Annotated in this window: 61 protein-coding genes and 2 tRNA genes (2 of these 63 only partly in view); 39 read left to right on the forward strand and 24 right to left on the reverse strand. The window is 71.0% G+C overall.

Features of this window, described 5'->3' with window-relative positions:
* A protein-coding gene (hisC, locus tag FCN18_RS02810; RefSeq protein ID WP_112266215.1) for a histidinol-phosphate transaminase crosses the window boundary here: on the reverse strand, nt 1–1,014 show its 5' portion. It extends 45 nt beyond the left edge of the window; only the first 1,014 of its 1,059 coding nucleotides appear in the window; it begins with the start codon at nt 1,012–1,014; its stop codon lies beyond the left edge, outside the window.
* A gap of 108 nt (nt 1,015–1,122) precedes the next feature.
* Between hisC and FCN18_RS02815 the strand changes: the two genes are divergently transcribed.
* From FCN18_RS02815 to FCN18_RS02845, 7 genes are all read left to right on the forward strand, one after another.
* Nucleotides 1,123–1,773: a dienelactone hydrolase family protein gene (locus tag FCN18_RS02815; protein ID WP_137093074.1), complete on the forward strand. Its 651-nt coding sequence runs from the start codon at nt 1,123–1,125 to the stop codon at nt 1,771–1,773.
* An 85-nt stretch (nt 1,774–1,858) separates the two neighbouring features.
* Nucleotides 1,859–2,311, forward strand: a complete 453-nt coding sequence (locus tag FCN18_RS02820; protein WP_113642698.1) for a hypothetical protein — start codon at nt 1,859–1,861, stop codon at nt 2,309–2,311.
* Complete coding sequence (locus FCN18_RS02825) at nt 2,311–3,387, forward strand: WXG100 family type VII secretion target (protein ID WP_137093077.1); 1,077 nt, start codon at nt 2,311–2,313, stop codon at nt 3,385–3,387. Before FCN18_RS02820 ends, FCN18_RS02825 begins: the two co-directional genes overlap by 1 nt.
* A complete protein-coding gene (locus tag FCN18_RS02830; RefSeq protein ID WP_137093079.1) occupies nt 3,388–4,146 on the forward strand; it encodes an ESX secretion-associated protein EspG in 759 nt (252 codons plus the stop codon).
* Nucleotides 4,147–4,156: 10 nt separating this feature from the next.
* Nucleotides 4,157–6,136: an acetoacetate--CoA ligase gene (locus tag FCN18_RS02835; RefSeq protein ID WP_137093082.1), complete on the forward strand. Its 1,980-nt coding sequence runs from the start codon at nt 4,157–4,159 to the stop codon at nt 6,134–6,136.
* An 81-nt stretch (nt 6,137–6,217) separates the two neighbouring features.
* A tRNA-Ser gene (locus FCN18_RS02840) sits at nt 6,218–6,307 on the forward strand.
* A 57-nt stretch (nt 6,308–6,364) separates the two neighbouring features.
* Nucleotides 6,365–6,440: transfer RNA gene (locus FCN18_RS02845), tRNA-Arg, on the forward strand.
* A 132-nt stretch (nt 6,441–6,572) separates the two neighbouring features.
* On the opposite strand, the gene FCN18_RS02850 is transcribed toward FCN18_RS02845, so the two are convergent.
* Nucleotides 6,573–7,223 carry a hypothetical protein gene (locus FCN18_RS02850; protein ID WP_137093084.1) on the reverse strand — a complete coding sequence of 217 codons (651 nt, stop codon included), beginning with the start codon at nt 7,221–7,223 and terminating at the stop codon, nt 6,573–6,575.
* Between the two features lie 64 nt (nt 7,224–7,287).
* Between FCN18_RS02850 and FCN18_RS02855 the strand changes: the two genes are divergently transcribed.
* Nucleotides 7,288–7,923, forward strand: coding sequence for a TetR/AcrR family transcriptional regulator (locus FCN18_RS02855; protein ID WP_206077789.1), 636 nt, complete (start codon nt 7,288–7,290; stop codon nt 7,921–7,923).
* A 486-nt stretch (nt 7,924–8,409) separates the two neighbouring features.
* On the opposite strand, the gene FCN18_RS02860 is transcribed toward FCN18_RS02855, so the two are convergent.
* The 3 genes from FCN18_RS02860 to FCN18_RS02870 are packed head-to-tail and all read right to left on the reverse strand — an operon-like array spanning nt 8,410 to nt 10,240.
* A complete protein-coding gene (locus FCN18_RS02860; RefSeq protein WP_112266235.1) occupies nt 8,410–8,811 on the reverse strand; it encodes an arsenate reductase ArsC in 402 nt (133 codons plus the stop codon).
* Nucleotides 8,808–9,881 carry an ACR3 family arsenite efflux transporter gene (arsB, locus tag FCN18_RS02865; protein WP_137093086.1) on the reverse strand — a complete coding sequence of 358 codons (1,074 nt, stop codon included), beginning with the start codon at nt 9,879–9,881 and terminating at the stop codon, nt 8,808–8,810. The genes FCN18_RS02860 and arsB overlap by 4 nt, the downstream gene beginning before the upstream one ends.
* A complete protein-coding gene (locus FCN18_RS02870; protein WP_112266239.1) occupies nt 9,878–10,240 on the reverse strand; it encodes an ArsR/SmtB family transcription factor in 363 nt (120 codons plus the stop codon). Before FCN18_RS02870 ends, arsB begins: the two co-directional genes overlap by 4 nt.
* Before the next feature lie 44 nt (nt 10,241–10,284).
* Between FCN18_RS02870 and FCN18_RS02875 the strand changes: the two genes are divergently transcribed.
* Entirely contained in the window at nt 10,285–10,686 is a 402-nt protein-coding gene (locus tag FCN18_RS02875) for an ArsI/CadI family heavy metal resistance metalloenzyme (protein ID WP_112266241.1), read from the forward strand.
* 6 nt (nt 10,687–10,692) lie between these two features.
* Here FCN18_RS02875 and FCN18_RS02880 read toward each other — a convergent pair whose 3' ends face one another.
* Nucleotides 10,693–10,983: a hypothetical protein gene (locus FCN18_RS02880; RefSeq protein ID WP_228713594.1), complete on the reverse strand. Its 291-nt coding sequence runs from the start codon at nt 10,981–10,983 to the stop codon at nt 10,693–10,695.
* Between FCN18_RS02880 and FCN18_RS39655 the strand changes: the two genes are divergently transcribed.
* From FCN18_RS39655 to FCN18_RS02920, 8 genes are all read left to right on the forward strand, one after another.
* Nucleotides 10,978–11,202, forward strand: a complete 225-nt coding sequence (locus FCN18_RS39655; RefSeq protein ID WP_199542882.1) for a hypothetical protein — start codon at nt 10,978–10,980, stop codon at nt 11,200–11,202. The two genes, FCN18_RS02880 and FCN18_RS39655, sit on opposite strands and share 6 nt — an antisense overlap.
* A 25-nt stretch (nt 11,203–11,227) precedes the next feature.
* A complete protein-coding gene (locus tag FCN18_RS02890) occupies nt 11,228–11,875 on the forward strand; it encodes a TetR/AcrR family transcriptional regulator (RefSeq protein WP_137093088.1) in 648 nt (215 codons plus the stop codon).
* 190 nt (nt 11,876–12,065) lie between these two features.
* Nucleotides 12,066–13,535: a flavin-containing monooxygenase gene (locus FCN18_RS02895; RefSeq protein WP_112266245.1), complete on the forward strand. Its 1,470-nt coding sequence runs from the start codon at nt 12,066–12,068 to the stop codon at nt 13,533–13,535.
* A complete protein-coding gene (locus FCN18_RS02900) occupies nt 13,535–14,449 on the forward strand; it encodes a metal-dependent hydrolase (protein ID WP_113642676.1) in 915 nt (304 codons plus the stop codon). The genes FCN18_RS02895 and FCN18_RS02900 overlap by 1 nt, the downstream gene beginning before the upstream one ends.
* Nucleotides 14,446–15,501 (forward strand): PDR/VanB family oxidoreductase, encoded by a 1,056-nt coding sequence (locus FCN18_RS02905; RefSeq protein ID WP_228713596.1) that lies wholly within the window; start codon nt 14,446–14,448, stop codon nt 15,499–15,501. The genes FCN18_RS02900 and FCN18_RS02905 overlap by 4 nt, the downstream gene beginning before the upstream one ends.
* Nucleotides 15,502–15,518: 17 nt before the next feature.
* A complete protein-coding gene (locus tag FCN18_RS02910) occupies nt 15,519–16,013 on the forward strand; it encodes an SRPBCC family protein (RefSeq protein ID WP_112266248.1) in 495 nt (164 codons plus the stop codon).
* Nucleotides 16,010–16,906 (forward strand): SDR family oxidoreductase, encoded by an 897-nt coding sequence (locus FCN18_RS02915; RefSeq protein WP_137093090.1) that lies wholly within the window; start codon nt 16,010–16,012, stop codon nt 16,904–16,906. Before FCN18_RS02910 ends, FCN18_RS02915 begins: the two co-directional genes overlap by 4 nt.
* A gap of 55 nt (nt 16,907–16,961) precedes the next feature.
* Entirely contained in the window at nt 16,962–17,237 is a 276-nt protein-coding gene (locus FCN18_RS02920; protein WP_137093092.1) for a helix-hairpin-helix domain-containing protein, read from the forward strand.
* On the opposite strand, the gene FCN18_RS02925 is transcribed toward FCN18_RS02920, so the two are convergent.
* Complete coding sequence (locus FCN18_RS02925; RefSeq protein WP_113642674.1) at nt 17,230–17,649, reverse strand: ester cyclase; 420 nt, start codon at nt 17,647–17,649, stop codon at nt 17,230–17,232. The two genes, FCN18_RS02920 and FCN18_RS02925, sit on opposite strands and share 8 nt — an antisense overlap.
* A gap of 77 nt (nt 17,650–17,726) precedes the next feature.
* On the opposite strand from FCN18_RS02925, the gene FCN18_RS02930 reads away from it, so the two are divergent.
* From FCN18_RS02930 to lexA, 3 genes are read left to right on the forward strand one after another with little or no spacing between them, the layout of a single operon-like run.
* Nucleotides 17,727–18,392 (forward strand): TetR/AcrR family transcriptional regulator, encoded by a 666-nt coding sequence (locus FCN18_RS02930; protein WP_137093094.1) that lies wholly within the window; start codon nt 17,727–17,729, stop codon nt 18,390–18,392.
* A 25-nt stretch (nt 18,393–18,417) separates the two neighbouring features.
* Nucleotides 18,418–18,918, forward strand: a complete 501-nt coding sequence (locus tag FCN18_RS02935) for a hypothetical protein (RefSeq protein WP_158303026.1) — start codon at nt 18,418–18,420, stop codon at nt 18,916–18,918.
* 14 nt (nt 18,919–18,932) lie between these two features.
* Nucleotides 18,933–19,595 (forward strand): transcriptional repressor LexA, encoded by a 663-nt coding sequence (gene lexA / locus FCN18_RS02940; protein WP_137093096.1) that lies wholly within the window; start codon nt 18,933–18,935, stop codon nt 19,593–19,595.
* Nucleotides 19,596–19,600: 5 nt separating this feature from the next.
* Here the strand turns inward: lexA and FCN18_RS02945 are convergent, their stop codons facing one another.
* Genes FCN18_RS02945 through FCN18_RS02965 form a run of 5 tightly spaced genes read right to left on the reverse strand, consistent with a single transcriptional unit; the run spans nt 19,601 to nt 24,044 of the window.
* Entirely contained in the window at nt 19,601–19,969 is a 369-nt protein-coding gene (locus FCN18_RS02945; RefSeq protein WP_137093098.1) for a bleomycin resistance protein, read from the reverse strand.
* Between the two features lie 18 nt (nt 19,970–19,987).
* Nucleotides 19,988–21,700: an asparagine synthetase B family protein gene (locus FCN18_RS02950; protein ID WP_137093101.1), complete on the reverse strand. Its 1,713-nt coding sequence runs from the start codon at nt 21,698–21,700 to the stop codon at nt 19,988–19,990.
* Between the two features lie 9 nt (nt 21,701–21,709).
* On the reverse strand, nt 21,710–22,216 hold the full coding sequence (locus tag FCN18_RS02955; RefSeq protein ID WP_206077790.1) for a hypothetical protein: 507 nt from the start codon (nt 22,214–22,216) through the stop codon (nt 21,710–21,712).
* An 11-nt stretch (nt 22,217–22,227) separates the two neighbouring features.
* Nucleotides 22,228–23,028 (reverse strand): hypothetical protein, encoded by an 801-nt coding sequence (locus FCN18_RS02960; RefSeq protein ID WP_137093104.1) that lies wholly within the window; start codon nt 23,026–23,028, stop codon nt 22,228–22,230.
* Nucleotides 23,025–24,044: a hypothetical protein gene (locus FCN18_RS02965; RefSeq protein WP_137093107.1), complete on the reverse strand. Its 1,020-nt coding sequence runs from the start codon at nt 24,042–24,044 to the stop codon at nt 23,025–23,027. The genes FCN18_RS02960 and FCN18_RS02965 overlap by 4 nt, the downstream gene beginning before the upstream one ends.
* A 138-nt stretch (nt 24,045–24,182) precedes the next feature.
* On the opposite strand from FCN18_RS02965, the gene FCN18_RS02970 reads away from it, so the two are divergent.
* The 3 genes from FCN18_RS02970 (at nt 24,183) to FCN18_RS02980 (ending at nt 26,425) form a co-directional block, all read left to right on the forward strand.
* A complete protein-coding gene (locus FCN18_RS02970) occupies nt 24,183–24,917 on the forward strand; it encodes a hypothetical protein (protein WP_113642667.1) in 735 nt (244 codons plus the stop codon).
* 170 nt (nt 24,918–25,087) lie between these two features.
* On the forward strand, nt 25,088–25,831 hold the full coding sequence (locus FCN18_RS02975) for a hypothetical protein (protein WP_228713598.1): 744 nt from the start codon (nt 25,088–25,090) through the stop codon (nt 25,829–25,831).
* 6 nt (nt 25,832–25,837) lie between these two features.
* Nucleotides 25,838–26,425: a class F sortase gene (locus FCN18_RS02980; RefSeq protein WP_113642666.1), complete on the forward strand. Its 588-nt coding sequence runs from the start codon at nt 25,838–25,840 to the stop codon at nt 26,423–26,425.
* 23 nt (nt 26,426–26,448) lie between these two features.
* Here the strand turns inward: FCN18_RS02980 and FCN18_RS02985 are convergent, their stop codons facing one another.
* The 4 genes from FCN18_RS02985 to FCN18_RS03000 form a co-directional block, all read right to left on the reverse strand.
* Nucleotides 26,449–27,357: a mechanosensitive ion channel family protein gene (locus tag FCN18_RS02985; protein ID WP_112266266.1), complete on the reverse strand. Its 909-nt coding sequence runs from the start codon at nt 27,355–27,357 to the stop codon at nt 26,449–26,451.
* A gap of 79 nt (nt 27,358–27,436) precedes the next feature.
* Complete coding sequence (locus FCN18_RS02990) at nt 27,437–28,384, reverse strand: sugar kinase (RefSeq protein ID WP_137093109.1); 948 nt, start codon at nt 28,382–28,384, stop codon at nt 27,437–27,439.
* Between the two features lies 1 nt (nt 28,385).
* Nucleotides 28,386–29,282 carry a dihydrodipicolinate synthase family protein gene (locus tag FCN18_RS02995; RefSeq protein WP_137093111.1) on the reverse strand — a complete coding sequence of 299 codons (897 nt, stop codon included), beginning with the start codon at nt 29,280–29,282 and terminating at the stop codon, nt 28,386–28,388.
* Nucleotides 29,283–29,286: 4 nt separating this feature from the next.
* The gene (locus FCN18_RS03000; protein WP_137093113.1) at nt 29,287–30,447 is read right to left on the reverse strand and encodes a mandelate racemase/muconate lactonizing enzyme family protein; all 1,161 of its coding nucleotides are present in this window, start codon (nt 30,445–30,447) and stop codon (nt 29,287–29,289) included.
* Nucleotides 30,448–30,538: 91 nt separating this feature from the next.
* On the opposite strand from FCN18_RS03000, the gene FCN18_RS03005 reads away from it, so the two are divergent.
* Genes FCN18_RS03005 through FCN18_RS03030 form a run of 6 tightly spaced genes read left to right on the forward strand, consistent with a single transcriptional unit; the run spans nt 30,539 to nt 36,018 of the window.
* Nucleotides 30,539–31,339, forward strand: coding sequence for an IclR family transcriptional regulator (locus FCN18_RS03005; RefSeq protein ID WP_137093115.1), 801 nt, complete (start codon nt 30,539–30,541; stop codon nt 31,337–31,339).
* Entirely contained in the window at nt 31,336–31,968 is a 633-nt protein-coding gene (locus FCN18_RS03010) for a bifunctional 4-hydroxy-2-oxoglutarate aldolase/2-dehydro-3-deoxy-phosphogluconate aldolase (RefSeq protein ID WP_137093117.1), read from the forward strand. Before FCN18_RS03005 ends, FCN18_RS03010 begins: the two co-directional genes overlap by 4 nt.
* A gap of 32 nt (nt 31,969–32,000) precedes the next feature.
* On the forward strand, nt 32,001–33,269 hold the full coding sequence (locus FCN18_RS03015) for an ABC transporter substrate-binding protein (protein ID WP_137093119.1): 1,269 nt from the start codon (nt 32,001–32,003) through the stop codon (nt 33,267–33,269).
* On the forward strand, nt 33,262–34,206 hold the full coding sequence (locus FCN18_RS03020; RefSeq protein ID WP_137093121.1) for a carbohydrate ABC transporter permease: 945 nt from the start codon (nt 33,262–33,264) through the stop codon (nt 34,204–34,206). Before FCN18_RS03015 ends, FCN18_RS03020 begins: the two co-directional genes overlap by 8 nt.
* Entirely contained in the window at nt 34,206–35,057 is an 852-nt protein-coding gene (locus tag FCN18_RS03025) for a carbohydrate ABC transporter permease (RefSeq protein WP_137093123.1), read from the forward strand. The genes FCN18_RS03020 and FCN18_RS03025 overlap by 1 nt, the downstream gene beginning before the upstream one ends.
* Before the next feature lie 7 nt (nt 35,058–35,064).
* Nucleotides 35,065–36,018: a zinc-dependent alcohol dehydrogenase gene (locus FCN18_RS03030; protein ID WP_137093126.1), complete on the forward strand. Its 954-nt coding sequence runs from the start codon at nt 35,065–35,067 to the stop codon at nt 36,016–36,018.
* Here the strand turns inward: FCN18_RS03030 and FCN18_RS03035 are convergent.
* Nucleotides 36,000–36,863, reverse strand: a complete 864-nt coding sequence (locus FCN18_RS03035) for an LLM class F420-dependent oxidoreductase (RefSeq protein ID WP_113642658.1) — start codon at nt 36,861–36,863, stop codon at nt 36,000–36,002. The genes FCN18_RS03030 and FCN18_RS03035 overlap by 19 nt on opposite strands.
* 56 nt (nt 36,864–36,919) lie before the next feature.
* Nucleotides 36,920–37,732, reverse strand: a complete 813-nt coding sequence (locus FCN18_RS03040) for a TIGR02452 family protein (protein ID WP_199542836.1) — start codon at nt 37,730–37,732, stop codon at nt 36,920–36,922.
* A 92-nt stretch (nt 37,733–37,824) separates the two neighbouring features.
* Here FCN18_RS03040 and FCN18_RS03045 point away from each other — a divergent pair, with 92 nt between their 5' ends.
* On the forward strand, nt 37,825–38,448 hold the full coding sequence (locus FCN18_RS03045; RefSeq protein WP_113642657.1) for a DedA family protein: 624 nt from the start codon (nt 37,825–37,827) through the stop codon (nt 38,446–38,448).
* Here the strand turns inward: FCN18_RS03045 and FCN18_RS03050 are convergent.
* A complete protein-coding gene (locus tag FCN18_RS03050) occupies nt 38,429–39,031 on the reverse strand; it encodes a TetR/AcrR family transcriptional regulator (protein WP_137093128.1) in 603 nt (200 codons plus the stop codon). The two genes, FCN18_RS03045 and FCN18_RS03050, sit on opposite strands and share 20 nt — an antisense overlap.
* A 30-nt stretch (nt 39,032–39,061) precedes the next feature.
* Here FCN18_RS03050 and FCN18_RS03055 point away from each other — a divergent pair, with 30 nt between their 5' ends.
* The gene (locus FCN18_RS03055) at nt 39,062–39,481 is read left to right on the forward strand and encodes a hypothetical protein (protein WP_137093130.1); all 420 of its coding nucleotides are present in this window, start codon (nt 39,062–39,064) and stop codon (nt 39,479–39,481) included.
* Nucleotides 39,482–39,502: 21 nt separating this feature from the next.
* Nucleotides 39,503–40,738 carry a cytochrome P450 gene (locus tag FCN18_RS03060; RefSeq protein ID WP_112266293.1) on the forward strand — a complete coding sequence of 412 codons (1,236 nt, stop codon included), beginning with the start codon at nt 39,503–39,505 and terminating at the stop codon, nt 40,736–40,738.
* A gap of 69 nt (nt 40,739–40,807) precedes the next feature.
* Here the strand turns inward: FCN18_RS03060 and FCN18_RS03065 are convergent, their stop codons facing one another.
* A complete protein-coding gene (locus FCN18_RS03065; RefSeq protein ID WP_112266295.1) occupies nt 40,808–41,197 on the reverse strand; it encodes a hypothetical protein in 390 nt (129 codons plus the stop codon).
* Nucleotides 41,198–41,370: 173 nt separating this feature from the next.
* Here FCN18_RS03065 and FCN18_RS03070 point away from each other — a divergent pair, with 173 nt between their 5' ends.
* Entirely contained in the window at nt 41,371–41,754 is a 384-nt protein-coding gene (locus FCN18_RS03070; protein ID WP_137093353.1) for a MerR family transcriptional regulator, read from the forward strand.
* A gap of 18 nt (nt 41,755–41,772) precedes the next feature.
* On the forward strand, nt 41,773–43,350 hold the full coding sequence (locus FCN18_RS03075; RefSeq protein ID WP_137093132.1) for a peptide chain release factor 3: 1,578 nt from the start codon (nt 41,773–41,775) through the stop codon (nt 43,348–43,350).
* 12 nt (nt 43,351–43,362) lie between these two features.
* Here FCN18_RS03075 and FCN18_RS03080 read toward each other — a convergent pair whose 3' ends face one another.
* A complete protein-coding gene (locus FCN18_RS03080) occupies nt 43,363–44,256 on the reverse strand; it encodes a manganese catalase family protein (protein WP_112266299.1) in 894 nt (297 codons plus the stop codon).
* 178 nt (nt 44,257–44,434) lie between these two features.
* On the opposite strand from FCN18_RS03080, the gene FCN18_RS03085 reads away from it, so the two are divergent.
* From FCN18_RS03085 to FCN18_RS03100, 4 genes are all read left to right on the forward strand, one after another.
* Nucleotides 44,435–45,976 (forward strand): acyl--CoA ligase family protein, encoded by a 1,542-nt coding sequence (locus tag FCN18_RS03085; RefSeq protein WP_228713599.1) that lies wholly within the window; start codon nt 44,435–44,437, stop codon nt 45,974–45,976.
* 19 nt (nt 45,977–45,995) lie between these two features.
* Nucleotides 45,996–46,472 (forward strand): nuclear transport factor 2 family protein, encoded by a 477-nt coding sequence (locus FCN18_RS03090; protein WP_112266301.1) that lies wholly within the window; start codon nt 45,996–45,998, stop codon nt 46,470–46,472.
* A 152-nt stretch (nt 46,473–46,624) separates the two neighbouring features.
* Nucleotides 46,625–47,722: a ScyD/ScyE family protein gene (locus FCN18_RS03095; RefSeq protein ID WP_228713601.1), complete on the forward strand. Its 1,098-nt coding sequence runs from the start codon at nt 46,625–46,627 to the stop codon at nt 47,720–47,722.
* 128 nt (nt 47,723–47,850) lie between these two features.
* Nucleotides 47,851–48,246, forward strand: coding sequence for a VOC family protein (locus FCN18_RS03100; protein WP_137093135.1), 396 nt, complete (start codon nt 47,851–47,853; stop codon nt 48,244–48,246).
* A 7-nt stretch (nt 48,247–48,253) separates the two neighbouring features.
* Here FCN18_RS03100 and FCN18_RS03105 read toward each other — a convergent pair whose 3' ends face one another.
* From FCN18_RS03105 to FCN18_RS03115, 3 genes are all read right to left on the reverse strand, one after another.
* Nucleotides 48,254–50,167, reverse strand: a complete 1,914-nt coding sequence (locus tag FCN18_RS03105) for a M48 family metallopeptidase (protein WP_137093137.1) — start codon at nt 50,165–50,167, stop codon at nt 48,254–48,256.
* A 100-nt stretch (nt 50,168–50,267) separates the two neighbouring features.
* The gene (locus tag FCN18_RS03110; protein WP_137093139.1) at nt 50,268–50,744 is read right to left on the reverse strand and encodes a DoxX family protein; all 477 of its coding nucleotides are present in this window, start codon (nt 50,742–50,744) and stop codon (nt 50,268–50,270) included.
* Nucleotides 50,745–50,874: 130 nt separating this feature from the next.
* Nucleotides 50,875–51,093 carry a hypothetical protein gene (locus FCN18_RS03115; RefSeq protein WP_112266804.1) on the reverse strand — a complete coding sequence of 73 codons (219 nt, stop codon included), beginning with the start codon at nt 51,091–51,093 and terminating at the stop codon, nt 50,875–50,877.
* Between the two features lie 348 nt (nt 51,094–51,441).
* Between FCN18_RS03115 and FCN18_RS03120 the strand changes: the two genes are divergently transcribed.
* Nucleotides 51,442–52,937, forward strand: partial view of a nitrate- and nitrite sensing domain-containing protein gene (locus tag FCN18_RS03120; RefSeq protein ID WP_112266309.1) — the 5' portion only. 961 nt of this gene lie beyond the right edge of the window; the window shows 1,496 of its 2,457 coding nt (coding positions 1–1,496); the start codon lies at nt 51,442–51,444; its stop codon lies beyond the right edge, outside the window.

Below are 52,937 nucleotides of genomic sequence, written 5' to 3' on the forward strand. Positions count from 1 at the left end.
CTCGGCGGTGCCGATCGTCACGCGCACGCCGTCGCCCGCGAACGGCCGCACCACGACCTTGTGCTCCAGCGCGTGCTCGGCGAACTCGACGGTGCGCTCGCCGAGCGGCAGCCACACGAAGTTCGCGTGCGTCTCGGGAACGTCGTAGCCCGCCGCGCGCAGCTCGTCGCGCACCCGCGAGCGCTCACGCACCACGTCCGCGCACCGCGCGAGCAGCTCGTCCTTCGCGTCGAGTGAGGCGATCGCGGCGGTCTGGGCGAGGGTGTTGACGCTGAAGGCCACATAGACCTTGCGCAGCGCGGTGATCACCTCCTCGGGGCCCACCGCGTAGCCGACGCGCAGGCCCGCGAGCCCGTAGGCCTTGGAGAACGTCCGCAGCACGGTCACGTTCGGCCGCGTGCGCACGAACTCCAGCCCGTCCGGCACGTCGCGGTCGGTGACGAACTCGCGGTACGCCTCGTCGAGCACCACGAGGACGTCGGAGGGCACCTGGTCGAGGAAGCGCACGAGTGCGTCGCGGCGCACCGCCGTGCCCGTGGGGTTGTTGGGGTTGCACACGAACACCACGCGCGTCCTCGGCGTGATCGCGGCGACCATGGCGTCGAGGTCGTGGGTGTGCGCCGAGTCCAGCGGCACCGTCAGCGGCTTCGCGTTGCCCACCTGCGTGACGATCGGGTACGCCTCGAACGAGCGCCACGCGAAGAGCACCTCGTCACCCGGCTCGCACATCCCCTGCACGAGCTGCTGGCACAGCGACACCGAGCCGCAGCCGACGGCGATCCGCTCGAAGGGCATGTCCAGCTCGCTCGCGAGCCGCTCGGTCAGGGCCTGCGCGCCCATGTCGGGATAGCGGTTCACCTGGGCTGTCGCGTGGGCGATCGCCTCGGCCACGCTGGGCAGCGGGCCGCCGGGCACCTCGTTGCTGGCCAGCTTGATCGCGCCGGGCACCGTGCGGCCGGGCACGTACGCGGGCAACGCGGCCAGGTCGGCCCTCGTCGGAATTGCGGAGGACATCGGATGCGCTCCTCGGGGGTCGAAAGAGTTTCGCCGTTCAACCTATCTCGCCGCATATCTGCCAGCTCACGTTGACTGGGGCACCACTATCGGTGGTTGAGTGGGTACATGACGCAGACGTACACCGAGGACTACCGGCACGAGGACGGCCGCACCGCGAGGCTCACCTTCGCGGAACCGGATGGTGCCCTGCGAGGTGGTCTCGTCGTGCTGCACGAGGCGGAGGGCGTCACCGACACGGTGCGGCTTCTCCTCTCGGGGCTCGCCGGGGAAGGCTGGCTGGCCGTCGCTCCCCACATCGTGGCCGACGGCGCGCCGCTGACCGGCCAGGACGTGCTCGCGGCCACCGATGTCACGCTCGCGTGGCTCGTGGAGCGGGGCGTGCGGGCCGACCTGATCGGCGTCGTCGGGTTCGACACGGGCGGCACGGCCGCGCTTGTGGTGGCCGCCAGCCGCAAGCTGGGCGCCGCGGTGAGCGTGGGCGGGCACGCCGTCAGCGCTCCGGCATCCGACGAGCTGCCCCAGCTGGTGGAGATCGCGGGCAGGCTCACCAGCCCGTGGCTCGGCATGTACGGCGACGACGGCGATGTGGCGGGCGAGCTCGCGGTCGAGCGGCTGCAGGAGGCGGCGTCCGCTTCGAAGGTGGCCACCAACGTCGTCCGCTATCCGGGCGCCAGCCACCGCTTCGACGCCGACCCGGCCGCCGCGGCCGAGGCGTGGCACCGCACGCTCGACTGGTTCGACGCGTACCTGCGCTGAACAGGTACGAGCGGGAACGAAACGGTCGTCGGCGCCGTCTTTGCGAAGTAGAGTGCTGCGTGCACGAGTCTCTGGGGGTGCCGCCGTGACCGATCCTTCCGCCGAATCCGTTCCCGTGCTGGCGCCGGGCGCCGCGTTCGCGTCGGGCGCCGCCGCAGCGCTGGCCCCGGTCGCCGAGGACCTCGAGACCGTCCGCGACCAGGTGCGGACCGGTGACCTCAAGCTCGATCCCGACGCGGCGCACCGCTTGCTGGCCTCGATCAACGCCGTGCAGTCCAGGGTGCACACGCTGATCGCCGACTGCGGCGACCGCATCGACCAGCCGCTGCGGTTCGGGGACAACTTCGTCGGCCGCACGATGGGCGAGCGGCTGCGTGGCGCCGCGTCCGGCGGGGCCGACGCCGCGATCCCCGTGCTCGAGGAGTTCGCGCTCCAGCTGGAGAAGCTGGACGAGATCGTGCGGCGGGCGGCCGGCCTGATCGCCGAGGCCGACACCGACGCGAGCGAGCAACTCGCGCGCATCGGGGAGGTGGACTGATGGAGCGTGGACCGGTGCATTGCCTGCCCTACCCGTGGCCGCGGCCAGAGCCCGAGCCCGAACCCGGCGACCTCGGCCAGCACGTGAACTGGCGGACCTACTCACACCGCGAGCTGTACGACATGGCCACCACGGGGCTCGACCTGGAGGGGGCCACCGAGGTCGCGGCGCAGTGGTCGCGGCTCGGCGGGGAGCTGGACGAGGTCGGGCAGGAGCTGCGCAAGGCGCTGCGGGAGGCCGCCGACGGTTGGCAGGGGGCAGCGGCCGAGGAGGCGAGGGGCAAGGTCGAGCAGCTCGCCGGCTGGACGGAGGAGTCGGCGTCGGGCAGCGCGGTCGTTTCCGGCTGCGTGAGCGAGCAGGCCGCGCTGGCCGCGGCAGCCAAGCGCAACATGCCGGAGCCGCCACGGTTCGAGATCCTCCTGCCCACCCCGCAGGTGCCGCAGGAATACTGGCGCACCGCGCCCGACCTGGTCGCCGACCCGGCGCCGGATCGTGAGGAGTCGCGGCAGCTGCACCAGCAGGCCGCCGAGGTGATGGAGCAGTACCAGCGCGACTCCAACGAGCTGTACGGGCGCGTGCCCGCTTTCCAGAGCCCGGACCCGGGTTCGTCGATCCTGAGGGAACCCGACCCGCCGCCCCCTCACCAGGACCAGGAGCCGACGCCGGACCCGACGCCGGACGAGGGCACGACGGCGAGCTCCGCCACCCCGGGTGCGTCCGGCGCGGGCGGCACGGCCGCGCCGGGTTCACCGGGTGGCGGCCCCACGACGCCGCCGACGCCGATGACGCCGGGGCAGCAGAGCGGCGGCGGCGAGCAGCAAGGAGCCGGACCGCGCGCGGGAGCCGCGGCGCACAGCGGTCAGGCAGCGCCTCCAGCCGCGGCGTCGGCGGCCCCACGCGGCGGAGCGGCGCCCGGCGCGGTGCCGATGGGTGCCGCCGCCGGTGCGCGCCCCGGCGGGGACGACGATGTCGAGCGCAAGTCGCCCTCGTACCTGCAGGAGGAGGACGACCTGTGGGGGCCGCAGGTGCCAGTGGTTCCGCCGGTGCTCGGCGATGGTCCGCGCGGAGGCTGGTGAGTGCGCGACGAGAGCACCGGCTGGATCAGCCTGCACCCCGGTGAGCTGTACCTGGTCTGGACCGAGCTGGGGCTCGGTGAGCTGCCCGCCGTGCTCGCGATCCCGCACGTGGGGCGCACGGCGGCGGCCCGCGCCGAGCTGGTCGCGATCGCCGACCGGGCGCTGGCCGAGCGGGGGCTCGGCACCGTCGCCCGGCCCGCCCGTGACCTGGCCGACCTGCTGCGTGCGCTGGCCGTACCCGAGCTGTCGCTCGACCTGGAGTTGAGCGGTGACGGGCCGGTGTTCCGTGGGGTGGGCGCCGCCGGCGCGTACGGCGACGTGACCGCCGGAGTCGCCGACGCGGAGGTGAGGCTCGGCCCGGTGCGCAGGACGGCGCTGGTGGAGACGATGCTCACGGCGGTCTCCCCGCTGCAGGCCGGCACCGGCAGCCCGGGCAATATCCGGTTCGCCGACTACCGCAGGGCCTGCCGGGTGGCCGAGCACGAGGGCTCGGCCGGGTTCCTGGACGTGTTGCGTGACGCGGGCGTGCGCCCCGTGGAGGCCAACACACTCCTGCGGGCCGTCACGGGGCGGTCCGGTTCCGGGCGGTTCGGCGCGAGCACGCGGGCGCGGGGACGGGCTCCGAGCACGGTCAACTGGGTCGACACGGAGCAGGGCCGGTATGCGCTGCGCAGGCGCGGCGACTGGGTCACGGTCACTCCGGTCGACCCAGCGCGGTTGCTGACCATGGCGCAGGAAATGGCCTCGGATCTGGCCTAAAGTGCGGCGTATGAGTGCTGACGCCGAGGTCGGAGAGGTGTTGTGGCGGCCCTCTCCCGAGCACATCGCCGAAACCAGGATCGAGGACTTCCGCCGGTGGCTGAGCACCGAGCGCGGCGTGACCACCAGGAACTACCAGGAGCTCTGGGAGTTCTCGACGGGCTCGCTCGGTGACTTCTGGTCCGCCGTGGCCGACTACCTCGGGGTGCGCTGGCACGAGCAGCCCGGCGCGGTGCTGTCGGGACTGGAGATGCCGGGCAGCCGGTGGTTCGAGGGCGCGACGCTGAACTACGCGGAGCACGCGTTGTCCGGAGGCGTCGCCGGAGCGGAGAAGGCCGCCAGCGACCTCGCGGTGATCTTCCAGCGGGAGGACGGCAGGGAGGAGCGCCTCACCTACGGCGAGCTGCGTGCCAGGGTGGCCGCCGCGCGGGCGGCGTTCGTGGCGCTGGGTGTCGGCAAGGGCGACCGCGTGGTGGCGCTCGCGCCGAACTGCCCGCAGACGCTGGTGGCCTTTCTCGCCGCGGCGAGCCTCGGGGCAACCTGGTCGTCGTGCTCACCGGACTTCGGGGTGCGCGCGATCGCCGACCGGTTCACCCAGATCGAGCCGAGAGTGCTGGTCGCCGTCAACGGCTACGTCTACAACGGCAGGTCGTTCGACGTCCGGCCGACCGTGGAGGAGCTGCGCGGGAGGCTGCCGGGGCTCGCGGCGACGGTGCTCGTCGACTACGAGGGCGGTGGCACGATCCCGGACGCGCTCGGCTGGGACGCCCTGCTCGCCGAGCACGCGGGCGCCGAGCTCGCGTACGAGCCCGTGGAGTTCGACCATCCGCTGTGGGTCCTGTACTCGTCGGGCACGACGGGCCTGCCCAAGGGGATCGTGCAGGGCCACGGCGGGATCACGGTCGAGCACCTCAAGGCGTTGGCGCTGCAGTGCGATCTGGGGCCGGGGGAGCGGTTCTTCTGGTTCACCACCACCGGCTGGATGATGTGGAACTTCCTCATCTCCGGCCTGCTCGTCGGCTCGACGATTGTGCTGTTCGACGGCAGCCCCGGACATCCCGACCTGCGGACGCTGTGGCGGCTGGCCGAGCGCCACGGAGTGACGTACTTCGGCACGTCGGCGCCGTTCGTGCAGAGCTGTCTGAAGGCGCATCTGAAGCCGTCGGAGGAGTTCGATCTGTCGGCGATGCGGGCGCTGGGGTCGACGGGGGCGCCGCTGAGCGTGGAGGGGTTCCGCTGGATCGCCGACGCGATCGGTCCGCACGTGCAGATCTGCTCGGTGTCGGGCGGCACCGATCTGTGCACCGCGTTCGTGGGCTCGTCGCCGGACCTGCCGGTGTGGCTGGGCGAGCTCTCGTGCCGGTGCCTCGGCGCGGCGGTTGAGGCGTACGACGAGGCGGGCAAGCCCGTGGTCGACCAGGTCGGCGAGCTGATGATCACCAAGCCGATGCCCTCGATGCCGGTGTTCTTCTGGAACGACCCGGACGGCACGCGGCTGCGGGAGGCCTACTTCGAGGAGTTCCCCGGCAGGTGGCGGCACGGAGACTGGATCAAAATCACACCGCGCGGCTCAGCGGTCATCTACGGCCGGAGCGACTCGACCCTCAACCGGGGCGGCGTGCGTATGGGCACGGCGGAGTTCTACCGCGTTGTGGAGGGCTTCGAGGAGGTCCAGGACTCGCTGGTCATCGACACGTCGGCCAACGAGGAGGGTGAGCTGCTGTGCTTCCTGGTCCTCTCCGAAGGGGCGACACTGGAGGCAGTGGAGCCGTCACTGCGCAAGGAGCTGCGAAAGGAGCTCTCGCCCCGGCACGTCCCGGACCGGTTCGTGGTGGTCGACGAGGTCCCGCGCACGTTGAACGGCAAGAAGTGCGAGGTCCCGGTGAAGAAGATCCTCAAGGGCGTCGCCCCGGACCGAGCAGTAAGCCGCGACGCGCTCGCGAACCCGAACTCCCTGGCCCCCTTCGTGGCGCTCGCGAGCGGCGATTGAGCAGGTCAGCGCGTTGGCCGGGGGTGCTTTGCCGGGGGTTCGATGGCGTGTGTACTCTATGACAGCAGTGGTCGCGACCTGGGAGGCTTCGCCTAGTCTGGTCTATGGCGCCGCACTGCTAATGCGGTTGGGGGTAACCCCCCCTCCCGGGTTCAAATCCCGGAGCCTCCGCCGGGGCTCGGCCTAGCCGAGCACCACCCCGACCCCGGTCGGGAACAACTGAACACTGCGCCCGTAGCTCAACGGATAGAGCATCTGACTACGGATCAGAAGGTTAGGGGTTCGAATCCCTTCGGGCGCGCCACCCAACACCCCAGCGAGGCCACCGTCTAGCTGGGGTTTTGCTTTTGGTCATCTCCTGCCGCCGCAATATCGGCGACAGTGGCGTGGGCGGCCGGCCTGCCCTTGGTCTCCGTGACTGGTGCTCGTGAGTTGGTCAGAGGTTCAGGAGTGCGACGCCGTACGCGACTATCCAGGTGGCCCAGCCTAGCCAGCCGACCAGGCCGGTGATCGCGATCCGATTCGTTCCGTCCACATTGTACGGAGCGGCGGCGGAGGAGACGAACAGCAGTGCCGCGCTGGCATACCCGAGCCAGGCGTGCCAGGTGGGGATGAAGTCGAGGCTGGAGCCCGCGACGGTGAAGCCCAGCAGCGCGATCGCCAGAAAGGCCTGGTTGAAGCCGAAAAGCACATTGGTCACCGCCCACAGACCAGGTACCGAGCCGCGATGATGCACGGCGGCCGAGGCCGCCCCGAACCGAAGCGCCTCGACCACCATGAAGGTGGCGTTCTGCATGAGGACCCCGGCGAAGCCGGCCAGCGCCCAGCCGTCGGTCCTCGCTTCCCCACGCCAGAGCGCCGACAGCAGCCCCGCGGCGAAGAACGTGAGGAACAGCCAGGTGGCCGGGACGAGCACCGAGGGCCGCTTCAGCCGATCACCCATTGCGGCGAGTGCGTCGGTCACCTCCTTCAGGGGTTTTCCCGAGCCCGGCGCCGGAAGGCCGCCGCGTAGGTAGCCGATGTTGGTGAGGACGCCGAGCGCGACGAACCCGATGCCGCCCGCCCCCGCGAGGCTGGTGATGATCACTGCAGTGCCCCCATTCGTTTTACGATGCTTATATTCAATGTAGAAGGCGCTAGACTGAGGGGCAATGATGGAGCAGGAATCAGGGCGCCGCCGGTACAACTCCCTGCGCCGCGTCGCGCAGGCGCACCAGACGAGGGCCGAGATCGCCGACGCCGCACGCAGGCTGTTCATCGCCCAGGGCTGGGCGGCGACCACCGTGCGGGACGTGGCGCGCGAGGCCGGGGTTTCGGTGCCGACGGTCTACGCCGCGTACCAGAACAAGCCGGGGCTGGTGCGGGCACTGGCCGACGCCGCGGACCTCTCGGCGGGGCTGCCCCAGATGATCGACGAGTTGGAGGGCACCAGTGAGCCCCGGGCACACCTGGCGGCGATGGCCGGTTACGACCGGCGCGTGTACGAGCGCGCGGGCGACCTCATCGCCCTGATCCGGGAGGCGGGCCGCACCGAGCCCGAACTCGCCGAGCTGTACGTGCAGGCCCGTAGGGAAGCCGACCAGACCCGCGTCCAGGTCTTCTCGTCCTGGCCGCGGGGCACGCTCCGGCACGGGCTGGACGTTCCGGTCGCCGTCGACATCTACGCCGCGCTCTGCAACATCGACGTCTACACCACGCTCACCGTCGAGCGGTCGTGGTCACCCGACCGCATCGAGGAGTGGTGGGGCCTGGCACTCGCCCGCGAGTTGCTGAGCCACCCCGAATAGTGCACTTCGAGATCATCGGCACCGATCCGGGGCAGCTGCGCGAGTACAGCCGGCGTCGCCGGGAATGCGGGCATCAACGGCGGCATCGGCGGCGGGCAGGAGTACCCCCGGCGCGTGTTGCTCTACGTCGGGGGCGACGCCGTCGAGTCGGCGTCGCGGCAGGCCGGGCGGTTCGGCGGGCTTCACCGGATGGACCGGAGCGGACGCCGTGAGACGCAAGCTGGTCGGCGTCGCCGGCCTGGCGTGAACGGCGAGGAGCGAGTGTGAAGCACCTGGTCCTGATCTACGGCAACCCGGACCGGGGATGAGCAGACTGCCACGGCAGTCCACCTGGCCACGGCGCTCCACACGGGCCCGACCGGCACGATCCGCTCGTCGCGCACGAGCACGTCGGCACGGTCGAGCGAGCCGCTGCCGGGGTCGAGCACCAACCCGGCGAGCTGGGCCGCCTCCAGCCATGCCCGCATCCTGCCGTGCTCGGGCTGATCAGGTCGTCAGTTCCGCGAGCAGGGCTCGAACCCGGCGGTCGATGTCGTCGCGGATCGGGCGGATGCGGTCGGCCGGCTGGCCCGCGGGGTCGTCCAGTTGCCAGTCCAGGTAGCGCTTGCCGGGGAACACCGGGCACGCGTCGCCGCAGCCCATCGTGATGACGACGTCGGCGGCCTGTACCGCGTCGGTGGTCAGGGGTTTGGGGAACTCCTTGGACAGGTCGAGTCCGATCTCGTTCATCACCTCGACCACGGCGGGGTTGACGCTTTCGGCGGGCGCGGAGCCCGCGGAGCGGACGGTGACCCGTCCCTGGGCGTGGTGGTCGAGCAGCGCGGCGGCCATCTGTGAGCGGCCGGCGTTGTGCACGCACACGAACAGGACCTCGGGCGGGGTGGTCATCGGTTTGCCTCCACGGTGAAACGGCGACGGAGTGCGAGAGATACGTAGACGAGGCCGACGAGCACGGGGACCTCGATCAGCGGTCCGACCACACCGGCGAGGGCCTGGCCGCTCGTGGCGCCGAAGGTGGCGATGGCCACGGCGATGGCGAGTTCGAAGTTGTTGCCCGCCGCGGTGAACGCCAGCGTCGTGGTGCGCTCGTAGGTCAGCCCGAGGCCCTTGCCCAGTGCGTAGGAGCCCGCCCACATCACGGCGAAGTAGACCAGCAGCGGCAGGGCGATCCGGGCGACGTCCAGGGGCCGGGCGGCGATCTGCTCTCCCTGCAGCGCGAACAGGATCACGATGGTGAACAGCAACCCGTAGAGCGCGATCGGCCCGATCTTCGGCAGGAAGCGCGTCTCGTACCACTCGCGGCCCTTCGCCCGTTCGCCGAGCCTGCGGGTGAGGAAACCGGCCACCAGCGGGACGCCGAGGAAGATCAGCACACTCTTGGCGATCTCCCAGCCGGACACGGCGAGGTCGGTGGTCTCGAGACCGAGCCAGCCGGGCAGCAGTGCGAGGTAGAACCAGCCGAGCAGGCCGAACGCGATCACCTGGAAGACCGAGTTCACCGCAACCAGCACCGCGGCGGCCTCCCGGTCGCCGCAGGCGAGGTCGTTCCAGATGATCACCATCGCGATGCAGCGGGCGAGCCCGACGATGATCAGCCCGGTGCGGTACTCGGGCAGGTCGGGCAGCAGTAGCCAAGCGAGCGCGAACATCAGGGCCGGGCCGATGACCCAGTTCAGCAGCAGCGACGACCACAGCAGCCGCCGGTCGCGCGTCACCGAGCCGAGCTCGTCGTAGCGGACCTTGGCCAGCACCGGGTACATCATCACCAGCAGTCCCACGGCGATCGGCAGCGAGATTCCGTCCACCGACACCGTGTTCAGCGCGGTGCCGAGCCCGGGGACGAGGCGGCCGGCCACCAGGCCGACCGCCATCGCCGCGCCGATCCACACCGGCAGGAACCGGTCGAGCGTCGAGAGCTTGCCCACCAGTCCGGCAGAGGCGCTGTCGGTCGTGGTCACGCCGGCACCGTCTCCTCGCCGGGCACGAGTACGGCCGACAGCCGGGCCAGCATCTCCGGATGCACGCGGTAGTACACCCACGTGCCGCGCCGCTCGCCGGTGATCAGGCCGGATTCGCGCAGCACCTTCAGGTGGTGGGAGATCGTCGGCGCGGTCAGGTCGAACGCGCCGGTCAGGTCGCACACGCACGCCTCACCGCCCGCGTGTGAGGCGATCAGCGAGAGCAACCGCAGCCGGACCGGGTCGGACATGGCCTTGAAAAGCCGGGACAGCTCCACGGCCTGCTCTTCGCTCAGCGGCTCTCGCGCCAGTGGTGAGCAGCACGCGTCCAGGGCGGTCAACGGCAGTTGCTTCGGCATGCGTCTATATTGACAGACCTCTAATTAGGTATCAATCTAAGTTCATGTCACGTATGCAACTCGCGCTGCGGGTGGGTGACCTGCAGGGATCGATCGAGTTCTACTCGAAGCTGTTCAACACCGCCCCGGCCAAGCTTCGGGACGGCTACGCCAACTTCGCCATCGCCGAGCCACCGCTCAAGCTCGTGCTGCTCGAGGGTGAGCCCGGTCAGACCACCGTCATGGACCACCTCGGCGTCGAGGTCGACACCAGCGGCGAGGTCGTCGCCGCAGGCGAACGGCTTGCCGGCGAAGGCCTCGACACGCTGACCGAGAGCGGCACCACCTGCTGCTATGCACTCCAGGACAAGGTCTGGGTGCATGGCCCCGGCCAGGAGCCCTGGGAGGTCTACACCGTCAAGGCCGACTCCCAGTCCTTCGGGCAGCCGGAGGGTTGCTGCTCCTGACCGGGGTCACGGTCTGATCGTCGTGCCCTCGTTCAGGGTTACCTGCCCCGTCACGTACTCGCTCCACACGCCCGCGCTGACTTCCGCGCCGGGCCGGGCGAGGCTCTGCACGTAGCTGCGGCCCTTGTGCACTCCACCGAAGGTCACCGCGAACTCGCTGGTGCTGGCGCGGTCCTGTGGCGGGATGTCGTTGGGCGGCACGATCTCGTTGAGGCCCCAGCGGTAGTCCTCGCGGTAGTCGCCCACGACTTGCTCGAACGTGTTCTCCAGGATCGCGCCGGTGGCAGGGATGTGCATGAGGACACCGCGGAGCCCGTTGTCGTAGGTGGTGTTGTACACGAGCACGTCGCCCTCGCCGCCGCGGTAGAAGGCCGCGCGGCCGGAGCCGCCCTGCGCAGGGGCGGGATCATCCGCCAGTACGACGAGGGCAGGCAGCGCATCAACACCCTGCGCCTCGCGGAGCTCGACACCGGGTTCCCCGGGCTCGTGTCGGCGGTGCTCGCGTCGGCGGACTGACCGCGGGGGGTGACAGGATGGCGGCATGTCGGTACGCGCGGACTCTGGCCCGAGCCGTCCCTGGCGCGGTGTCGGCGCCGACGAGCGGCAGGCGCGCCGCCGCGAGCAGCTGATCGAGGCCGGCTTCACGCTCATGGGCACCGACGGCGCGGCCTCCGTGACCATGCGCGGCGTCTGCCGGGAGGCGAAGCTCACCGAGCGGTACTTCTACGAGAGCTTCCGCAACCGGGAGGAACTGCTCGTCGCCGTGCTGGAGTCGGTGGCTCGTCAGGCGAGGGCCGTGCTGGAGGCCGCGCTGGGGGAGGCGCCCGAGGACGCCGCCGATCTGACACACCGCGCGGTCGGGGCGTTCACCGGTTTCGTCACCGCCGACCCCCGCCGGGGCCGGGTGCTGTTCGTGGAATCGCTCGCCGCGCCCGAGCTGACAAGCCGCGGCGCCGAGCTCGTCGAGGAGTTCACGGCGACGATCGCGCAGGCGCTGCGCACGCCCTCGCTCGCCGGCGAGACCGCGGACGACCGCGACGTGGAGCTCAACGCGCAGGCGGTGTTCGGCGCGCTCGCGTACCTTTTCCAGGCCTGGCTGGCCGGGCGGGTGCCGATTGGTCAGGACCGGTTCATCGAGCACGTCGTGCAGGTGATCGAGCAGCTCGCCAAGGCCAGTTCGCGGCGCTGACCTCCACGGAGGATCGACGACGCGCAACGCCGCCGCTGCCCGCCACGTCCGCCGGAGATGACATCGCCCGCGGTGCGTTCGGGGGCGGTGGTCGTGGCGTTCGCCTGGCCGGAGACGCGCCGGTGTCCCAACCCACAAGTTGACATCACCTGATGTTGACATTGGTCGATGTCAGCTCTACCTTGGCCGCATGCAGGGCAAAGGCGCAGCACGCGTCCGCGTCGCGATCATCGGGGCCGGGTTCGGCGGACTGGGCGCCGCGATCGCCCTCAAACGGGCCGGCATCGACGACTTCGTGGTGCTGGAGCGTGCCGACGACGTGGGCGGCACCTGGCAGGCCAACACCTACCCTGGCGCACAGTGCGACATACCGTCCATTTTGTACTCGTTCTCGTTCGCGCCGAATCCGCGCTGGAGCAGGCTCTACCCGCTGCAGGGCGAGATCCACGACTATCTGCGCCGGTGTGCCCGCGACTTCGGCGTGCTGCCCCACGTCCGGCTGCGGCACGAGGTGCTCGAAGCGGTGTGGGACGAGGACGACCGGTTGTGGCGGGTGCGCACCGACCGGGGCAGGTGGGAGGCGCGGGTGCTCGTGGGCGCGCTCGGGCCGTTCAGCGAGCCCGCCGTGCCGGACCTGCCGGGCCTGGATCGCTTCGACGGAACCGTTTTCCACTCGTCGCGGTGGAACCACGACCACGAGCTGACGGGCAGGCGCGTCGGCGTGATCGGCACGGGAGCGTCGGCGGTGCAGATCGTGCCGAGGGTGCAGCCCGTGGCAGGGGCGATGACCCTGTTCCAGCGCACGCCGACCTGGATCATGCCGCACCCTGACCGGCCCATGGACGGCTGGCCGAGGCGAGTGTTCGAGCGGGTGCCCGCCGTGCAGTCGCTCGCGCGGACCGGGCTCGACCTCGTGCAGGAGGCGCTCGTACCCGGTCTGGTGCACCAGCCCGCGCTGCTGAAGGGACTCGAACTGCTGGGCCGCGTGCACCTGCGCAGGCAGGTGCGCGACCCGCGGCTGCGGGCGAAGCTGACGCCGTCGTACGCCTTCGGCTGCAAGCGGCCCACGTTCTCCAACGCCTACTACCCGGCGCTGTGCGAGCCGAACGTCGAGGTGGTGACCGAAGGGATCCGCGAGGTGACACCCGAGGGGATCGTCACCGCCGACGGCCGCACCCACCGGCTCGACACGCTCGTGTTCGGCACCGGTTTCCGGATGGCCGACCACCCCGGGTTCACGCGCCTGCGTGGCCGGGACGGGCGCACGCTGGCCGAGGCGTGGAGCAGGGGGCCCCGGGCCTACCTCGGCACCACCGTCGCCGGGTTCCCCAACTTCTTCCTGCTGCTGGGTCCCAACTCGGTGGTCTACACGTCGCAGGTCGTCACCATCGAGGCCCAGGTCCGCTACGTGCTGAGCTGCCTGCGCGCCATGGAACGCCGAGGGCTGGCCGCGGTGGAGGTCCGCGAGCGCGCACAGGAGGAGTTCGTGCGCGAGGTCGACAACGGGCTGCGCGGCTCGGTGTGGAACACCGGCGGCTGTGCCAGCTATTACCTCGACGACAGCGGCCGCAACTTCACGTTCTTCCCCGGGTTCAACCGGCGGTTCCGGGCCCGTACCCGGCAGGTGGACCTTGCCGACTACCACCTGAGGAGCGCCTGATGTTCCGTCTTCCCCGCATCGGCCGCCGTCCCGTCGTCGACGCGCGCGGGGCGCGCCGCCACACCGACCAGTCCCACGCCATCGCCGCGCGTGACGTCCACTTCTCGTGGGAGGGCGTGCCGATGCACTACATCCCTGGCGAACCGATGGCGACCCACATCATCAACGTCATGCACCTCGTGCTGCCCGAGGGCGAGCGCGCGATGTCGAAGGCGCTCGCCGAGGCGCTGCCGCTGATCACCGACGAGCGGCTGCGGGAGGAGGTCGTGGGCTTCATCGGCCAGGAGGCCACCCACGCGTCGTCGCACGAGGGCGCGCGCGAGCACCTGGCGACGCTCGGCCTCGACGTGGAGCCGATCGCGCGCAAGATGGACTGGCTCGTCGACCGGGTGCTCGGTGAGCACGGCCTCACCGGCAGGGCCCGGCACGCCTGGCTGTGCGAGCGGCTCGGCCTGTTCGCCGCGATGGAGCACTACACCGCGGTGGTGGGCGAGTGGCTGCTGGAGGCCGAGCACCTCGAGCGCAAGGGCATGCACCCGACGATGCTGGACCTCGTCCGGTGGCACGGCGCGGAAGAGGTGGAGCACCGCAACGTCGCGTTCGACGCGTTTCTGCACGTGGACGGGAGCTACGCGCGCCGCGTGCGGACGTCGCTCGTCGCCAGCTTCACACTCGCGACGCTGTTCCTCACCACCGCGCGCTACCTGTACCGCACCGATCCCACGCCGGGCGCACGGCGGTGGTGGGTGACGGAACTGCTCAGCGCCACGCGCCGGGGCGTGATCCCGAAGGCGACGATCTTCCTCACCGAGATCCCGAAGTACCTGCGCCCGAGCTTCCATCCCTCCCAGCTCGGGCCGATGGACACGGCGCTGCGCTACCTCGCGCGCTCGCCCGCGGTGAGCACGGCATGACCACCACCAGGCAGCCCACCACGGCCATGCGGATCGCGGCCGCCGCGGGCGGGGCGTACCGCGGCGTGTTCGCCGAGAGCCGGCTCGCGCCGCTGCTGTCGCGGCCACAGCCCGTGCGCCGAACCGGGTTCGACCTCGATCTGTCTATTCTCGACCGTCGCGAGGAGGCCGAGGACGTGGTGAGCCTCGTCCTCGGCGACGTGGACGGGCGCCCGCTGCCGTCGTGGGTCCCCGGCGCCCACGTGGACGTGTTCCTGCCCTCGGGGCGGCAGCGGCAGTACTCGCTGTGCGGCGACCCAGCCGACCGGCGCGCCTACCGTGTCGCGGTGCGCCGCATCCCCGGCGGGGAGGGTGGCTCGGCGGAGGTGCACGGGCTTCGCGTGGGCGATCCCGTGCGCGTGCGCGGACCCCGCAACGCGTTCTCCCTCGTCGACGCAGGTTCCTACCTGTTCGTCGCGGGCGGCATCGGCATCACCCCGATCCTGCCGATGGTGCGCGAGACCGAGCGGCGGGGCAGGCCGTGGCGGCTCGTCTACCGCGGCAGGTCCCGCGCGAGTATGCCGTTCCTGCGCGAGCTGGCCCACTACGGCCCCGCCGCCGTGGACGTGCGCACCGACGACGTGACGGGAAGGCCCGACCTCGCCACGATCCTTCCGCTGGCCGAGCCGGGCGCCGCGGTGTACCTGTGCGGTCCCCCGGCGTTGACTGACGGGGCGTGGCGGATGTTGCGGGACATCGACCCGGCCGCGTCCCTGCACACCGAACGGTTCAGCCCGCTGCCCGTGGTGGGAGGCAGGCCGTTCCGCATCCGGCTCGCGCGCAGCGGGGTCACCGTGGACGTCGCCGGGGAGGAGACGGCCCTCGCCGCGGTCCGCCGTGCGCTGCCCGGTGTGGCGTACTCCTGCCGCCAGGGGTTCTGCGGCACGTGCAAGACCCGAGTGCTCGACGGGCGGGTGGAGCACCGCGACCGTACGCTCACCGCACGCGAGCGGCAGGACGCGATGCTGCTGTGCGTTTCACGCGCCTCCGGCTCGCTGGTACTGGACCTCTGACGACGAGGAGAACGACCATGCCGCGCTGGTTCCCGTTGACCGAGGCCGACGACGAGTTCGTGCGCACCGCGCCGGTGCGGTTCGAGCACGTCGTCGACCTGCCCGCGCCGCCGTCGGTGGTCTGGCGGGTGCTCACGGCCGACGACGCGCTGGCGTCGTGGTCACGCCTCGTCACCCGCGCGGAGTGGACGTCGCCGAGGCCGCTCGGGCCCGGGGCCACTCGGCTGGTGACGCTGGGCGGCGCGCTGACGCTCGAGGAACGCTTCTACCGCTGGGAAGAAGAGCGCCGAATGACTTTCACGGTCGACCGGGCCACCGGCCCCGGACTCCGCCGCTTCGCGGAGGACCTCGCACTCGACGCCGTCCCCGGAGGGACACGCCTGCGCTGGACGTTCGCCAGCGAGCCCGTGTCCTCGCTCGTCCCCGCGGCGAAGCCCGCCGCGGCACTGCTGCGGCGCGTGACCGCCGGGCTGCCGCGGGGCCTGGCCCGGCGCGTCGAGGAGGTGCGGTGAGCCGCCACCTGCGGACGTTGCTCGGCGTCGTCCGCGACCTTGGCCTTCCGCTGCCCGGGCCGTCGCAGGACCTGCGCGACAAGTCCGTGCTGATCACGGGGGCCGCGAGCGGCATCGGCCTGGCATTGGCCCACACGCTGCACGCCAGGGGAGCCGTGCTGGGCCTGGTGGACCGGGACGAGACCGCGCTCGCCGCCGTGGCGGCCGAGCTCGGCACCCGCGCGCATCCCGCGGTGGCCGACGTCGCCGACCGGTCCGGCATCGCCGACGCCATCGGCGGGCTCGCGCGGCACACGGGCGGCTGGGACGCGGTGGTGGCCAACGCGGGGGTGACGCCGTCGCCCGGCACGCTGCGGCAACTGCCGCCGCACGAGTTCGACCGGGTCGTGTCCGTGAACCTCACCGGGGTGTTCAACACCGTCCGGCCAACCCTCGACGACGTGATCGCCCGGCGCGGCTACGTGCTCGTGGTGTCGTCGGCGGCGGCGTTCACGCCCGGTCCCGGCGGGTCGCCGTACATGATCAGCAAGGCGGGCGTCGAGCAGCTGGGCCGCGCGCTGCGGCTGGAGCTCGCCCCGCACGGCGCGGACGTCGGCGTGGCCTACTTCGGCTTCGTCGACACCCCGCTCGCCCGCGCGACACTCGACGACGACCCGCTCGGCCGAGCGCTCGAAGCCCGTCTGCCAGGCCCACTGCGCAAGCGGATCACCGCGGAGCAGGCGGCCGAGGTGCTCGCGCGGGCCATCGCGCACAGGCCGGGCCGCGTGGTCGCACCCGCGGCCTGGCAGCCGTGGGCGTTGCTGCGCGGCGTGCTCAACGTGGTGGCCGACCGCCACCTGGCGGCCGATCCGAGGTGCCACGCGCTGATCCGGGATCTGGAGGCACGGCATTGAGCCGGTGTCCGAACTGTTCAAGACGCCGCGCCGCCCGGCTGCTGAACTGGCGGACATGAGTTCTCGACGACACGACGGTTCCGGCCTGTTGGAGCTGGCCAACGTGGGACCCGCGGTGGCGCGGCACCTCGAACGCGCGGGGATCACCGAGCGCGGGCAGCTCAGGGGCTGCGATCCCCTCGAACTGTACGAGCGCCTGTGCGCGATCGACGGGCAGCGGCACGATCCCTGCCTGCTGGACACGTTCATGTCCGTTGTGGACCAGGCCAACGGCGCGCCGCCGCGCCCGTGGTGGAACTACACAGAGGAACGGAAACGCCTGCTCAGCTGACGTCGCCCTCGCCTCGGAGCTGGCGCCAGAGTGAGGCGTCGTCACGCACCGCCCAGTGCTCGACGCCCTTGCCGCCGGCCACCCGGACCAGGTGCATCTGCTTGTAGGCGAAGCGGCGGCCAGTGGGAGCGAGGCCGAAGAACTCGCCGGTGTGCCTGCCGCTGTGGGTGCAGTGGATCGCCACCGTGTCACCTTCCGCGATCACCCGGTGGATCTCCCAGCGCTGGTCGCTGAAGGCCTTGTTCAGCAGGTGCATGTAGTACGTGACGCTGCCGAGGCCGGGTGGGGTGCCTGGCGGCGCCTCGTGGTTGACGAATTCGTCGCTGACGAGCGTGGCCAGCGCAGCCTCGTCGTCGGCAGGGAAGACCTCTTCCAGGACCCGCCGCGCGATGGTTTTGACGTCGTTGCTCATGACTCCTCCCGAAGAGTTGCCCGTGGCTGTGTGTCAGTCGCGGGAGAAGCAATTTCGTGACAGTATCATTCTCGCCAATGAGCGAGAAAGCAAGACCCAGGCGACGCTACGACGCGCCGAAACGGCGTGAGCAGGCCGCACGCACCAGGGCGCAGGTCATCGAGGCCGCGCGCAGGGTCTTCCTCGAGTACGGCTACGCCCGCGCGACCATCCCCCGGATCGCGGCGGAGGCGGGCGTCGCGGTGGAGACCGTGTACCGCTCGGCGGCGGGCAAGGCCGGGTTGCTGGAGGCCGCGGTGCAGGCGGCACTGGCCGGGGGGCCCGAGCGGGCGGAGGTTCCGGTGCGGGAGCGGCCGGGAATTCGGCGCGTGATCGAGGAGCGGGAGCCTCGGCGGCAGCTCGCGCTGTACGCGCGGACGCAACCCGGCGTGTGGAGCCGCGTTGGGCCGCTGCTGCGGGTGCTGGATGCCGCGGCGCCCGGTGATCCGAAGCTGGAGGCGCTGCGGGAAGCACACGCGCGGCAACGGCTCGACGGCCTGCGTGACTTCGCTGCCCTACTCGCCGAGCGCGGTGCCCTGCGACCCGGACTGTCCGCCAAGCGCGCCGCGGACCTCATCTGGACCATCTGCGCGCAGGCCAACTACGAGGCGCTCGTGACCAGTCGCGGATGGACTCATGACGAGTACCGGGACTGGCTCACCGACACGCTCGTGCACGCGCTGCTACCGGCCACCTTCGAGTGAGTACACGCCGTTTACGATGCCGCGAGTGGAGCACGGGACAGGACGACAGGTGGTCGCCGCGGTGGCGGCCGTGGCGATGCTGGGGCTCACCGCGTGCAGCGAGGACAGCGAGGAGACCGACTCGGCCTCGGACTGGCAGCAGGAGGACCCGTGCTCGCTGCTGACCGAAGAGGAGGCCGAGACCTACCTCGGTGAGGACGCCTCGGCCATCACTCCGAAGCGGACGGACGAGCAGGACCGGCCGCGCTGCGACTGGAAGGGAACCGGTACGGGGGAGGTGACGCTCATGCTCTGGGAGCCGCCGATGCCCGACGTGATCACCGACACCAGCGACACCGTCAAGGTCGGTGACACCATCGGTTACATCACCTCGGAGACCGCCTCCAGCTGCCACCTCGACGTCGAGGCCCACCCGGCGTTCGTGCAGTTGCAGGCCCGCGGTTCCGGTGGCCTGACGAGCGACGAGAGCTACTGCGACGCGGTGGCGAGGACGGCGGACGGTGTGCTGGCACGGCTGGGCTGGTGACTACGATGCCGCAGGTGACCACCTACGACGAGTTCGACGCGTTCGGCGACCTGGACGCCTCGGCACTTCCTCACCGGCAGCAGCGAATCCTGGTCGCCATCCGGGACTGGGTGGTCAGGTACGGGTACTCGCCGAGCACGCGCGAGATCGGTGACGGTGTCGGCCTGCGCTCGACGTCCACGGTGTCGAGGCACCTGGCGAGCCTGGAGGAAAAGGGCTTCCTGCGGCGCAGCAGCTCCGTGTCCCGGCCGATCGACGTACGCGCGTTCCTGCGCGAGCCGTCGGGCCGTCAGTCCACAGCGGACTCAGTGCCCGTTCCCGTTGTCGGTGACATCGCGGCGGGTACGCCCATCTCCGCGGTGGAGCACGTCGACGACACGCTGACGCTGCCCCGCGAGCTGATCGGGCGCGGCAACGTGTTCGGCCTGCGCGTGCGTGGTGACTCGATGATCGACGCCGCGATCTGCGACGGCGACATCGTGGTGGTGAAGCAGCAGTCGGAAGCCCACTCGGGCCAGATCGTCGCCGCGATGATCGACGGCGAGGCCACGGTGAAGGTATTCCGTCGCAGGGGTGGCCACGTCTACCTCGAACCGCGCAATCCCGCCTACGAGGTGATCGACGGCGACGAGGCCGTGGTGCTCGGCGTCGTGGTCTCGGTGCTGCGCAGCGTCTGACGCTCCTAGCCTGCGAGCGGTGAGCCGATGCGGTGCAGGGTGCCCTCCGGGTCCACGTAGGCGAACTCGCGCAGTCCGTACGGCGTGTCCTGTGGAGCGGTGAAGCGGCCCCCGACACCGGACGCCGACCATTCGGTGTGCACCGCGTCGGCGTCCGAGACGTAGACGTACACCGCGGCGCCGGTGCGCTTCGGGGCGTGCTCGGCCCATTCGGTCAGGTGCAGCCAGACCTCGCCGCGGTTGGCGAAGCCGTAGTCCGCGTCGGCATCCGCTTGCTCGACCGTGAACCCGAGCAGCCGGTAGCGCTCCAGCGCCGCCGCCAGATCCCGCACCGGGACGATCGGCGTGATGCCCTCGAACCGCACCTCGTCCATGCCGACACGGTACGCGCGTCAGCCGCCGACCTCGAACGAGCGCAGCCACAGCTCCAAAGTCAGCACCAGCCACAGCTTCCCGCCGTGCCTCGGCAGCAGCGTGCCTTCCCTGCGCAGCCACGACCGGAGCGTGTCGGGGCGGACCAGGCCGCGTTGCCGGGTCGTGCGGCTCAGCAGCAGGTCGTTGCCGAGTTCCCGCAGCGGACCCGCCAGCCATTGCTGCACGGGCACCCGCATGCCGCTCTTCGGACGGTCCACCACCGTCGCGGGAAGCAGGTCCCTGACCGCTTCCTTGAGGACCCATTTTTCCGTGGTACCCGCCAGTTTCCAGCGCGGCGGCACCCGGAACGCGTGGTCGATCACGGGACGCGCGAACAGTGGTGACCTGCCCTCCAGCCCGCTCGCCGCGGTGATCCGCTCCACTTTGCTCAGGATGTGGTGTGCGCCCTTCGTGCGGAGGTTCGCGTGCAGCAACTGGTTGAGCAGGCTGTGCATCCGGCCCTGCCGCAGGTAGGGCGAGACCAGCTCGGCCGGGTGCGGCGCGTCGGTCAGCTCCGCGAGCACGTCGCCGGTGAGCAGGACGGGGAGGTCGGCGTAGCACTTGCGGTAGGAGTCCAGGTAGGCCAACGCTCTCGCGCGCGGATCGGGATCGTCGCGATGCAGCTCGGAGATCAGCATCGGCAGGTTCTTGGGCCCGCCGAACACCGGGTCGCCGCCCTCGCCGTTGAGTACCACGCTCGTCCCGTCGCCCGCGACGGCCTCGGCGAGCAACCGGTTCGGCACGGTCAGCGGGTCGCCGACGGGGCAGTCCAGCAGCGCGACCGTGTCCGGCAGCCGCGCGGCGACGGTCTCGCCCGCGACGGTCAGCACGCGGTGTTCGGTGTGGCAGTGCGCCGCCACGAGCCCCGAGTAGCCGAGCTCGTTGGGTAGCTCGTCGCCGAAGCTGATCGAGTAGGTGCGCACGGGGTTGTCGTGCAGCTTCGTGGCGAGCGCCGTCACGAGGCTGCTGTCGACGCCGCCGGAGAGCAGGACGGCGGCGGCCTCGCCGCTGGGCAGCCGCCGCGCGGTGGCCTCCTCCAGCAGTGCGCGGAGCGCGTGCGCGTGCTCGGCGGCCGGGCGCTCGTCGGTCAGTTCCTGCGGCTCCCAGAAGACCTCCTCCGCGGTGGTGGTGTCCGCACGCAGTCGCAGGCACCGGCCCGGCAGCACCTCGTGGACGCCGCGTAGCAGCGTCTCGGCGCCGGGCAGGTAGGCGAACGTGAGGAAGGACCTGACCGCGGAGAGGTTCAGCCCGGTGTCCAGCGCGGGCCAGCGCTGTATCGCCCGCAGCGACGTCGACGCGAGCCAGCTTCGGCCGGACCGCGCGTAGAACGCCGTGCGTGCTCCGGTGTGGTCGCGCACCAGCACCAGCTCGGGACCGTCCGCGATGGCCAGCGCGAACATCCCGTCGGCGGCGGCGAGCCCGGCGAGCCCGAAGCGGGCGTAGCTGTGCAGCAGCAGCTCGGTGTCGGAACACGCGGGCGACGGAGCGTCGGTGCCGAGCCGCGAGCGCAGCTCGGGGGCGTTGAACAACGTGACCTCGCCGACCGCCGTCAACCCGGCCGCTCGGCACGGCGCGGTGGCGGCGCCCGGCTCGTCGAGCAGGCCGAACGCGTGCCTGTCCGCCGTCAGCACATCCCGTCCGCCGACCGCGACGAGGTCACCGTCCGCCGAGGACGCACACCAGCGTGTCATACCGCGGCCTCAGCCGAAATCGCCGCCGTCATCCAAATCGCCCTCGCCGTCGGACCAGTCGTCGTCGTACGTGTCGTCGCCCTCACCGGTGCTCCCGGCGTCCCCGCCGCCAGTGCTCTGCGCCTGCTGCCGCAGCTCCTCTTCCTCCGCCTCGGTCATCGACATCGGCGGCATCACCAGCCCGGCGACGAGCGCGCCGCCCGCCACCCCGGCGAGCACGGCGCCGACGCGTCCACCGAAGGACGAACGGTTCACCGTGAGCACCCCGTCGCCCCACAGGGTTCGCCCGTAGCCCGCCTCCCGGCCGTAGAGCACACGCCCGTCGTGGAACGTCCGCTTGACGATCCTGCGGCCCAGCGGCTCGTCGGTGCCGGTCACTCCATGGCTGTCGCGCCACGTCACCACGCCGCCCTCGCCGCGCGTGCGCCATTCGGAGCGCCCGTCGGAGTAGCGCCGGTGCACCGTTCCGTCGGCGAGCAGCTCGTCGGTGTAGGTGTTCTCCCGTCTCGGCCGCACGGTTGCCTCCCTCATGCGCTCGGCCAACTCAGAAAGCCCGTTTCCCTGGCCCCGCGCAGATCCGGTCTCCGCGCGCGGGTGGGCCGGACGTCGCGAACCAGCCGGTGCACCGTGCGCAGCAGCGACGCCGGGCGGACCGCGGCGACCTCCGTGAACCGCCCGCGGGCGAGCCAGTCCCGCTCCCACGGGCTCACCCCGGACGGCGGCGGGACCGCAGGGCCGCGCCCGTGCGCCAGGTGCAGCGCACCGGCGTGCCGGGGCCGCAGGCCGATGCCGGTCACGCGCACGTCCTGCGGTATCGCGGCCAGCCGCCGCAGCCTGGCGGGGAACGCCAGGCCGGGCACGCTCGCGTCGTGCAGCGCGTAGACGGTGGGCCGCTCGGTCCTGCCGAGCATCGCCACCACCCCGTCGGCCAGCGGCAGCTCGGCCGCAGCGAACACCGGGCACGCCGATTCCATCGGGACCCCGTTGGCGCGCAACATGTTCGCGATCGCGTCCGATTCGCACACCAGCAGCCGGGGCAGGCCGTAGTCGAACAGGTCCGGTTCCCGCGTGTGGCGGCCCACCTGGCGACGTGCGGGCTCCACAGGGGGCAGCAGGCCGGGCAGGGGTCCGATCCGCTTCAGCGCGGCGCGGAAACGCGGATAGGGCACCGCGGGTGCGACGGTGAACGCCCACCGGCGTGGCACCCGGTGCGCGGGCCGAAGCACCCGGCATAACTCGTAGTACAGCTGACGTTCGGTGAAGCGCAGTCCGCCCGGCTCGGCGACGCGCTCGGCGGCGACGCGCAGGGCGCGATCCAGGACGTTCATGCGCCGGGCCAGGTGAGGAAGCCGACCTGCCGGGCGGCCCGCCGGTCGGCGTCGGGTTCGCCGTGTGCCCTGGCGATCGCTCGGTCGAGCACCTTGAGCAGCCGGGGCGGGCGCACCGCGGCCAGCGGCGACCACCAGCCCGCGCCGAGCCAGCCGGCCTCCTCCTGGGTCAGTGCGGGATCGAGTGCGCGCAGCCCCCGCACCTCGGCCTCCGGCAACGGCCGCTCGCGCAGCTTGATGGCCTTCTCCTCAGCCAGCACGGCCTTCGGGCGCAGCCCTGGCGCCACCAACCGGGAGCCGAACGCGGCCCGCGCGTCGGCGGCCAGGCGGATGCCCTCGGGGCTCGCGTCGTGCAGCACGACGACGGGAACATCCGGCGGAACCCGGTCGAGGGAACCGACGAGCGCGGCCGAGTGGGCAGCGGCGACGCCGTTCGCCGCGAGGCACGCGAGCACGGTGGGATCGGGGCACACCACGGCGACCCGCGGCTCGGTCACGACGGGAACGGTGACCTTCGAATCGTCCACCATGCCCGGCGGCAGGTCGCCGTCGTAGGTGGCTTCCCAGCGCAGCAGCCGGGCGCGGAAATCGCCGAGTTTCTCGGGCATCCGGATCTTCGCCCTGCGCTCGTACCACGGCCAGGCGACGAAGAAGAGCAGCAGCAGAACGACCACCAGCACACCCACCGCGGTCAGCGCGGTTCCCCAGCTGAGGTCGGTCGAGATGGCCGCGACCACCGCGATGATGCCCGCGATGAAGACGAAGCAGCCGATGCCGAAGATCTTGTCGAACGGATCGGGCAGGCGGCCGCGCGCGGCGGCGTACCACAGTTGCGGCAACGTGTAGTGAATTCTGCCGTCATCGGTGAGCTTTTCGGCGAGCCGGTGCACCCGCAGATCGTGGATGCGGATGCCGCCTTCCTTTGGCTCCAGGGCGAAAAGCCGAGAGCAGTACTTGCAGCGGTAGTCGGAGCGTTCGCTGCGCTTGAGGTCTCGATGGCAGTGGGGGCAGATCATCGCGAGCCGCCACTCTCGCCTGCGCGCCTCGTCAAAACCACTGTTCCGCCCCCATCGACCTGAGGTAGATCATAAAGGAGCGCGGCCGGAAAACAAGCAATCGCAACAAAAGCCGGCCGCCGACCGGGAGGTGCCATCATGTCCGACCCACGGCTGAAGCGCGACGCGGACGCGGAGAACGAGGTCCACGACGTCGCGTCCTTCGTGGATCCGGCACGGAACGTGGTGACCCCGGTACTGCGGTTGCCGGAGGAAGCAGCGCTCGCCGTGGTCACCGCATTCGCCGAGATCGTGGGCGCGGCGAAACGCAGCCGCATCGCGACGACGGAGGACCGGGACGGGATCGTGCGTTCGCAGGTCTTCGAGGAGGGCGACGTCTACCTTCTGGAGACGCCGTTCGACGGCTTCTTCGCCGACCGCTACGTGATGGACTTCTACAACGTCAGGGAGCGCGGCGTGTGCTCGCGCATGCACCTGCACACCGGCCTGCGGTTCGTGCGCATGATGACCGGGCCGGAGACCCGGATCAGGGTGAGCAGCCTGTCGCCGTTCGAGGTGACGAACGTTCCCGGCGTGACTCCCTTCGTGCCGCGGGAGTTCGAGGACGAACTGCCGGACGCGCCGGAAGGAGTGCGGCGAACTCGTTACAATCTCGTTGTTCCGCCGTGTTCGTTCGTGGACATGCAGATTCCGCGAGGGGTGAGTCACCAGTTCAACGCGATCGGCGAGCACGCGGTGATCGATTCCGTGCACCCCGAGGAATCCATCGAAACGTTCCGGGAGAAGATGTCGGGTTACCGGATGATGGCGCAGACTGTCTTCCTGGCAGAGGAACTCCCCTCGTCGGAGGCGTGCGACAACTTTCCGACCTGACCTCGGCGAAGCTCGTCAATTTCCGACCGTCACGTCGGCACGTAGTTCGGCGCGTTACGGTTTTCGCGCATGATCTTTCTCATGTTTTCGCGTTACCCGTTCGGGTGATTTGTCGGGCAGGATCTTGCGGTACCTGAACTGCTTTTTCGAATTCCTGCCTGGGAGCAATCTTGAGAAAGCCCTTGCGCGGCATCGCTGGTGCCGCGCTGTCGACAACGCTGATCCTGACCGTGTTCGCGGCTCCCGCGCTGGCTCAGGACGAGGGGGCGGGCACGTCCACCGACGTCGCCGTCACCACCACCACCGCACCGCCCGAGACGACGACGTCGGAGTCCGCGCCGGAGACCTCCACCTCGGAGGCCGCGCCCGAGACGACCACCTCGGAGACCGGTTCGGCCACCACCACGACAACCTCCGAGTCGACGGCGACGACGACCTCGGAGCCCGACGAGTCGTCCACCACCACTACCACGACATCGTCGGAGACCACGGGGCCCGAGGAACCGCCCTATGTGGACGACACGGGGTACGGCATCGACCTCGACCCCGAGCAGGGACTCGGCCTGCTGCTGATCGCGTGCGCGGCAGGTGAGCCGACCGGCGTCACGTCGCCGGACTTCGAGATCCTCGACGGCCCGTGGCAGGACGAGACCGACGGCCGCTACTGGGCGTACCTCGTGCAGCTGCAGCCGGGTCTGACCTTCGCCGACGGCAACGTGGTGGCCGACTGGGTCTGCGGCGGGGAGCCCGGCGGCGGGTCGGGCAGCGGCGGTGGCGGCAGCACGCCGGTCGCTCCGGTGCCCGGCTCGGAGGACGCGGGCGACTGGCAGCGCGAGAACGGTGGCGACGCGCAGGTCGGCTTCGCGCCGAAGGGCGGCGTCGAGACCGGTGCCGGCGGCATCGCGCGGGACTGACCGTTGATGCGTTCGCAGTTCCGGGGCGGCCGCGTGCTCGCGGCCGCCCTGCTCGCCTCACTCGCACTCGCCGGCTGTGGTTCGTCGGGCGCACCCGAGTCGGCGCCCCAGCCGACCACGTCGGTGCCGGTGACGAAGCCCTACGACAAGCTCCGGCCGACGCAGGTGACGATCCCGAAGATCGGCGCCGACTCGTCGCTGATCTCGGTGGCCGTCACCAAGGACGGGGCGATGGCCGTGCCGTCGGTGAAGGAACCGATGCAGGCGGCCTGGTACCGGCTTTCGCCCGTGCCGGGCGAGATCGGGCCCGCGATCGTGCTCGGGCACGTCGACGGCAACAAGCAGGCCGGCATCTTCGCCCGGCTGCACGAGCTGGTGCCCGGCGACGAGATCAAGGTGCGCCGCAGCGACGGCGAGGAGCTGACTTTCGCCGTCGAGCGCTCGATCCAGGTGCCGAAGGAAGAGTTTCCGACCGAGGCGGTGTACGGCAACACCGACAAGGCGCAGTTGCGCCTGATCACGTGTGGTGGCGTGTTCGACGGCGAGGAACACAGCTACGAGGACAACGTCATCGTCTACGCCAACCTCGTCTGATCCGCTCCGGCGCCGGGACGACCTCAGCCCGACTGGGTCGCTCCGGCGCCGGTGAGCGGCAGCACCGGGTACGCCACCTTCACGCCCGCCTCGTCCATTCCGGACTTGAGGTGCTCGCGCAGCGCCCTGCCCAGCGACCACTGCTCGCCGGGCTGGGTGGTCACCAGCACCCGGATCGTCACCGCGCCGTTGCCGATGCCGACGACCCCGTTGATGTCGGGGCGTTCCAGGATCTTCGGCGCGTACGCCGGGTGCTCGGCGAACTCGTCGATGCTGCGCTGGATGACGTCCTTCGCGTGGTCGATGTCCACCGTGTAGTCCAGGGGCAGCTCCACCACGGCGTTGGCCCAGTCCTGGTTCATGTTGCAGACGCGCATGATCTCGCCGTTGCGCACGTGCCACAGCCCGCCGTTGAGGTCACGGATCTTGGTGATGCGCAGGGTCACCGCCTCGACGGTGCCCACGGCGTCGCCGGCGTCGATCACGTCGCCGACGCCGTACTGGTCCTCCATCATCATGAACATCCCCGACAGGAAGTCCTGCACCAGGCTCTGCGCGCCGAAGCCGATGGCGAGGCCCACCACGCCGGCGCTGGCGATGATCGGTCCGATGTTGATGCCCACCTGGCCGAGAATGGTCACGAAGGCGATCCCGAAGATCACGAACGTCGCCACGCTCTTGAGCACCGAGGCGATCGTCTCCGCCCGCTGCCGCTGCCGTTCTCTGCGCGCCTGGTCGGCACTCTTGACGATCCGCGTCGCCATCTTGGTGCGGTGCAGCCGTTCCCGCGAGCTGACCATCCGCCGGGCCAGCTGGTCGATCACCCGGCCGACGAGCGCCCGCAGGATCACGGCCACCACGATCACGATCGCGATGTTGATCGCGCCGGAGATCAGCGCGCTCGAGTTCTCGTTGAACCAGTTCGCCACCATGCTCCCTTCCACGTCGACACAGGCCTGTCGGCGCGGCTACCCGGGAGCCGGCGACGTCATGCGAAACGTCCGTTGCGAGTTATCGCACAGCATCCCGCCGTAACGCCTCGGCCAGCAGCTCCGCGGCCGAGGCGCGGTCCGGCAGGCCCGCCGTGTCCCCCGTGTGAGCGAGGACGTCTGCCGCGAGGCGGGAACCGAGCCACGCGGCGGCACCGGGAGCGCCGCCGGCGAGTCGCGTCGCGAGGTACCCGCCCGCGAACGCGTCGCCCGCGCCGACCGGGTCGACCACGTCGGTCGCGAGGCTCGGCTGGTGGTGGAGCGTGCCGTCGCCGACGGTCCACCAGCAGCCGCCGGGCCCGCCCTTGACCACCACCTCGCGCACCCCTGCCCTGCGCACGATCTCCGCCGGATCCGCCGTGCCGAACAGGGGTTCCGCCTCGTCGGTGCCCACGAGCAGCAGGTCGGTGTGGGGGAGGATCGCCGACAGAGTGCGGACGGCGCGGCCCTCCGGGTCGAGTGCCGGGCGCAGGTTCACGTCCACGACGACGCGGCTGCCGTGTGCGGCCGCGTTGGCCGCGACGTGCCGGACGAGGCGTTCCGGGCCGGGGCCCAGTGCGGCCGTCAGCCCGGACACCAGCACCGCGCGCGGCCGGTGCCGCAGGGCCCGCTCGGCGTCGGCGACATCGAGGGCCGACGCCGCCGAGCCTGCGCGGTAGTACCGCACGCGGCGCGCGCCGTCCGGCAGCGCGTCCTTGGCGAACAGCCCGGTTTGTCTCGTCCGGTCCCGCTCGGCGTCGAGGGTGACGCCGAGCGCGGCGGCGGCGTGCTCGACGCGGTCCGCGAACGCGTCGTCGCCGAGCCGCGTGCACAGCACGGCCCGCCTGCCCAGCAGGGACAGCGCGGCGCACGTGTTCAGCTCGGCGCCCGCCACGTGGACCTCGAACGTCGGCGAGGTCGTGAGCGTCCCGCCCGCCGGTGGCTGCACGAGGACCATCGGCTCGCCGATGCCGACCACGTCTACGCCCAACTCAGCCCGCCTTCAGCGGCAGTTCGTCCAGGATCGCGTGCAGGCTCTGCCTGCTCGCCTTGTCCAGCGGCGCCGCGGGCAGTCGCACCGTCGCGTGCTCGATTATCCCGCGCCGCACCAGTACCTCCTTGTGCACGGCCCACGCGATGCCGGACTGGAGTCCGAAGAGGACCAGCGGGAGCAGCTTCGCGAACGCCGCGCGGGCCTCGGCGCGCCTGCCCTCGGTGAAGTCGGCCAGCACCGGGGCGAGCAGGTCGGGGAACTCGCACGCGGGCATGGTGCCGATGGCACCGCGGGCGTACTCCTCCAGCACGAACTGGGCGTTCTGGCCGCCGAGCACGGCGACGGTGTCGGGCACGCGCTCCACGACGGCGCCGACCTTCGGTGCGGTCGGTGGCGCCTCGACCTTCACCGACGTGATCCGGTCCAGCTCGCACAGCTGGGCGATCAGCGGCGGCGGCATCGCGACACCGGTTGCCCCCGGCGCGTCCTGCACCATGATCTCCACCGACGTGCCCGCCGCGACGTCGCCGTAGAAGTCGGCGAGCTGGGTGGCGCTGGGCTTGACCAGGAACGGCGGGAGCACCATCAGCGCCTGCGCGCCGAGGTCCTCGGCGGCGCGGGCCTGCTCCAGGGCGGTGACCGTGGAGGTTCCGTTCACGCCGGCCACGACGGGCACAGCGCCCGCCACGACGTCCGTGATCGTGGTGAGGATCCGCTCCCGCTCCTCGGCGGTGAGCGCGAAGCCCTCGCTGGCCATGCCGAACGTCGCGACGCCGTCGACCCCGGAGGCGAGCTGGAACTCGGTGAGCCGGGCGAGCCCGGCGAGGTCGAGCGATCCGTCCTGGTCGAACGGGGTGGCGAGGATGGGCACGAGACCGTGTACGGCGTGCGGCATCGGGTCAGGACTCCTTGGCGAGAGCTGCCACGGCCTCGGCGTCGACCTCGACGCCGAGCCCGGGACCGGTGGGCAGGGAGATGGCGGACGGTTCCACCGCGAGCTGACGGGCGAGGATGCGCTCGCCGACCCGCACGGACGTGGGCTGGTACTCGAAGGCGGGCAGGTCCTCCACGGCCGCACTGACGTGGAGTCCCGCCGCGACAGCCACGCCGAGCCCCACCGAGTGGTGCGGCGCGACGGGCACGTGGTGGGCGGCGCACACCTCGGCGATGGCCATCGCCTCGGTGATGCCGGTGCGGGCGACGTCGGGCTGCGCGATGCGCAGGGCACGGGCCGTCACCCACTGGGCGAACTCGAAACGGTTGCGCAGGGCCTCGCCCACGGCGACGGGAATCGACGCACGGGCGACCAGTTCGGCGTGCGCGGTGACGTCCTCCGGCGCGAGCGGTGCCTCCAGGAACCAGCAGCCGCGCTCGGCGAGGCCGTGGGCGAGCCGAAGCGCCTCGTCGATCGAGTACGCCCAGTGCGCGTCGACGGCGATCCGCAGCTCCGGCGCGGCCGCGAGGATGGCGTCGACCGTGGCGAGGTCCGCGGCGACACCGTGGCCGAGGTGCAGCTTCACCGACGTGGCGCCGCGAGCGGCCCATTCGCGCGCCAGCTCGGCCCTGCCCTCGTCATCGGGCTTGGGGAGGCCGGAGACGTAGGTGGGCACCCGGGTGCGGAAGGCGCCGCCGAGCAGCTCCGCGACGGTCCGCCCCGTGAGCTTGCCCGCGAGGTCCCACAGCGCGATGTCGACGGCGGCCAGCGCGTCGGCCTGATGCCCGACAAGGTGGCCGCGCTCGCGCATGAGGTCGCGCAGCCGAGACCACGCCGGACGCGGTGCGCGTGCGTCCGCGCCCCTCAGTACGGGCGCGAGCAGCAGGTCCACGATCGCGGCAGGCACCTCGGGGGCGACGGGCGCGAGCGCCTCGCCCCAGCCGGTGGTGCCGTCCTCCGCGGTGAGCCGCACCAGCAGCGTCTCGTAGCGGTCCGAGTAGAGGCTCCGCCACGGCTCGCGGACCTGGTAGCCGGCCGAGGGTGCGCTGCCGTCGGTGAGGCGGCCGAGGTACGCCTCCTCGGCCGGAAGCTTCAGAACGAACGTCTCTACCGCCGTGATTCTCATGCGAGATGCGCCATCTGGTTGACTCCATGCAGCATGTGCGTAAGACTTCCACATACTGCATGAGTGATGCAAACCAGCGAGAAAGGGCGGCATGGCGACCGATCAGGGGATGAACCAGAGCGTCGAGAAGGCGGCGGCCGTGCTGGCCACGTTCCTCGACGGGCGCGGTGACCTGCGCGTTTCCGACGTCGCGCAGCGCGCGGGCGTCGGGCAGTCCACCGCCTCCCGCCTGCTCGCCACGCTCGAACAACTCGAATACGTCGAGCGAGACGAGGTCAGTTCGCTCTACCGGCTCGGCCCCGCCGTGATCTCGCTGGCGGGCGCCGCAGTGAACCAGCACCCCGTGCACCGCGAGGCACGCCAGCACGCGCAGGCCCTCGCGTGCTCGCTGGGCCTCGGCGCCAACGTCGCGGTCCGGCGCGGGGCGTCGCTGTTCTACCTGTGCAACTTCGAGGGCACGCTCGCGCCGAAGTCCTACACGCTGCTCGGCCAGCGCAACCCGCTGCACGCCACGGGGATCGGCAAGTGCCTGCTGCTCGGGCTCACGCCGGACCAGCGCCGCGAGCTGCTGCCCGAGCTGCCCCGCTACACCCAGCACACGCTCACCACCCACGACGCGCTCGACGCGGACCTGGCGACGGTCGCCGAGCGCGGTTACGCCATCGAGCGCGAGGAGCTGGCGCTCGGGCGGGCGTGTGTCGCCGCGCCGGTGCTCGACGGCTCGGGCACGGTGACGGCCGCGATCTCGATCTCCGGACCGCTGTCGGCGATCGATCTGCCGAACCGCGAGCTCGAGCTCGGGCGCAAGGCGATCGAGGTCGCCGACTCGATCAGCATCGGACTCGGCTACATCGGGCCGAGCCACCCGGTGGGCGTGGGTACGGGCCGATGACCGGCGCCGTCGCCGCCGCGCTCGCCGCCACACCGGTGATCGGCATCATCCGGCTGCCCGACGCGACCGGGGCGGTCGAGGCCGCCGAGGCGCTGTGGCGTGGCGGCGTGCACGCCGTCGAGGTCACGCTCACCACCGAGGGCGCCGCCGACGCCATTCGCGCGCTGCGCGACCGCGAGCGGGGCTCCGGCGTGGTGGGCGCTGGCTCGGTGCGCACCGCCGCCGACGCGCGCCACGCCATCGCAGCCGGGGCACGTTTCCTCGTCACGCCCACGTTCCAGCCCGCCGTGCTCGACACCGCCCGCGCCGAGGGCGTACCCGTGATGTGCGGCGGTCTCACGCCCACCGAACTCGACTCCGCGGCACAGGCGGGCGCCGACTACCTCAAGCTCTTCCCCGCCTCGTCCGTCGGACCTGGCTACGTGCGCGAGCTGCTCGCGCCGATGCCCGACCTGAAGATCATCCCGACCGGCGGCGTCCGTGCCGACCACGTGGCCGCGTGGGCCTCGGCAGGCGCCTGCGCGGTGGCCGCCGGGTCCGCACTCGTTTCCGCCCACCTCGTCGCCGAGGGCGACTGGGTGGAGCTCACCGCGCGAGCCGAACGGTTCGCGCGCGCCTGGCCGCGCTGATCCGGCCCAGCACAGTCCACAACGGAGTGAACATGATCGCGTTGCACCGCAAGCTCAGGCGCGGGCTGGCAGTGGCGGCCGCCGCCGTGCTGCTCGCCGCCGCAGGCGGGTGTGGACCGTCCACGGAGGACGGCAAGCTCGTACTGGAGTTCCCGTCCTGGCAGGCAGACGACGAGTCCTTCTCACCGTTCTGGCACGAGCTGATCGCCGCCTACGAGAACGCGCATCCGGACGTCGACATCGACTTCTACCAGGTGCCCTTCGACAGTTTCGTCGCACAGCAGACCACCCGGTTCGCGGCGGGCGACCCGCCGGACATCGTGCACCTGCCCTCCAGCAACGCGGTCGAGTTCGCCGCGCGCGGCTGGCTCGCGCCCCTGGACGAGCGGCTCGCGGGCACCGACGTGCTGCGCACGTGGACGCCGTTGCAGGAGCAGATGAAGTGGGACGGCCACTACTACGGCCTGCTCCTGCTGGGCTACGGCTACGCGCTGTTCTACAACGAGCAGCTGCTACAGCAGGCCGGAGTTCAGGTACCGAAGACGCCGGAACAGCTGCTCACGGCCGCGCGTGCGGTGTCGGCGAAGCAGGGCGACTCGTTCGGCTTCGGCGCCACCACGGTGCAGAACCCGGACAACTACACCGAGTTGACGTCGTTCCTCGTCGGCAACCACGCGTCGTGGTCGGAGCCGGACGGCAAGATCACCGCCGACACCGAACGGGCGCGCACGGCGCTGGAGCAGTACCGCGAGGTGCTCGCCACCGCGCCACCCGGCATCCAGTCGCAGCAGCGCAACGAGCTGTTCCTCAACGGACAGATCGCGATGCTCGTCGACGGCCCGTTCCTGCTGTCCGAAGTGGAGGGTGCCTCGGCCGAGGTGCGCGAGCACCTGAAGGTCACCGCGCCGCCGTTCGACGTCGTGCCCGGCGGGGTCAGTAACAGCCTGCACATCCCCGCCGGTGCCGAGCCCGAGGTGGCCGACGCGGTGTGGGACTTCGTCGAGCTGGCCTCGCAACCGCGCTGGCAGGAGCGGTACACGCAGCTCACCGGTGTGCCGGCGCCGAGGGAGGGCTCGGTCACCGAGCAGGCGCTGGCCGAGACGCCCGAGCTGGAGCTGTTCGCCCGGCTCGCCGACGAGGCGGTGGACATCTTCCCCGAGTCGCCGCAGCTGCGGCGCAACTACGGCCGGGTCGGCGACGCCGTCGCCGCGGCGGCCATCCGCCTCATCGCCACGGACCTCCCGGTCGCCCAGGTGGCGCAGTCGCTGCAGCGTGACCTCGAAGGAGTCGGTGATGACTGACGTGCTGGCCCCCGCGCGGACGACCCGGCCGAGCCCGCCGAAGCGGCGGCGCTCGCGCGCACAGCGCGACCGGATCTTCGCGTGGAGCATGCTCACGCCCACGATCGCGGCGGTCGGGCTGCTCATGGCCTACCCGATCTACATCGCGATCAACCTGAGCTTCCGCGGCGGCGAGATCGCCGACCTGCAGAACCTCGGCCAGTACCCGCTGACGCTCGGCAACTACGCCGACGTGATCACCGACCCGCAGCTGCTCGGCGACATCTGGCGCTCGATCGTCTACACCGTCGGCGTCGTGGTTCCGGCGTTCGCGATCGGGCTCGGGCTCGCGCTGCTGCTGAACAAGACGTTCCCCGGCAAGCGGATCGTCCGCCCGCTGGCGTTGCTGCCGTGGGCGGTGCCGGGTGTCGCGGTGAGCGCGGCGTTCAGCTGGATGCTCGACGGCTCGTTCGGTGTGATCAACTACCTGCTGCGCTCGGTCGGCCTCATCGAGCAGAACGTCGCATGGCTCGCCAGCTCCGACACGGCGATGACCGCGGTGATCATCCCGACCGTGTGGAAGTTCTACCCGTTCTTCACGCTCGTGCTGGTCGCGGCCCTGCAGGCGATCCCGGGTGACCTCTACGAGGCCGCACGGCTCGACGGGGCGAGCGCATGGCAGCAGTTCCGCTACGTCACGTGGCCCGCGCTGCGGGCGCCGGCCGCGCTCGCGATCGTGATCACCGGTGTCGGCGTGTTCCGTGAGTTCGACTTCATCTTCCCGCTCACGGGCGGTGGTCCGGACGACGCGACCACGACGCTGGCTGTGCGGATCTACAACGAGGCGTTCGAGTACTTCACGTTCGGCGCCTCGGCCGCGATCGGCGTCGTCACGATGGTCATCGCCGGTGCGCTGCTGCTCATGGCGGGCCGCTCGGTGCGAGAGGGGATGAACTGATGAGCAAGGTGCTCTCGCGCAGGCGCACGCCCCAGCAGTGGGGTCTGCTGGCGATCAGCCTCGCCGTGCTGGTGGTGCTGCTCTTCCCGGTCTACTGGATGATCATGACGTCGGTGGTGCCGTCAAAGGAGCTGCTGACGTCCTCGCCGCCGCTCGTGCCGCCCGCCGACTCGGCGAGCCTCGACGCCTACGGCGAGGTGCTGGAGAGCAGGCCGATCGGGCTGTGGCTGTGGAACTCGACGCTGGTCACGTTCGGCACCGCGCTGATCTCGATCGTGATCAGCACGCTCGGCGGTTACAGCCTCTCGCGGTTCCGCACGAAGGCACAGCAGGCGATGGGCTTCACGTTGCTGTTCAGCCGGATGCTGCCGGGGACGCTGCTGATCATCCCGGTGTTCGTCATCTTCGCCTCCGCGGGGATGATCAACAACCTGTGGGCGGTGATCCTCGTGAACGTCGCCGCGACCGTGCCGTTCACGACGTGGCTGATGAAGGGCTTCGTCGACGCGATCCCCGCCGAGATCGAGGAGGCGGCGATGATCGACGGCTGCGCCAGGCTCCGCACGCTGTGGCAGGTGATCGTGCCGCTGCTGCGGCCCGGGCTGGCGACCACGTTCACCTACGCCTGCATCCTCGCGTGGGGCGACTTCCTCTTCGCGCGCACGCTGATGCCCAACCCCAGCGACTGGACGATCACCGTCGGCATCGCCTCGTTCATCGGCGAGTTCAGCGTGGACTGGAGCGGGCTCATGGCGGCCGGGATCATGTCGATGGTGCCGATGCTGATCCTGTTCGTGTTCCTGGAGCCCTTCCTCGTCAAGGGAATGGCCTCGGGCTCGGTCAAGGGCTGACGCCGGCATGCGGGCGGTGCGGCTGACGGGTCCCTCGACGCTGGAGCACGTGGAGGTCGCGGCGCCGCGGGACCTGCGCGAGGGCGAGGTGCTCGTGGCCGTGCGCCACGGCGGCGTCTGCGGCAGCGACCTGCCGCACTTCCGCGCGGGCGGCAGGCCGGGGGCGGGCGTGCCGCCGACGGGGTTCCCGCTGCACGAGATCACCGGCGAGGTCAGGGCGTCGCGTGATCCCGGCCTCGCCGAAGGCGACCGCGTGGTGGGCTGGGCCTCGGCGTCCACCGGGCTGGCCGAGCTGGTGGTCAGCGACGGTGCGGGGCTCTGCGTGCTCCCGCCCGAACTACCGTTCACGGCGGCCACGGTGGTCGCGCAACCGCTCGCGTGCGCGCACTACGCCGTCGGCCAGCTCGGCGACGTTCGCGGCAAGCGGGTCGCCGTGCTCGGTCTCGGCCCCATCGGCCTGCTGTTCACGTGGCTGCTGCGGCAGCGCGGCGCCGCGCACGTCACCGGCGTCGACCCCGTCGACCGCACCCCGCTGGCCGGCGCCTACGGACTCGACGAAGTGGTGGTCGCCGACAGCACCAACTGGGCGGCCATGGTCACGCCGCGGCCCGACGTGGTGATCGAGGCGGTCGGGCACCAGACGGCGACGCTCGCCGACGCGATCACCGCCGTCGCCGACGAGGGCACGGTGTACTGCTTCGGGATTCCGTGCGCGGGAACGTATCCGGTGGACCTGACCGCCGTGGTGCGACGCAATCTGCGGCTGATCGGCGGGCTGACGCTGGACCGGCGGCGGATGCTCGCGCACGCGCTGGCGGACCTCGCCCGCGAGCCGTCGCTCGCCGAACGCCTGGTGACCCACGTTCTCGACGTCGCCGACGTGGTGAAGGCGTTCACGCTCGCGGGCAGGCCCGCGCCGGGCAGGCTGAAGGTGGCGCTCGACTACGCGGGCTGGGGCTGACCGAGACCCAGCTTGCCGCCGAGCTTGGCGATGTAGCCGGCGACCTCGGGCTCGGACCGGTCCGGCAGCCCGAACACGACCTCCGTGACCCCGAGGGCACGCCAAGTGTCGAGCCGCGCGGCATCGGGTTTGCCCGCCAGCGCCACCACCTCCGGGGCGCCGGGCCGGTCCGCCTCCTGCCACTCGTGGCGCAGCAGGGCGACCTTGTCCGCGAGGTCGTGCTCCAGCGGCGTGGTGATCCAGCCGTCGGCGGTGCGGGCGATCCAGCGGAACGTGCGTTCGGTGCCGCCAGCCCCGATCAGCAGTGGAACGTTGGGACCCCGCACGGGTTTCGGCCACGCCCAGCTCGGCCCGAACGTCACGAACTCGCCGGAGTAGCTCGCCTCGTCGTGCTCCCACAGCGAGCGCATCGCCTCGACGTACTCGCGCAGCATCATGCGCCGTTTTCCTCGCGGCACGCCGTGATCGGTCAGCTCGTCGACGTTCCACCCGAACCCGGCGCCGAGCACCACGCGGCCGCCGGAGAGGTGGTCGAGCGAGGCGATGGTCTTGGCGAGCGTGATGGGATCGTGTTCCACCGGCAGCGCGACGGCGGTCGCGAGCGTGATGCGGGTGGTCACCGACGCCGCCGTCGCCAGCGCGATCCACGGGTCGAGCGTGCGCAGGTACCGGTCGTCGGGCAGGCTCGCTTCACCGGTGCCGGGGTGCGCTGCCTCCCGTTTCACCGGGATGTGCGTGTGCTCGGGCACGTAGAACGAGTCGAACCCGGCGGCCTCAGCCGCCTGCGCCGCGGCGGCCGGGGTGATGCCGCGATCGCTGGTGAACAACACGACGCCGTATCGCACGCTGACTCCTCTCGCCAAGCGCATTAGAACACGTTCTAGTATGTCGGCGCGAGTGATCAGCCTTGGAACGCCTCCCGGAACGCGCTCAGCGTCTCGTGCGGCGGCCGGTCGAGCACCGCGAACACCACGTGTGTGAAGCAGCCCGCGAACGGCTTGGCCAGCAGGTCGGCGAACGTCCCGGCCACGAGACGCGGATCGTTGCCGAAGACGCCGCAGCCCCACGCGCCCAGCACCAGGCGGGAGTGGCCGTTGTGATGGGCGACCGTGAGCACCTTCGCCGCGCGCTCGCGCAGGACGGGCGGGATCCGGGCGCGCTGCTCGTCGCTGGCCGCCGTGGCGTTCGGCGCCGCCGCGGTGAGGAACGCCACCTGGTACGGCTCGTCGAGCAGGGCGTGCTCGTCGTCGCGGAACACCGGAACGCCGGGCGAGTAGACGATCCGGTCGGTGTAGAGCGGGTCGCGATGCTCGCGGTGGTGCTCGTAGTAGGCGGGCGCCGACTCGAGGCACCGCACGAGGCCGGAGGCCCTGGCCAGGCTCTCCTCCTGCGCCCGCGCGCCCGTGCGGTAGCCACCGCCCGGCTTGCGGGCCGAGGCGAAGTTCAGGCACGCGGGCTCGTCGGGGCCCTCGTGCGTGAGCCGCCGCGCGGCCGCGAGCGTGGAACACCCGGCGACCTCGATCCGCGTTGTGGCACCCGGTTGCGGATCAGGCGGCGAGGTGGTCTGTTCCGGCAGGTAGAGGCGGGTGCCCCGCACGGATTCGAACACGGCGGGTGCGATGTCCACGGTCGAGCCCGAGGCACTGGTGTAGCGGCCCGAGGCCACGATCCGGTCGGTCTGCTCGGCGATCGCCGCGAGCTCACTCCGGTCCACCGGGCGACCCTAGCCAACTTTGACTTTCGGCATGGTCGTTTGTTGCCGATCAGCAACTGTCGAGATCGGCGCGTGACGGCACGCTGGCGGACATGGCACTGGTGACGGATCTCCTCGACTGGCTGCAGAGCCTGCCTCCGGCAGGCGTGACGGCGGGTGCGGGCCTGCTCGTCTTCGGGGAGACCACCCTCGGTCTCGGGTTCATCACTCCCGGCGAGACGGGGTTGTTGATCCTCGGCACCACGGCCAACAGCACGGGCAAGTTCCTGATCATGTGGCTGGTCACCACGGTCTGCGCGATCGCGGGCGACACCGTGGGTTATCTGCTGGGCAGGCGGTTCGGCCCGCGGCTGCGGCAGACGAAGGTGGTGGAGAAGCACGGCGCCGAGGCCTGGGACCGGGCGACGGACCTGCTGCGTCGACGGGGTTCGGCCGCCGTGCTCGTGGCGATCTTCCTGCCGGTGCTGCGCACCCTCCTGCCCGCCGCGGCCGGTGCGTCCGGGCTGCCGCTGCGCCGCTTCCTGCCCGCGGTCGCCGTGGGGGCCGCCGCGTGGTGTGCGCTCCACATCGGAATCGGCACCGCGGCGGGCGAGGCGGCCAGGCGGCTCGAGAGCCTCGTCGGCGCGGGCAGCTGGGTGCTGCTCGGCCTGATCGTGGTGACCGCCGTGGCGGTGCTCGTCGTGAAGCGCAGGCGCGTCAGGGCCGCAGCCCGCTGAGCGAGCGGATCATGAGTTCGTACCACTCGTCGCGCACCCTTCGCCTGTCCTCCGGCTCGGTGCGGGAGAGCGCCATCCCCGCGCCACCGAGCATCCAGAAGAAGAACTGCGTGGTGGTCTCCTGGGCCTGGCGCGGTAGGTAGCCCGCCGACATCAGGGCCTCTATGAAGCCCTCGACCAGGCCGAACGCGTACTTCTGCTCGTACTCGTGCCAGCGTGCGAAGCCGAGCGCGGTCGGCGCCTCCTGCCAGCACAGCCTGCCGTAGACGGGCTCGCAGCACTGGTCGAGGAACACGCCGAGCGCCTTCGTCGCGGCCTCCAGTGGGTCGCTGATTCCCGCGGCGGCCGAGGCGATCTCGCCCATCGCGCGCGTCTCCTGCTCGTCGAGCACCGCCTCGAAGAGAGCCATTTTGTTCGCGAAGTGGTGGTAGACGGCTCCGCGGGTGACCTGCGTGGCGGCGGCGACGTCCTCCAGGGAGGTCGCGGCGAAACCGCGCTCGGCGAACAACGCGGTCGCCTGCTCCAGCAGCGCGGCGCGCGTGGCGTCCGAGTACATCTCCCGGCGACTCTTGACAGGGGGCATACGCTGAGTCTATCGACATACACGGTGTATGTGACCGACAGGGAGAAGGTCATGGGCGGATGGGAGCAGGTCCACCGGAGACACCGCCTCGTCCACGCCGTCGCCGCTGACGTGGAACGGCTGGGAAACGAGGCGCTGACCGGCTGGGAGAGCGAGATCGTCGCCGAGTACGGCGAGCTCGCGGCGTTCCTGCTCGACGTACAGCGCCGCTGCCACGAGGCCGTCTACGCCCGGCTCGACCTCGTGCTGGAGGACCCTTCGGCGAACCCGGAGCGGGACGTCCGGCGCGCACTCGCCGAGGCAGGCCGCGCCCACCGGGCGCTCTGGGGTGTGCTGCGCGCGTGTGCCGGTCATCCGGCCCTCGCGGCGGGCGAGGCCCGGCTCCGCCGATCCGTGTTCGCGGCGACCGGGGTCGATCCGGCTCCGCCTCGCCGAGCCCAGCCCGTGTGAGGTGTCCGAAAAGGAGTCCGCATGTCAGAGAGCACGCTGCCCGGCCAGGACGTTCCGCTGTTCAACCCGTTCGCCGAAGGCTTCGCCGAGAACCCGTACCCGCAGTACGCGCTGCTGCGCGACGAGGCGCCGGTGTACGAGCACCCGCTCGGCTTCTGGACCGTCACGCGCTACGCCGACGTCTCGGCGCTGCTGCGCTCCGGCGCGTCGGTCGAGGAGCGCAACGTCGCGCCGGGCCCGCTCAGCCACCTGCGCGAGGAGGTCTACGGCGACCGCTCACCGCGCGTCGGTGGACTGTCCATGTTGGACCGTGACCCGCCGGACCACACCCGGCTGCGCAAGCTCGTCTCGAAGGCGTTCACCCCGCGCGCGGTGCGGGCGCTGCGGCCGAGGATCGCCGAGCTCGTCGACGGGATGCTCGACGACATCGCCGAGCGGGGGCGGGTCGATCTCGTGCCCGCGCTGGCCTTCCCGCTGCCGTTCGCGGTGATCGCGGAGATGCTCGGCACGCCGCCCACCGACCACCTGCGGGTGCGGGAGCTGAGCGGGCTGCTCGTCCGCTCGCTCGAACCGGTCGTGGACCCGGAGATGCTGCGCGCGATCGAGAACGCCAACACCGAGCTCGGCGAGATCGCGGCGGACATGATCGCGTGGAAGCGGCGCAACCCCGCCGACGACCTGCTCACGGCGCTGATCAACGCCGAGGAGGACGGTGACGTCCTCGACGACGACGAGCTGATCGCGCAGGTGCTGCTGCTCTACATCGCGGGCCACGAAACGACCGTCAACCTGCTCGGCGGTGGAACGCTCGCGTTGCTGCGCGAGCCGTCGCAGTACGCGGCGCTGGTGCGGGACCCGGCGCTGGTGCCGGGCGCGGTGGAGGAGCTGCTGCGCTACGACAGTCCGGTGCAGGAGAGCAGGCGCATCACGCTGGAGCCGATGACGATCGAGGGGGTCGAGATTCCCAAGGGCGCCTTCGTGCTGGCGGTGCTGGCCTCGGCGAACCGGGACGAGCGGCACTGGGGTCCGGACGCGGACCGGCTGCGGGTCGACCGCGAGGGCGCGCGTCACCACGTGTCGTTCGGCGCGGGTGTGCACCACTGCCTGGGCGCGTCGCTGGCGCGGCTGGAGGGCGAGGTCGTCTTCGAGCGGCTGGTGACGCGTTTCCCGGACCTGCGCCTCGACGGCGACGTGGAGTGGAACGGCCGCATCAACCTCCGCGGTCCCGCCGTTCTCCCGGTGTCAACGGAGTCCTGACAGCTGCTCCCCGCCCCCAAGGCGACGCGGAGCGTCTCCAGCTGGGCGGTGGGAGACGGGTGGGCGCATTCAACGCAACAAAGGTGGCCTTGGGGGAACGTCGGCAGGGGTGTCGGAGAGGGCGGCCTGGACGTCCGAGAGGCGGGTCGGCCACCGGTCCGTGATCGCCTTCCACGCCGTTCTGAGCGACACCTGCTCGGCGAGGACCAGCACCGGACCCTCGCCCCAGCGGCTCGCGACCACGTTGCCGATGCGGTCCTGCTGCTCGGGCGCCGGCGCGCCACCGGGCAGAAAGTCGATCGTCAACGTGGTTTCCGTGCCCGCCACATCGTCGGCGACGCCGCGCATCGCGGCGTGGTAGCCGCGGAGGCTGTGCCGCACGCCTGGTTCGGTGGGAATCGGGCAGCCGGGGTACGCGTCGTTGTACGCCTGCACCGACGCGAAGCGCTCAGGAGTCACGAGAAGGAATCTTACCTTAACGTAAACGAAAGGTAGCCACCCTCGGCGCATCTCGCGACGTGAGACCGCGTCTATTGTGGACGGTGACTTTGCTGTGCACGCTGCGCACCCGAGCCTGTACCGTTTGAGGAATCGGTGGCAGGCGGAAGTGAGGTCGTCACGTGGGCGAGCACATGCAGATCGGCGAGGCTGCCGCCCGCACGGGTCTGTCGTTGCGCACGATCCGCTACTACGAGGAAGTCGGTCTGGTGAAGCCCACCGCGCGCAGCCAGGGCGGCTTCCGGCTCTACACCGAGGCCGACCTTGCGCGGCTGGAGCTGATCAAGCGCATGAAACCGCTCGGCTTCCCACTCGAGGAGATGCGCGAGCTGCTGGAACTACTCCATCCGGAGGCCGAGAGCGCGGTGCCCCTGAGCGAGGTGCAACGCGGGCGCCTGGTCGCGTTCAGCGAGGCGGCCGAGCGGCGCTGCCGGGAGCTCAAGGCCGACCTCGCGACGGCGGAGGCGCTGGCCGCGACCCTGCGGGAACGACTCGGAGCGGGCTCTACCGCGACGTGAGCGTAAACTCGCCAAACGATGTCCATTCTCACAGAGGCCGACCGCAGGCGCTCGTTCGCCGTGATCAGCCACCCCGACGCCGGCAAGTCCACCCTCACCGAAGCGCTGGCCCTGCACGCCAAGGTGATCAACGAGGCCGGCGCCGTCCACGGCAAGGGCGGGCGCCAGGGCGTGGTGTCGGACTGGATGGAGATGGAGAAGGCCCGCGGCATCTCGATCACCTCCGCAGCGCTGCAGTTCTCCTACCGCGACTGCGTGATCAACCTGCTCGACACCCCGGGCCACGCCGACTTCTCCGAGGACACCTACCGCGTGCTCTCCGCGGTCGACTCCGCGGTGATGCTGCTGGACGCGGCCAAGGGCCTCGAACCACAGACGCTGAAGCTCTTCGACGTCTGCCGCCACCGCGGCATCCCGGTGATCACCTTCATCAACAAGTGGGACCGCCCCGGCCGTGAGGCGCTGGAGCTCTGCGACGAGCTGGTGGAGCGCATCGGGCTGCAGCCCATGCCGCTCACCTGGCCGGTCGGCGCGGCAGGCCACTTCCGGGGCGTGCTCGACGTCCCCGAAGGCGACTTCATCCGCTACCAGCGCACCGACGGCGGCGCCACGGCCGCGCCGGAGACCCGGCTCGACCCGGCGACCGCCGAGGCCGAACAGGGCGAGGACTGGGTGCGCGCGACGGAGGAGTGGGAGCTGCTCGCCGCCTCGGGCGGCGAATTCGAGCCGGAGCGGTTCTTCGACGCGTCCGCGACACCGGTGCTCTTCGGCGCCGCCGTGCTCAACTTCGGCGTCCGGCACCTGCTCGACCTGCTGGTCGACCTCGCGCCGAAGCCGGCGCCCCGCATCGACGCCGACGGCGAGCCGAGGCCGCTCGACGCCGAGTTCTCCGCGTTCGTGTTCAAGGTGCAGACCGGCATGGACCCCGCCCACCGCGACCAGGTGGCGTTCGCGCGAGTGTGCTCGGGCGAGTTCGAGCGGGGCATGGTGGTCACCAACGCCACCACGAAGCGGCCGTTCGCCACCAAGTACGTGCAGCAGGTCTTCGGCCAGCAACGTTCCACTGTGGACAAGGCGTACCCCGGTGACGTGATCGGGCTGGTCAACGCGTCGGCCCTGCGCGTGGGGGACACGCTCTTCGCGGGCAAGCCGCCCGTGCGCTTCCCCGGGCTGCCCAGCTTCGCGCCCGCGCACTTCGCCGTGGCGCGGCCCGCCGACCTGAGCCGGGCGAAACAGTTCCGCAGGGGTGTCGACCAACTGGCCGCCGAGGGCGTGGTGCAGCTGCTCAAATCGGACCTGCGGGGCGACGCGTCCCCGGTGTTCGCCGCGGTGGGTCCCATGCAGTTCGAGGTGGCCGCACACCGCATGGAGCACGAGTTCTCCTCACCGGTGCGGCTCGACCGGCTGCCCTACAGCGCGGTGCGGCGCCTGCCCGACCCCGCCCAGCGCGCGCTGGTGGACTCGGGCAGGCGCAGCGAGGTGCTCACCCGCGCCGACGGCGTCGACCTCGCCCTGTTCGAGGACGAGATCGCGATGCGCATCCTGGTGCGGCAGAACCCGGAGCTGACGCTGGAGCCCCTCGTCGCCGAGGGGTGATCCCCACGTGGTCTACGTCGCCTTCTCCTTGAGCCTGCCGACCATGCCCTTGACGCCGCTCAGCTTGGGGTCGGCGGGCCGGTCGGTGCCGTCGTAGGTGGCGAACAGCTCGGGGTCGGGCGGCGGCGTGGTGCCGGGCCCGCCGAGCGGTTCGGGCTGCTCCACGATGCCCATCTCGTGGCGCCCGTCGGGCGCGGTGCCCCGCGCCCACGCTCCCTGTGCGGAGTCGTTGCCCTCCGACAGGTTCCACAGGCTCGTGGCGTGCTCGGAGAACTCCTCGTCGAACAGCGCGCTCGGGGCGACGGTGTCTTCGAGCCCGTCCTCCTTGAGCTGCTCGATCGCGGCCAGCCACATGTTCTGGTGGTAGGTGTCGCGCGCGAGGTTGAACTTCAGCATCTCCTTGACGCCCGGGTCGTCGGTCATGTTGTACAGCCGCGCCGTCTGCAGCCTGCCCTGCGCCTCGGCGGCCACGTTCGCGCGGAAGTCGGCCAGCAGGTTGCCGCTGGCCACGATGTAGCCGCCGTTCCACGGCACGCCCTGGCTGTTGTGCGGCAGCGCACCGCCGCCCGCGATGATCGCCTGCTGCGGATCCATCCCGCCGATCACCGCGCCCATCACCGGGTCCTGCACGGCGCGGGCCGTCTCGGTCGCGGGCGCTCCCTCGAGCAGTCTCGCCACCATGGTCGCGATCATCTCGACGTGACCGATCTCCTCGGTCGCGATGTCCATGATGAGGTCCTTGTACTTCCCCTCCATGCGGCAGTTCCAGCCCTGAAAGAGGTACTGCATCGTCACGGTCATCTCGCCGTACGCGCCGCCGACGAGCTCCTGGAGTTTGCGGGCGTAGACCGGATCCGGCTGCTCGGGCCTCGCCTCGAACTGCAGCTTCTTCGTGTGGTGAAACATTCGCCCTCCTGCACAGGTTGGGAGATTCGGAACGCCGAGCATTGCCCCGAGTGCGCGAGGTAAACGCCTGAACCCGGTTGGTTCGGGCGCGACTTTCCACTCGCGGCCTCTTGCGGTCCTCGGGGGCGTTCCGCGAGGGCCGTTGACCAGGGCGTGGCCGGTGGTCGAAGCTCGGAGGATGGTGCGTGATCTCTCGTTCGAGCCGCTGACACCGGTGTCGTTTCTCGATCGGGCGGCCTCGGCGCACGGCGACCGCGTCGCGGTGGTCGACGGCGCCTCTCGCTGGACCTACGCCGAGCTGCACGACCGTTGCCGCCGCCTCGCGGGCGCCCTCGCCGGGCTCGCGAACGGCAGGCCCGTCGCTGTGCTGGCCCCCAACACCCACGTCCTGCTCGAGGCCAACTTCGGTGTCCCGTGGGCAGGGGCCCCGCTGGTCGCGATCAACACCCGGCTCGCTCCCGCCGAGGTCGCCTACATACTGGAGCACTCCGAGGCCGGGGTGCTGGTGCACGATCCCGCTTTCGACGGTCTCGTAGCCGACGCGCTGGGCCGACTCACCGCGCCGCCGGCAGTGGTCAGGGCGGGCGAGCAGTACGAGCGGCTGCTGGCCTCGGCCACCCCGCGTGCGGAGGTGCCCGGTGACGAGCGGGCGCTGCTTTCGATCAACTACACGTCGGGCACCACGGGCAGGCCGAAGGGCGTCATGTACCACCATCGGGGCGCCTACCTGCAGGCACTCGCGATGGTCGGCCACACGGGTCTGTCGCCGTCGGCCGTGCATCTGTGGACGCTGCCGATGTTCCACTGCAACGGCTGGTGCTTCCCGTGGGCGGTGACGGCCGCCGCGGCCACGCATGTGTGCCTGGAGAAGGTGGACCCAGCGCTCGTCTGGCGGCTGCTGCGCGACGAGGGCGTGACACACCTCAACGGCGCGCCGACCGTGCTGTCGATGCTGGCGTACGCCGCGGACGCGGCTCCGCTGGAGCGGACGGTGCACGTGGCGACGGGTGGCGCTCCGCCGTCCCCCGCGATCCTGCGGCGCATGGGTGAGCTGGCCTTCGAGGTCACCCACCTCTACGGGCTCACCGAGACGTTCGGGCCCGCGATGATCTGCGACTGGCGGCCGGAGTGGAACGGGCTCGCGGTCGAGGAGCAGGCCAGGCTCAAGGCGCGGCAGGGCGTCGGCAACATGATCTCCTGCCGGGTGCGGGTGGTCGACGCCGACGGCGCCGACGTGCCCGCCGACGGCGCGTCCGTCGGGGAGATCGCGCTGCGCGGCAACAACGTCATGCTCGGCTATTTCAAGGACGCCGAGGCGACCGAGCGCGCGGCCCCCGACGGCTGGTTCCGCACCGGCGACCTGGGCGTCCTGCACCCCGACGGGTACGTGGAGCTGCGGGACCGCAGCAAGGACGTGATCATCTCGGGCGGCGAGAACATCGCCTCGGTGGAGGTGGAGCAGGCCATCGCCGAGCATCCCGCCGTGCTGGAGGCCGCCGTCATCGCGGTGCCCGACGAGCACTGGGGCGAGGTGCCGGCCGCCTACGTGACCCTGCACGACGGTGCTTCGGCGACCGAGGCGGAGATCATCGAACACGTGCGGGCGCGACTCGCCCGGTTCAAGGCGCCGAAGTCGGTGACGTTCACCGAACTGCCAAAGACCTCCACCGGCAAGATCCAGAAGTACGTGCTGCGCGAGCAGGCGCGCGGTGCGGAGTAGCTGCAAAGGAGCAGCGACCATGGCACTGACCACGCAGGTGATGACCGACGAGCAGCGCAAGTCCGTGGCGCTGGAGTACCTCAAGGCGTTCGACAACGGCGGGACCACCAGCACGGGGGCGAGCATCCTCGACCTGTTCGCCGAGGACGCGCAGGTCTACTTCCCGAAGTGGGGCCTGGCCACCGGCCGGGACCAGATCGGCAGGCTGTTCACCGACGTCGGGGGCACCATCAAGTCGATCCGGCACGACTACGCCACGTTCAACTGGGTCTTCTCCGGCGGTGACACGATCGTCGCCGAGGGGACGAGCTACGGCGAGCACCGGGACGGGCCCTGGCGCGCAGGAGTTCCGGACTGGGGCGCGGGACGGTGGTGCGACGTCTTCGAGATCCGGGACTGGTTGATCCAACGGGTGTTCATTTACCTGGATCCCGACTATGCGGGTAAAGACACGACACGTTATCCATGGCTGGCAGGGCGAACCGGCGCCGCTTGATCCACTTGGGACGGTTGTAACGACTCCACCTCCTTCCCCGTCTTTGAAACTGCGGTTCGCGCAGGGGGAGCATCTGCCGCATCAGGGGACTCGAGTGGAGGAGGGACAACATGCGTGTGAGGCGTTCCCGATTACTCATGGCCGGTGTGGCCATGGGAACCGCACTGGCCGTGACCGCCGTCGTACCCGGGATCGGGCTGGCCCATTCGCAGGGCGGCGCGACAGCGACGACGATCGCCAGTGGCCTCGACAATCCCCGTGGGCTCACGTTCGGACCCGACGGCCACCTCTACGTGGCCGAGTCCGGACGTGGTGGCGCGGGTCCATGCATGACCGGCCCGGAAGGCGGCGAAGTCTGCTTCGGCGCCAGCGGTGCGATCACCAAGATCCACAAGGGAAAGCAGCACCCGGTCATCTCCGGGCTTCCCTCACTCGCGGAACCCGAGGGTGGTTCCGCGATCGGCCCCTCAGACGTGTCGTTCAACAGGCACGGGCAGCTGTACTTCACCGTCGGCCTAGGCGCCGACCCCGCCGTGCGGGCGGACCTGCCCGAGCTCGGCCAGCGGGCGATGGGCTGGCTGTTGCGCGCCAAGGGCTGGAACAAGTGGCGGCAGATCGCCGACATCGCGGGCTTCGAGGCGGCGGCCAACCCCGATGGCGGCCTTCCCGACAGCAACCCGAACTCGGTGCTCGCGACCAAACGCGGACAGTACGTCGTGGACGCCGGCGGCAACTCGCTGGTGTTCGTCGCGCCCAACGGCAACGTGTCGACGGTCGCGGTCTTCCCCGACCGGATGGTCCCCGCGCCACCGCAACTCGGCCTGCCCCCGGGAACGAAGATCCCGATGCAGTCCGTGCCGACCTCGGTCGTGCAGGGTCCCGACGGCGCGCTGTACGTCGGTGAGCTGACCGGATTCCCGTTCCAGGTGGGCTCCGCCAGGGTGCACCGGATCGTGCCGGGCAAGGCGCCGCAGGTGGTGGCCACGGGCTTCACCAACATCATCGACATCGGGTTCGACCGCCACGGCAAGCTGTACGTGCTCGAGATCGCCCACAACGGCCTGCTCTCCGGTGACCCGACCGGTGCGCTGCTGCGGGTGAGCCATGGCAAGTCGAAGATCGTGTACAGCCAGGGACTGACGATGCCGGGCGGCCTCGCGCTCAAGCACGGCTCGGCGTACGTGTCCAACTGCAGTGTCTGCGCAGGCGCGGGCACGATCGAGAAGATCTCGCTGCCGTACCACAGGTAGCGCCGCACCCGTCCGTCGCCGATCCGCCCGAGCTCGGCTGGCCGTCGTAGACCCCGCGACGCCGGCACAGCTGCCCGGGTGGGTCGGCGGCGGGCCTTCCCAGGTCCGCGGCCGGGCATGATGGCCCCATGGAGAGACGCATGCAGGTCGCCGTGGACTGTGCCGACCCGCACCGGCTCGCCCGCTTCTGGGCCGAGGTGCTGGGCTACGTCGTGCAGGACCCTCCCGACGGCCACGCGAGCTGGGCGGAGTTCTCGCGCGCCGAGGGCGGGCCGGGGGAGGCGTGGTGCGCCGTGGTCGACCCGCACGGCACCGGGCCACGCGTGCTGTTCCACAGCGTGCCCGAGCCCAAGGCGGGCAAGAACCGCCTGCACCTCGACGTGAAGATCGGCAGGCAGCACGTCGACACCGAGGCCGTGCGGCTGGTCTCCCTCGGCGCCACCCACGTGCGCACGGTCGAGGACGCGCAGGACTACTTCGTGGTGATGCGCGACCCGGAGGGCAACGAGTTCTGTCTCTGCTGACGGCCCGTCACCGCGAACCGACGGGCTGCCCGCGGGGCACGGTGTCGAGGAACCGGGTCAGCGACTCGTACCCGCCGTCGTGCTGGGTGCGCAGCGTCGCCGTCTCCCCGCCCGCGAAGCGCAGCGCGATCTTGCCGCCGCCGGTGAGGAACTTCTTGCGGTCGCCGCCGAGGACGGTGCCCGTGGGCAGCCAGCGCACCCCCGGCTGACCGAACAGCTCGGCCTGCCCCAGCTCCAGCAGCCCGGTGACGCGCTTGCGCTGGGCGTGCCCGCCCTGGCCCACGGCCCCGGCGAGGCTCTGCCCGGCCAGCTTGCCCGCCTTGAGCGGCACCAGCAGCAGCCCTGCGTCGAACACGAGCACGTCCCAGTTCTTCTTGAACGCCATGACCTCGGGGGCCACACCCACCAGCTGCGGCTCCGCGCCGCCTGCCGGATGCGCGGGCCTCGGTGGCGCGGCGGTGGGCCTGCGGACGAAGTCCATCCGCACGCCGAGCGCCGTGAGCCGCTGCGCGAACTGGGGCACCAGCGCGGGGTTCCGCACGGCCGGAGCCACGAGCTCGGTGACCTTCAGCTCGCCCTGCGGCCCGGTGATCAGCCGGCCGCCGCCCCAGCTCAGCTCGTGGTGCGCGCGCCGCTGCGCGATCAGCGCGCACACGATCACGTCGCCGAGCAGCTCTACAAGTCCCTCGCGGGCCTGCTCAGGGTTGCCGCCGTCCTCGAGCAACGGGCTCATGAGCTGGTCGATCCGGCCGTGCTGGATGGCGGCGAGCAGCTCGCCGAGCGTTCCGCCGGGAGCCGCGCGGGACTCGCGGCCAGCGCCCGCCAGCAGTTCGGCGCCCCTCGCGGCGCTCGCGGCCCCCGCGATCCGGACGATCTCGCTCCAGCTCGCGCGCGGTCCCAGCTCGCCCTTGATGTAGAGCCGAGCCTCGGCGGCCGGAACGACGCGCGCGGGGTCGGCGAGCACTGTCCACGCTGGACGTTGGTCGGGGCGCGCGGGTGGCGCCGGCATGGCGCCGATCTTCTCGATGCGGCGGCGGATCGTCGGATGGCTGTCGAACAGCGAACTGGGCTGGTTGTCGAGCACCTTCGGCTCGATCTCGGCGACGATCCGGCGCTGCTGCGGGTGGTCGAGGAAGTTGCGGAAGCCGAGCAGGATGTCCGGCGTGCGCCCGGCCAGGCTCGGCAGGCCGAGGAACCGTTCTCCGTAGGCCTCCCACAGCAGGTCCATCGTCGCGATCTTGCGCAACGCGCTCGCCGCGGCCTCACTGCCCGCCGCCGCGACGGAGTAGGCGTCGGCCTGCAACTCCTGTGCCCGGTTCGCGGAACGGGATACGACGGCGTAGAGCCAGGCGTATGCGCCAAGGATCCAGCGGGCCGGTCCCGAGTCCAAACGGGACACTGTGAGCCCGAGTGTCTCGGCACCGCGGTAGCTCACGGCGAGCAGTCGCGTGTGGCCGCCGCCGTAGTGGCCCAGCTCGTGTGCGAGCACGGAGCGCAGCTCCGTGACGTTGAGTCCGGCCAGCAACGGCAGGCCGATCATCATGTACCGCTTGCCTTCCTTGAGGCCGAGCGCCCGCGCGTCCTCGCGCACCGCCGCGTTGATCTCGCCCACGAGCACGATCTCGTCCGGCGACCTGGTCTGTGCCTGTGCGGCGAGCTCGTCGACGAGCCGCCATAGCCCTGGCTGCTCCTGCCGCGTCAGCACCGGGCCGCTCGGCGGCTCCAGCCGAGTGCGCAGCGCCTGCGCGAGCGCGAGGCCGAGCGCAAGCATCATGCCCGCGGCGAGAATCGCGACGTACATGCCCGCGCGGTGCCCGATCGTCAGGCCCGCGACCACCCCGCCGACGCCGAGTGCGAGGACGAAGAACGGGAACAGGGCCAACAACAGCACCGCGAAGAACGCGCGAACCGATCCGCGCACGGCGGACCTCCTCCATGTCCAGTTGTGACGAACCCCCGGCACCCCTCGACCGAATAGGACGGCCGGGCGATGCCGGGGGTTCCTGGGAAAACGAGATGGCTCAGTGGTTTTCGAGGCTCTTGGCGCGTGCCCGCCGCAGGTTGTCCAGCGCGAGCGAGCCGGGACCGAGCACCGCGATCAGCAGGAAGATCCAGCTGAACAGCGCGGCCTGCTCGCCCATGTTGTGCAGCGGCAACAGCGCCATCGGCTGGTGCACGGTGAAGTACGCGTAGGCCATCGCGCCCGACGCCAGCACCGCGGCCGGCCGCGTGAAGAGGCCGAGACCGACCAGTACGGCGGTGACCACTTCGAGCACGCTGGCGTAGTACCCGGGCCACGAGCCCACGGGCAGCGCCGTGCCGGCGCCGTCGATGCCCCCAAGTGCGCCGAATCCCTGCAGGCCGTGGCAGAGGAAGAGGAAGGCCACCACGATCCTGGTGGCGGCGAGCACCGGGCCGTGCAGCCTGCGGGGCGTACGGCGCGGGTTCTCGTCCGTGCGGTCGGTGGTGGTCGGGCGGTCGAGCGTGGCGTTCGTCATGGGGTGTCCCTCCATCGGTCTGTGATCCGGCTCTGCAAAGGCGTCGAACGCCTCGCGGCTGGATCGACATCGATGAGGACATTTCTTTCCGTGACGGACAGCTACGCAGAATGACAATGAGCGACGCGTTTCACAGGCGCCGCTTCTCCGTTCCGTCCCAGGCGCGGGCGGCGGCGATCAGGCACCACAGCGCTGCCAGCGCGAGCGCGGCCGCGAGCACGGCAGGCCACCATTCGGACATCGAGCTGGCGAGGAACGCCTGCAGCACCGCGGTCGCGGCGAACGCGAGCGCGAGGACGATCAGCAGCAGGCGTTGCGAGAACGGGTACCTGCCGGCGCGCTTCAGCATCGACACCGGCCTCCTTGGTGTCCTGGTGCGGGGGTTTGCACTGGTATCGCCGTACAAGGTCGCGGAGTTACCGGTTCCGTTCGGGGTGTTCGCATGACGAGACGTGCGGGCGGGAGAGGTTCCTCACCGTGCGCTATGTCACCGTTGGCCGAAACGGCCGCAAACCCACTGCTCGGCGTGGTAGCGCCGAGCAAAGACGCTGTTCGGCCGGACGGAGTAGTGAAGTTGACTCACGTTTGTCCGGCTGCATAATCTCCGCTGAGCGCTGGCTTACCCGCGGGGAGCGCGAGGCCGGCAGCCCAGGGGTGCGGGGGCCCAAACGATCTGGAAAAGCCGCTGAAAGGGCCTTTGAGCGCGTTGGTTAAGAAGAAGTTCGGGGCACGTACCCGACGTTCGTCGATCCGGTCCAGGGTTCTGGCCATCGCGTTCGTCCCCAGCGTCGCCCTGCTGCTGGCGGGTGTGGCGCTCGCCGGCTATCTCGTGTACGACGCCATCCAGGTCCGCGACTTCGCCACCAAGGTCCACGACGCGGCCGAACCCGGCGCCCGGTTCTTCGCCGCCGTGCGCGAGGAACGAAGGCTGACCCTCCAGGACCTCGCCAGCAACGGCGCCAACAGGGCCGAGCTCCAGCAGGTGCGCGCCGAGACCGACGCCTCGGCCGCGGCCATCAACGCCGAGCTGCAGGCCATGGTTGGCGACGCGCCGCAGAACGTGCAGCGCAGCATCGCCATCACCGCGCAGCAGTTCGCGCAGCTGCCGCAGTTCCGCCAGCAGATCGACGCGGGCGGCCCCTCGCTGCAGCAGGCCTACGACTTCTACAACCGGCTGATCGACGAGTTCGCGATCGGCCTGAACGGCGTCGCCCAGCAGGCGCCCGACGCCGAGACCGCGTACCTGCGCGTCACCGCGATGCCGCTGTTCACCAGCGCGGACGGCATGTCGCGTGGTGACGCGCTCGCGGCGGCCGGCTTCGTCGGTGGCGGCCTCACCGAAGAGGAGTTCCGCACCTACATCGGCCAGATCGGCGCCTACCACGCAGGCCTCCAGTCGGCGGTGCCCGAGATGATCCCCGAGGTCAGGGCACAGTACGAGCAGCTCGTGCAGAGCGAGGCCTGGCAGCGGCTCACCACCGTCGAGAACGCCTTCCTGCGTGGCAACCAGACCCAGCTGCCGGTGCCGGAGGCCGAGTGGCGCGCCGCGGCGCGGGACGTCGGCGCGGCGCTCATGGGCATCTACATCGCACAGAGCTCCAACGCCACGAACATCGCGCTCGACGACGCCGACCGGACGCTGATCACGTCGATCATCGCCGGTATCGCCGTGCTCGTCGTCGCCATCGCGCTGTTCCTCATCGCGTGGCGGCTGTCCAACCGCCTCGTGCAGCGGCTCGCCAGGCTGAGGGAGGACACGCTCGACATCGCCGACAACCAGATGCCCGAGCTGGTCGCTCGGGTCAGGGCGGGCGAGGCGGTGGACCTCGACGCCGAGATGGCGTTCCTCGACCACGGCCAGGACGAGATCGGCCAGGTGGCCGACGCGTTCAACAAGGCGCAGCAGACCGCCGTCGCCGCCGCCGTCGAGGAGGCCAAGACCCGTGAGGGCACCAAGAAGGTGTTCCTCAACATCGCCCACCGCAGCCAGGTGATCGTGCACAGGCAGCTACAGGCGCTCGACGCCGCGGAGCGCAAGCAGGAGGACCCGGACCAGCTCGACATGCTGTTCCGGCTCGACCACCTGTCCACCCGCGCGCGGCGAAACGCCGAGAACCTGATCATCCTCGGCGGCGAGCAGCCCGGCAGGCAGTGGCGGAACCCGGTCGCGCTCGCCGACCTCGTGCGCGGCTC

It is taken from the genome of Prauserella endophytica (assembly GCF_005146945.1).
Lineage (GTDB): Bacteria > Actinomycetota > Actinomycetes > Mycobacteriales > Pseudonocardiaceae > Prauserella_A > Prauserella_A endophytica.

Bases quoted from the DNA above. Each gene is read 5' to 3' on its own strand.
- FCN18_RS02815 (WP_137093074.1), top strand. From the start codon at position 1,123: ATGACGCAGACGTACACCGAGGACTACCGGCACGAGGACGGCCGCACC.
- FCN18_RS02825 (WP_137093077.1), top strand. From the start codon at position 2,311: ATGGAGCGTGGACCGGTGCATTGCCTGCCCTACCCGTGGCCGCGGCCA.
- FCN18_RS02835 (WP_137093082.1), top strand. From the start codon at position 4,157: ATGAGTGCTGACGCCGAGGTCGGAGAGGTGTTGTGGCGGCCCTCTCCC.
- FCN18_RS02855 (WP_206077789.1), top strand. From the start codon at position 7,288: ATGATGGAGCAGGAATCAGGGCGCCGCCGGTACAACTCCCTGCGCCGC.
- FCN18_RS02860 (WP_112266235.1), bottom strand. From the start codon at position 8,811: ATGACCACCCCGCCCGAGGTCCTGTTCGTGTGCGTGCACAACGCCGGC.
- FCN18_RS02870 (WP_112266239.1), bottom strand. From the start codon at position 10,240: ATGCCGAAGCAACTGCCGTTGACCGCCCTGGACGCGTGCTGCTCACCA.
- FCN18_RS02875 (WP_112266241.1), top strand. From the start codon at position 10,285: ATGTCACGTATGCAACTCGCGCTGCGGGTGGGTGACCTGCAGGGATCG.
- FCN18_RS02880 (WP_228713594.1), bottom strand. From the start codon at position 10,983: ATGCACATCCCTGCCACCGGCGCGATCCTGGAGAACACGTTCGAGCAA.
- FCN18_RS02890 (WP_137093088.1), top strand. From the start codon at position 11,228: ATGTCGGTACGCGCGGACTCTGGCCCGAGCCGTCCCTGGCGCGGTGTC.
- FCN18_RS02895 (WP_112266245.1), top strand. From the start codon at position 12,066: ATGCAGGGCAAAGGCGCAGCACGCGTCCGCGTCGCGATCATCGGGGCC.
- FCN18_RS02900 (WP_113642676.1), top strand. From the start codon at position 13,535: ATGTTCCGTCTTCCCCGCATCGGCCGCCGTCCCGTCGTCGACGCGCGC.
- FCN18_RS02905 (WP_228713596.1), top strand. From the start codon at position 14,446: ATGACCACCACCAGGCAGCCCACCACGGCCATGCGGATCGCGGCCGCC.
- FCN18_RS02910 (WP_112266248.1), top strand. From the start codon at position 15,519: ATGCCGCGCTGGTTCCCGTTGACCGAGGCCGACGACGAGTTCGTGCGC.
- FCN18_RS02920 (WP_137093092.1), top strand. From the start codon at position 16,962: ATGAGTTCTCGACGACACGACGGTTCCGGCCTGTTGGAGCTGGCCAAC.
- FCN18_RS02925 (WP_113642674.1), bottom strand. From the start codon at position 17,649: ATGAGCAACGACGTCAAAACCATCGCGCGGCGGGTCCTGGAAGAGGTC.
- FCN18_RS02930 (WP_137093094.1), top strand. From the start codon at position 17,727: ATGAGCGAGAAAGCAAGACCCAGGCGACGCTACGACGCGCCGAAACGG.
- FCN18_RS02945 (WP_137093098.1), bottom strand. From the start codon at position 19,969: ATGGACGAGGTGCGGTTCGAGGGCATCACGCCGATCGTCCCGGTGCGG.
- FCN18_RS02950 (WP_137093101.1), bottom strand. From the start codon at position 21,700: ATGACACGCTGGTGTGCGTCCTCGGCGGACGGTGACCTCGTCGCGGTC.
- FCN18_RS02960 (WP_137093104.1), bottom strand. From the start codon at position 23,028: ATGAACGTCCTGGATCGCGCCCTGCGCGTCGCCGCCGAGCGCGTCGCC.
- FCN18_RS02965 (WP_137093107.1), bottom strand. From the start codon at position 24,044: ATGATCTGCCCCCACTGCCATCGAGACCTCAAGCGCAGCGAACGCTCC.
- FCN18_RS02970 (WP_113642667.1), top strand. From the start codon at position 24,183: ATGTCCGACCCACGGCTGAAGCGCGACGCGGACGCGGAGAACGAGGTC.
- FCN18_RS02980 (WP_113642666.1), top strand. From the start codon at position 25,838: ATGCGTTCGCAGTTCCGGGGCGGCCGCGTGCTCGCGGCCGCCCTGCTC.
- FCN18_RS02985 (WP_112266266.1), bottom strand. From the start codon at position 27,357: ATGGTGGCGAACTGGTTCAACGAGAACTCGAGCGCGCTGATCTCCGGC.
- FCN18_RS02995 (WP_137093111.1), bottom strand. From the start codon at position 29,282: ATGCCGCACGCCGTACACGGTCTCGTGCCCATCCTCGCCACCCCGTTC.
- FCN18_RS03000 (WP_137093113.1), bottom strand. From the start codon at position 30,447: ATGAGAATCACGGCGGTAGAGACGTTCGTTCTGAAGCTTCCGGCCGAG.
- FCN18_RS03005 (WP_137093115.1), top strand. From the start codon at position 30,539: ATGGCGACCGATCAGGGGATGAACCAGAGCGTCGAGAAGGCGGCGGCC.
- FCN18_RS03010 (WP_137093117.1), top strand. From the start codon at position 31,336: ATGACCGGCGCCGTCGCCGCCGCGCTCGCCGCCACACCGGTGATCGGC.
- FCN18_RS03015 (WP_137093119.1), top strand. From the start codon at position 32,001: ATGATCGCGTTGCACCGCAAGCTCAGGCGCGGGCTGGCAGTGGCGGCC.
- FCN18_RS03020 (WP_137093121.1), top strand. From the start codon at position 33,262: ATGACTGACGTGCTGGCCCCCGCGCGGACGACCCGGCCGAGCCCGCCG.
- FCN18_RS03025 (WP_137093123.1), top strand. From the start codon at position 34,206: ATGAGCAAGGTGCTCTCGCGCAGGCGCACGCCCCAGCAGTGGGGTCTG.
- FCN18_RS03030 (WP_137093126.1), top strand. From the start codon at position 35,065: ATGCGGGCGGTGCGGCTGACGGGTCCCTCGACGCTGGAGCACGTGGAG.
- FCN18_RS03045 (WP_113642657.1), top strand. From the start codon at position 37,825: ATGGCACTGGTGACGGATCTCCTCGACTGGCTGCAGAGCCTGCCTCCG.
- FCN18_RS03050 (WP_137093128.1), bottom strand. From the start codon at position 39,031: ATGCCCCCTGTCAAGAGTCGCCGGGAGATGTACTCGGACGCCACGCGC.
- FCN18_RS03060 (WP_112266293.1), top strand. From the start codon at position 39,503: ATGTCAGAGAGCACGCTGCCCGGCCAGGACGTTCCGCTGTTCAACCCG.
- FCN18_RS03070 (WP_137093353.1), top strand. From the start codon at position 41,371: ATGCAGATCGGCGAGGCTGCCGCCCGCACGGGTCTGTCGTTGCGCACG.
- FCN18_RS03075 (WP_137093132.1), top strand. From the start codon at position 41,773: ATGTCCATTCTCACAGAGGCCGACCGCAGGCGCTCGTTCGCCGTGATC.
- FCN18_RS03080 (WP_112266299.1), bottom strand. From the start codon at position 44,256: ATGTTTCACCACACGAAGAAGCTGCAGTTCGAGGCGAGGCCCGAGCAG.
- FCN18_RS03085 (WP_228713599.1), top strand. From the start codon at position 44,435: ATGGTGCGTGATCTCTCGTTCGAGCCGCTGACACCGGTGTCGTTTCTC.
- FCN18_RS03090 (WP_112266301.1), top strand. From the start codon at position 45,996: ATGGCACTGACCACGCAGGTGATGACCGACGAGCAGCGCAAGTCCGTG.
- FCN18_RS03095 (WP_228713601.1), top strand. From the start codon at position 46,625: ATGGGAACCGCACTGGCCGTGACCGCCGTCGTACCCGGGATCGGGCTG.
- FCN18_RS03100 (WP_137093135.1), top strand. From the start codon at position 47,851: ATGGAGAGACGCATGCAGGTCGCCGTGGACTGTGCCGACCCGCACCGG.
- FCN18_RS03110 (WP_137093139.1), bottom strand. From the start codon at position 50,744: ATGACGAACGCCACGCTCGACCGCCCGACCACCACCGACCGCACGGAC.
- FCN18_RS03115 (WP_112266804.1), bottom strand. From the start codon at position 51,093: ATGCTGAAGCGCGCCGGCAGGTACCCGTTCTCGCAACGCCTGCTGCTG.